Origin of the sequence: Paenibacillus sp. MSJ-34, assembly GCF_018918005.1 — a bacterium.
GTDB lineage: Bacteria > Bacillota > Bacilli > Paenibacillales > Paenibacillaceae > MSJ-34.
Map to the genome: position 1 here is coordinate 57,672 of NZ_JAHLPR010000018.1, position 41,278 is coordinate 98,949.

Annotated in this window: 32 protein-coding genes (1 of these 32 running past the window's edge); 29 read left to right on the forward strand and 3 right to left on the reverse strand. The window is 53.4% G+C overall.

The features are described from left to right. The 24 genes from KQI79_RS10985 to KQI79_RS11100 all read left to right on the forward strand — a co-directional run. A protein-coding gene (locus KQI79_RS10985; RefSeq protein WP_216538276.1) for a Gfo/Idh/MocA family protein crosses the window boundary here: on the forward strand, positions 1-199 show its 3' portion. It extends 932 nt beyond the left edge of the window; 199 of the gene's 1,131 nt are visible here — the last part of the coding sequence; its start codon lies off the left edge, out of view; the stop codon is at positions 197-199. Positions 200-242: 43 nt separating this feature from the next. Continuing rightward, the gene (locus tag KQI79_RS10990) at positions 243-1,586 is read left to right on the forward strand and encodes an ABC transporter substrate-binding protein (RefSeq protein ID WP_216538277.1); all 1,344 of its coding nucleotides are present in this window, start codon (positions 243-245) and stop codon (positions 1,584-1,586) included. Between the two features lie 81 nt (positions 1,587-1,667). Then, positions 1,668-2,540 (forward strand): carbohydrate ABC transporter permease, encoded by an 873-nt coding sequence (locus KQI79_RS10995; protein WP_230192246.1) that lies wholly within the window; start codon positions 1,668-1,670, stop codon positions 2,538-2,540. Between the two features lie 5 nt (positions 2,541-2,545). After that, positions 2,546-3,400, forward strand: a complete 855-nt coding sequence (locus tag KQI79_RS11000; protein ID WP_216538279.1) for a carbohydrate ABC transporter permease — start codon at positions 2,546-2,548, stop codon at positions 3,398-3,400. Positions 3,401-3,434: 34 nt separating this feature from the next. After that, a complete protein-coding gene (locus KQI79_RS11005) occupies positions 3,435-5,234 on the forward strand; it encodes a cache domain-containing sensor histidine kinase (RefSeq protein WP_216538280.1) in 1,800 nt (599 codons plus the stop codon). After that, positions 5,209-6,798: a response regulator gene (locus tag KQI79_RS28000; protein ID WP_301287904.1), complete on the forward strand. Its 1,590-nt coding sequence runs from the start codon at positions 5,209-5,211 to the stop codon at positions 6,796-6,798. The genes KQI79_RS11005 and KQI79_RS28000 overlap by 26 nt, the downstream gene beginning before the upstream one ends. 908 nt (positions 6,799-7,706) lie before the next feature. Then, positions 7,707-8,789 carry an ROK family protein gene (locus tag KQI79_RS11015; protein WP_216538281.1) on the forward strand — a complete coding sequence of 361 codons (1,083 nt, stop codon included), beginning with the start codon at positions 7,707-7,709 and terminating at the stop codon, positions 8,787-8,789. Positions 8,790-8,884: 95 nt separating this feature from the next. Further along, positions 8,885-10,054, forward strand: coding sequence for an alanine racemase (locus KQI79_RS11020; protein WP_216538282.1), 1,170 nt, complete (start codon positions 8,885-8,887; stop codon positions 10,052-10,054). Between the two features lie 59 nt (positions 10,055-10,113). Continuing rightward, positions 10,114-11,280 (forward strand): substrate-binding domain-containing protein, encoded by a 1,167-nt coding sequence (locus KQI79_RS11025; protein WP_216538283.1) that lies wholly within the window; start codon positions 10,114-10,116, stop codon positions 11,278-11,280. 78 nt (positions 11,281-11,358) lie between these two features. After that, positions 11,359-12,855, forward strand: a complete 1,497-nt coding sequence (locus KQI79_RS11030; RefSeq protein ID WP_216538284.1) for a sugar ABC transporter ATP-binding protein — start codon at positions 11,359-11,361, stop codon at positions 12,853-12,855. After that, entirely contained in the window at positions 12,839-13,810 is a 972-nt protein-coding gene (locus KQI79_RS11035) for an ABC transporter permease (RefSeq protein WP_216538285.1), read from the forward strand. Before KQI79_RS11030 ends, KQI79_RS11035 begins: the two co-directional genes overlap by 17 nt. A 32-nt stretch (positions 13,811-13,842) precedes the next feature. After that, a complete protein-coding gene (locus tag KQI79_RS11040) occupies positions 13,843-15,603 on the forward strand; it encodes a methyl-accepting chemotaxis protein (protein WP_216538286.1) in 1,761 nt (586 codons plus the stop codon). Positions 15,604-15,666: 63 nt separating this feature from the next. Next, complete coding sequence (locus tag KQI79_RS11045; protein WP_216538287.1) at positions 15,667-16,590, forward strand: ROK family protein; 924 nt, start codon at positions 15,667-15,669, stop codon at positions 16,588-16,590. A gap of 347 nt (positions 16,591-16,937) precedes the next feature. Then, positions 16,938-18,218, forward strand: coding sequence for an ABC transporter substrate-binding protein (locus KQI79_RS11050; RefSeq protein ID WP_216538288.1), 1,281 nt, complete (start codon positions 16,938-16,940; stop codon positions 18,216-18,218). Between the two features lie 90 nt (positions 18,219-18,308). Beyond that, a complete protein-coding gene (locus KQI79_RS11055; protein WP_216538289.1) occupies positions 18,309-19,184 on the forward strand; it encodes a carbohydrate ABC transporter permease in 876 nt (291 codons plus the stop codon). A gap of 11 nt (positions 19,185-19,195) precedes the next feature. Continuing rightward, entirely contained in the window at positions 19,196-20,029 is an 834-nt protein-coding gene (locus KQI79_RS11060) for a carbohydrate ABC transporter permease (RefSeq protein WP_216538290.1), read from the forward strand. Positions 20,030-20,070: 41 nt separating this feature from the next. Continuing rightward, the gene (locus KQI79_RS11065; RefSeq protein WP_216538291.1) at positions 20,071-21,858 is read left to right on the forward strand and encodes a sensor histidine kinase; all 1,788 of its coding nucleotides are present in this window, start codon (positions 20,071-20,073) and stop codon (positions 21,856-21,858) included. Continuing rightward, entirely contained in the window at positions 21,851-23,446 is a 1,596-nt protein-coding gene (locus KQI79_RS11070) for a response regulator (RefSeq protein ID WP_216538292.1), read from the forward strand. The genes KQI79_RS11065 and KQI79_RS11070 overlap by 8 nt, the downstream gene beginning before the upstream one ends. A 102-nt stretch (positions 23,447-23,548) precedes the next feature. Further along, positions 23,549-24,334 (forward strand): SDR family NAD(P)-dependent oxidoreductase, encoded by a 786-nt coding sequence (locus KQI79_RS11075; RefSeq protein WP_216538293.1) that lies wholly within the window; start codon positions 23,549-23,551, stop codon positions 24,332-24,334. 19 nt (positions 24,335-24,353) lie between these two features. After that, complete coding sequence (locus KQI79_RS11080; protein ID WP_216538294.1) at positions 24,354-25,142, forward strand: enoyl-CoA hydratase/isomerase family protein; 789 nt, start codon at positions 24,354-24,356, stop codon at positions 25,140-25,142. Positions 25,143-25,168: 26 nt separating this feature from the next. After that, positions 25,169-26,236, forward strand: a complete 1,068-nt coding sequence (locus KQI79_RS11085; protein ID WP_216538295.1) for an aldose 1-epimerase — start codon at positions 25,169-25,171, stop codon at positions 26,234-26,236. Continuing rightward, on the forward strand, positions 26,226-27,437 hold the full coding sequence (locus KQI79_RS11090; protein WP_216538296.1) for a CaiB/BaiF CoA transferase family protein: 1,212 nt from the start codon (positions 26,226-26,228) through the stop codon (positions 27,435-27,437). Before KQI79_RS11085 ends, KQI79_RS11090 begins: the two co-directional genes overlap by 11 nt. Position 27,438: 1 nt before the next feature. Beyond that, on the forward strand, positions 27,439-28,593 hold the full coding sequence (locus tag KQI79_RS11095; protein ID WP_216538297.1) for an ABC transporter substrate-binding protein: 1,155 nt from the start codon (positions 27,439-27,441) through the stop codon (positions 28,591-28,593). Positions 28,594-29,029: 436 nt separating this feature from the next. Further along, positions 29,030-29,929 (forward strand): transposase, encoded by a 900-nt coding sequence (locus KQI79_RS11100; RefSeq protein WP_216538298.1) that lies wholly within the window; start codon positions 29,030-29,032, stop codon positions 29,927-29,929. A 388-nt stretch (positions 29,930-30,317) separates the two neighbouring features. Here KQI79_RS11100 and KQI79_RS11105 read toward each other — a convergent pair whose 3' ends face one another. From KQI79_RS11105 to KQI79_RS11115, 3 genes are all read right to left on the reverse strand, one after another. Beyond that, positions 30,318-30,752, reverse strand: a complete 435-nt coding sequence (locus KQI79_RS11105) for a hypothetical protein (RefSeq protein WP_216538299.1) — start codon at positions 30,750-30,752, stop codon at positions 30,318-30,320. Positions 30,753-30,888: 136 nt separating this feature from the next. Continuing rightward, positions 30,889-32,508: a response regulator gene (locus tag KQI79_RS11110; protein ID WP_216538300.1), complete on the reverse strand. Its 1,620-nt coding sequence runs from the start codon at positions 32,506-32,508 to the stop codon at positions 30,889-30,891. Beyond that, positions 32,501-34,345, reverse strand: a complete 1,845-nt coding sequence (locus KQI79_RS11115; protein ID WP_216538301.1) for a sensor histidine kinase — start codon at positions 34,343-34,345, stop codon at positions 32,501-32,503. Before KQI79_RS11115 ends, KQI79_RS11110 begins: the two co-directional genes overlap by 8 nt. Before the next feature lie 186 nt (positions 34,346-34,531). On the opposite strand from KQI79_RS11115, the gene KQI79_RS11120 reads away from it, so the two are divergent. The 5 genes from KQI79_RS11120 to KQI79_RS11140 all read left to right on the forward strand — a co-directional run bounded on the left by KQI79_RS11120 (position 34,532) and on the right by KQI79_RS11140 (position 41,102). After that, positions 34,532-35,833, forward strand: a complete 1,302-nt coding sequence (locus KQI79_RS11120) for an ABC transporter substrate-binding protein (protein ID WP_216538302.1) — start codon at positions 34,532-34,534, stop codon at positions 35,831-35,833. Between the two features lie 95 nt (positions 35,834-35,928). Beyond that, positions 35,929-36,810, forward strand: a complete 882-nt coding sequence (locus KQI79_RS11125) for a carbohydrate ABC transporter permease (RefSeq protein WP_216538303.1) — start codon at positions 35,929-35,931, stop codon at positions 36,808-36,810. Positions 36,811-36,821: 11 nt separating this feature from the next. Further along, entirely contained in the window at positions 36,822-37,646 is an 825-nt protein-coding gene (locus KQI79_RS11130; protein ID WP_216538304.1) for a carbohydrate ABC transporter permease, read from the forward strand. Positions 37,647-37,658: 12 nt separating this feature from the next. Beyond that, complete coding sequence (locus KQI79_RS11135; RefSeq protein WP_216538305.1) at positions 37,659-39,368, forward strand: glycoside hydrolase family 66 protein; 1,710 nt, start codon at positions 37,659-37,661, stop codon at positions 39,366-39,368. A gap of 18 nt (positions 39,369-39,386) precedes the next feature. Then, positions 39,387-41,102 carry a glycoside hydrolase family 13 protein gene (locus KQI79_RS11140; RefSeq protein WP_216538306.1) on the forward strand — a complete coding sequence of 572 codons (1,716 nt, stop codon included), beginning with the start codon at positions 39,387-39,389 and terminating at the stop codon, positions 41,100-41,102. Positions 41,103-41,278 lie beyond the last annotated feature (176 nt).

Sequence of the window (41,278 nt, forward strand, 5' to 3'; positions counted from 1 at the left end):
AGATGAAACCGCTTACGACTCGTCGCAGCATCACTGGATCGCCGCGCTTGCGGGCCGGGTTCCCCTGCTGCCGACGGCGGAGCTTGCTCTGAATACGATGTTGATCAGCGAAGGGATCTACTTGTCGGACCGGCTGGAACGCGAAGTAACGGCGGAAGAAACCGCGGCGCTCTCGCAATCCCTGTCCGTCTCCGTATAGCCGAATGCCTTTTACAAATAACTCATTACTGGGGGTTTGAAAGATGAAAAAGAGATGGCTGATCGCAGGTTTGACAATCCTATTATCCGTCATGCTGACTATATCCGGATGCGGATCGAACAACAATGCCGGAGCGCCGGAGCAAGGAACAGGCGGCAAGCAAGAGCAACCGGGCGAAAAAGTGAAGGAATTCGAAATGTCGTTGCGGCACACGTTTATTAACGAAGCGGACCAATCGCGCGTAGCGATGTTGAACGATGTCATTCAAGAAGTGGAGAAGCAAGTTCCCGGCTTGAAAATCGTAACGGAAGGCGTCGATGTCGTCGTTAACCGTTCGACCAAGCTAAAGGCCGAATTCGCCGCGGGCACCCCGCCGAAAATGTTCTACAACTTTGGCGGCAGCGACACGGAGAACTATGCCAAAACCGGACATTTGCTGGACTTGACCCCGATCGTGGAGGAATTGGGCTTGAAGGATAAAATTCAGGATTTCTCCGAATTTACGGTGGACGGCAAAATTTACGGCATTCCCGATAACGGCTATATCGAAGGATTTTTCTACAACAAGAAAATATTCGAGGAATTGAATCTGACGCCGCCGACAACGTGGGAGGAATTTCTGGCGATGTGCGAAACGTTGAAATCGAACGGCTATACGCCGCTCGCCCTCGGTGCGGCCGAAGCGTGGTCGATCAATATGATCCCGACGAATTTTGCCGCGACGCTTGGAGGAGCCGACTTTTTCCGCGGCTTGAAGACCGGGGAGACGAAGTGGACCGATCCCGAGATGGTCGAAGCGTTCAAGAGGGTCAAGGAATTGCTCGATAAAGGCTACTATACGGAAAACACGCTCGGCTTCAAGCATTCCGAAGCGCAGGCACAATTCTCCAGCGGCAAAGCGGCGATCATCTTCGACGGCACTTGGGGGCTTAACACCTATGCCAATAAAGACCGGTCGGTCGTGGCGAACGATCTCGGCTTCTTCAAAGTTCCGAACTTCGGCGGAAAGGGCGACAATACGATTAACGCCAGCTTCTCCACAGGCTATGCGTTCTCGTCCCATCTGGACGACAACGAAATGGAAGCCGTGAAAGCTTTTATTAAAGAGTACTATCAGGAAAAATGGCAAAAGAGACAATTGCTCGAATCCAACCGCTTCCCATCGATGGTGCTGACCGATACGGAAGGCGTGGAGCCGATCATTAAGGAAGTCAGCGACGCCGCGCAAGGCATGGCTACGTTCCCGGCGTTCGACGCGCTGGTGCAGCCGAAGATCAAGACCGATCTCGAAGCGGGCATGCAGCAAGTGGTGGGCAATAAAACTTCCGTTGAGAAGATGCTGGAAAATATGCAATCCTTCCAGGAGCGAGAAAATAACAAAGAGTAACGGCAACCAGACGCTGCGGGTATCGCCGAGGCCGCGATACCCGCACATTGATTCGGATCGGAGGGATTGGAATTGAATCGGATGTTCAAAAATCCTGTCGCTTATCTATTTTTTATCGTGCCCACGCTTTTGCTGTATTTTGTATTCTACTTGTACCCGTTATCCTCTACCGTGATCTATGCGTTCTCGGATTGGGACGGGTTATCGGAGCCGGTATTCAACGGATTGGATAATTTCCGCAGAGCGTTGCAAGACGAACAGCTTTTCCGGTCGCTATGGAACAATCTGGCCTTCACCGGCTTCGCGCTGATCGTGCAGCTTCCCATTATTGTCGGTTCCGCCGTTCTAATCTCCGAAGTCCGCCGGTGGTCGGGTTTTTACAAGACGACGTTTTTCATGCCGGCTATCTTGTCTACGCCCGTCGTGGCGGTACTCTGGTCTTTCGTCGTTTTCCATCCGGAGATCGGCATACTGAATTTGACGCTGCGCCATCTCGGGCTCGGACATTGGGCGAGGGCGTGGCTTGCGGACGATCATACCGCGCTGCTGTCGATCTTGGTGACGAACGCATGGGCCAGCATCGGCTTTTACATCGTACTGGCGCTTGCCGCCATTTACGGCATTTCCAGAGAGATCCACGAAGCGGCGCAAGTGGACGGGGCGAGCTTCTGGCAGCGGTCGCTGTTCATTACCGTTCCCATGATTCGTCCGGTCATCTCCGTGATCGTTCTGCTGAAAGTGGCCGGATCGCTCAAAACGCTCGATATCGTCATGGTGATGACGGGCGGAGGCCCGGCGGGGCTGACGGATGTAATGGCGACGTATATGTATCGGGTCGGCTTCCAATACCTTGAATCCGGTTATGCGAATACGATTGCGTTTATTATGGTCATCTTTACGGTCATACTGACGGGCATTACCGGTTACATCTCGAAGAAGCTGGAGGAGGTCTGACGAGGATGGGCACAAAGAACAAACCAAAGAACGGCATACTCCTTCATATCGTATTGATGGGCTATGTTATAATTTCCTTATATCCGCTGTTCTGGGCGTTTCAGAACTCGTTCAAACGGCATGTCGACATCATCGTCTCGCCGTTCGCCCCGATCAAAAATTTTACGTTCCAAAACTATATCGACGCATGGAATACGTCCAACGTGAACGTCTATTTAGCGAACAGTTTTCTCGTCAGCACCGTTTCCAGCGTTGCAACCGTTTTCCTGGCAGCGATGACGGCGTACGCGCTGGTGAGAATTCCTTATAAACTATTGAACGCCGCGATCATGGGCATTTTGCTGCTCGCCATCATGGTCCCGGGAGCTACGATTCTGGTGCCGCTGTATTCGTTCGTGCGCAAATTCGAACAGTATTTCGGCTTTCAAATCTACGACACCTATATGTCGCTGATCTTCCCTTACGTCACCTTCGGACTGGCGATTTCCGTTGTGATCATTAAAGCGTTTATGAGTTCGATGCCGAAGGAACTGGAAGAGGCTGCGGTCATGGACGGGCTGAACATCTACGGGCTGTTCTTCCGCATCGTGCTGCCGCTATGTTTGCCCGCGCTCGTCTCCGTCTTTATCGTCAACTACTTAAACAACTGGAACGAGTTTATTATGGCGAATCTGCTTCTGTCCAAAGAAAATTTGCGCACGCTCGCGGTCGGGGTGGCTGCATTTAAAGACATGCTGAACACGAACTATGGCGGCCTGTATGCGGCAACGATGTACAGCGTCATTCCGGTTGTCGTCGTCTATATTTTCCTGCAGGACCGAATCATCGAAGGCTTGACCTCGGGAAGCTTGAAAGGCTGAGCAGCGGTTACAGACGAGGAGGACATCATCCGGTATGAGCATCCGCAATCGAGTATTAATAGGTTTCGTATTATGCATTATTCTTCCGATTATCGCGCTCGGCATTGTCGGCTCGGCGCTGTTCCAGACGGTGCTGCAGAAGAAATATTCCGAGCAGTCGCAGCTGATCAACGCTTCCGTAGCGCGGAATGTGGCGACGATATTCAAGGACGCTACGGCCTATTCGGATCAATCGATGTTCTCCAGCCGTGTGCAGGACTTTCTGAATCAAGATGCGGACGAACGGGATATGACGGAGATTCCGAGCCTGCTCAACCAGACGTTTCTGATGTACGGTCCGCTCGATACGGTAACGCTGTATACGTTGGACGGCGAGGCTTACAGCCGATCAAAATCCGATCTGAAGCCGGTTTCCATGGAACAGCTGCGCCAAAGCGGCGTACTGTCCGAAATGATCCGGCGCAACGGCATTTCCGTATGGCTCGGGCCTTACGAAGGTTCCGGGCTGTCGCCGTCGAACCGGTTTTTCACGCAATTGCGCGTCGTCAACGATCTGAACCGGCAGGAAACGATCGGGTACGTGATGCTGCAATACCAGTTCAACGAATTGGATCAAGTGTTCAATTTCTATTCGAGCAAATTGGATATTCCCAATCATTTTATGTTGGTGAATCAAGAGGGGCTTATCGTGTACGATAACCAGGGCAATGCCGGCGGGGAGAACCTGCGGGGCAAGGTGTCGAAGCCTTTCGACTTAGGCGGGGATTCCGGCAGCGGGAAGCTGGAGTTTAACGGAACGAAAAGCATTTTATCGGTGCAGCCGCTCAATATGAAAGATTTGGGAATATCGAATTTGACGCTGGTCTCGGTTGTTCCGTGGGACTATCTGACCGGGGAGACGACGGCGATTATCCGCTCGATCGGGATCGTGATGGCGGTTATTTTGCTGCTTGCCTTGCTCTTCAATATGATGTTTATCAAACGGTATATTCGGTTTATTATTCGCATGATGCATACGATGAAATTGATCGAACTGGGGGACCTTGGCGTACGCATGGCTTTGGACAGCCGGGACGAGACCGGATCGCTCGCAAGGAGCTTCAACCGATTGGTCGAAAAAGTGGAGGAACTGATCGAGGAAGTGAAGCAGGAGCAGGCGCGCAAGAACAGGGCCGAATTGATGCTGCTGCAGGCGCAGATCAAACCGCATTTTATTATGAATACGCTCGAATCGATCAACGCCTTAAATATGCGGAACGAGCGGGACAAGGTCAGCCAGATGGTGTACCGTCTGGGGCAAAATTTGCATATCAGCTTTCAGGAACAGGAAGAAATTACATTAGGCAAGGAAATCGGCTATTTGCAAAATTATTTCGAAATCCAAAAGGTTCGTTTCGGCCATCTGTTCGATTATGAGATCGTTATGCCGCCGGAACTGGAGAAGTATTCGATCTTGAAATTTACGTTACAGCCTTTGGTAGAGAATAGCATACAGCACGGCTTCGACGATATCGACCGCAAAGGAATGATCGTCGTTCGAGTGGAGGAACGGGAGCGGAATTTGTTGTTATGGGTCGAGGATAACGGTTCGGGGATCGATCCCGATATTTTGCCCTCGTTTCATTACCGGAAATCGAAATTGGCGGAGGACAGGAGGCGGAGTGACGGAAGAGTGGGCCTCGGGGTCATGAATGTGGCGGATCGATTGCGCATGCATTACGGGGCCGGTTACGGCATGTTCATATGCAGCGATCCGGGCCGGGGAACGAAGATTCAATGCTTGATTCCGAAACGGGAGGGTGATTCGAATGATGATTCGCGCTTTAATAGTTGACGACGAGCCGTTAATTGTGGATACGCTGTCGAACGAGATTCCGTGGAACCGGCATGCGATCGAACTGGTCGGTTCGGCGGACAACGGGGTATCCGCCCTGGAGATGGTGAAGGAGTACGAGCCGGATCTGATCCTGTGCGATATCCGGATGCCGAAGCTGGACGGGCTTGCGTTTCTGCAGCAGTTGAATGAGATGGGAAACCGAAGCAGTGTCATTATGCTCACCGGGTTCGCCGAATTCGAATACGCCAGGCAGGCGATGCAATTCGGCGCGAAGGACTTGATTCTCAAGCCGATCAATTATATCGAATTGGATCAAGTGGTCGAACGGATGGGAGCGCAAATCAGGGAACATAAACTGGACGACCGGCGGAAACGGCATCAGTTCAACCATATGAAACATTTGCTGTACGAAAAGATGATTACCGATATTTTGTTCGACTATACGAAGCTGGCCGCGCAACCGTTCTATTCCGAATTCGAATTTGATGTGGAAGGGACAAACTGCGTCTTTTTCCTGGCCGATTTGGAGCGCTATGCTTATAATGCTCATCGTTGGAACGAGAACGAGCGCAAACTGCATAATTTTGCCGTGCGAAACGTGCTTCAGGACGCGCTGCAGCCGTACCGCCTCGACTACTCGGTATTGCAGACACGGGAGGGGGAGTGGTGCGTGCTCATTCGCCGGCCCGTCTCGGAAAAGCCGTTCGATATGGAAGAGGCTGTGCGGTGGGCGGAACAAATGGCGCAAGCGGTGCTCGATCATACGAAGCTGGCGATTCATATCGGCGTATTTCCCGAATATGTCCCTGTGGCGGAATTGGCGCAGGCGTACAAAAGGCTACAGAGGGAAGTGCAATTCTCGGGCGAACGGCAACGGGTCGTCGCGCTTGGATCGGATCGGCAGGAAGAAACCGCGAGCTTGTCGTTCTGGGAACGGGTCGAAGAGATCGTCGCCGGCTTGAAGCGATGCGATACGCGGCGAATGCGGGAGGCGCATCGTTCGCTCATTCATGAGTTGAAGAGCGTCTCCCCTTTGAAATTGGAGAAAATCCTTCACTTTCTCGTGCTCCATTTATTGCGGGAGTTGAAAGAAATTAAGAAGATCGGGGAAGCGGAAGAGCGGGACGTCTGGGTGCGGCTGGAGCAATACGCCAGCGCGAAGGATCTGATCGCCGTTTTGAATCAGATGATCGAGGATGCCGTGATCGAAGCGGGCAACAATCGCTCGAACGAATCGCTGATGGATATGGCCAAGGATTATATCGCGAAGCATGCATCCAGCGATCTGGGCGTCGAGGAAGTGGCCGATTACTTGGGCTTGAGCTCCAGCCATTTCAGCGTATTGTTCAAGCAGCATGTCGGCGAAACCTTCGTCGAGCATTTAACTCGGCTGCGGATCGATTGGGCCAAGTCGATGCTGGTGAACAGCGGCCAGAGCATCTCGAATATCGGCAAGACGGTCGGCTATCTCGACCGCCGTTATTTCAACAAGGTATTCGCCAAATGCGAGGGCGTGACGCCGGCCGAATACCGGGCCCGTTCGGTGTTACGCTCCCGATAAGATTTCTACTATTCCCTAGTTCTATATGCTAACATTATGACGAATATGTATACGGCATGTTGCGAAGCGAATTCGACCGTACGCTGCCGGAATATCTCCGGCAAGGTTTTGATCAAGTGTGATGTGGCTGCCCAACGGACCTTTCGTCGAGAAAAACTTCCAATTGTGCTGTATAATCGCAGGCTTTTTTTCGTAACATCTTGTTTCGTTGAGAAATAACTGTATTTTTGCAGTAAGCTGCGTTCGTCACAGGGGATTGGTGGCTATATTGGTTCTTGTCTAATAAGTTCGTTCAATTTTGCCGCCCATTTTTGCTCCTGATTTGCCGCTCCTGGTATCCTCTGTTTCCCGCTTCTGTCGAAATCCCTTTCGCTCAGGATCTCAGGATCTCAAGTGATATGGCGTTTAGAGAATTAGCATCGTGAGTTACAGATATAGATGTAGCGGATTGACATCATATTGTGCGTTCGTTACGGGATTGAATTGAAAAAAACGGTCAAAGCACAACTGCACCATTTTCCCAAAAGTGCCAAGTCATAGGGTGCGGCGGCTTTATCATGAGGCGTAATGTCATCAACGGCAACTCCGACAGTTTGCGGGCAAATCATCGTTCAGGAACACGCAGCGATCCATCGCGTACAGGCCGAAACAATCGGCTTTCTGAACGAAGGGGATTTCCACAGAAGGGCGGGAAAAATGCTTCATCGGCTGAAAAGTAATGAGCGCATAATGCAACAATGATGCACCGGAACGGGAGAGAACGAGATTCGGAGGGTTTGCATCCGAGGAAGGTTGTGAAATCAGGCACAACACACAATTGGAAAAATAATCATTGACAAAGTTTGACAAGATGTGATTCAATTCAATTAATTAATAAAGTTTATTAATTTACGAAGCGGGGTGAGGACATGCAGAAGATGATTGGCCAACCTGGCATTTTAAAAAAAGTGAATGCGCATATGATCAAGCAAATCATCACGGTACACGGCCCGATTTCCAAGCCGGAAATTGCCAAATTGACAAAGCTTAGTTTGCCTACCGTCAATAAAATCGTGGAAGTTCTTGTACAGGAGGATCAGATCGTTGCGGCGGGCTTGGAAGGTTCCAGCAGCGGACGCAAAGCGCAGTTGTACAAGATTAACGCCAATCAAGGCTACGTTGCGGCGATCTACGTGAAGGACAACTTTTATATTTGCGGCATTTCGACGTTTACCGGAGAGATCATCGAACGGAATACATATGTTTTCGACGAAAAGCAAGCGATTTCAAGGTTCGAGGATTTGCTACGCGTCATTGATTTGCTGACGGAGAAGATCGGCCGGGACAAACTGAAGGCCATCGGCATCGGCGTGCCGGGTGCGGTAGACGTGAATGATACCGTCTATAGCATTCCGACAATTCCGGAATGGGAATCGTTCCCGATGCGGGAGGAAATCGAGAAGCGATACGAGATCCCGGTATTTGTCGAAAACGATATTAATTTGACGACGGTGGGGTATTTTAACGCCGGTTTGGAAGGCCGCGGCGAGAATATGATGTATATCTATCTCGGCCAAGGGATCGGCGCCGGATTGATTATCCATAAGAAGCTGTACAAGGGTATGAGCAATTTCGCGGGAGAATTGAGTTATATGGTCGTTGACGGTTTCGATTCGAATACGCCGCATGAGTGGAGATCGAAAGGGCTGCTGGAGCGCCAATTGGATCAAGCGGGCCGCAATCGGGACAAAGTGGCGAACATTATTTTCAAAATGTGCATGAATGTCGTCAGCATCGTCAATCCCGAATGTATCGTATTGACTGGGGCGTTAGCAAACGAAGAAATCGTGCGCTCTGTCGAAAAGGCTCTCTCCGATTCGCTTCATCAATGGAATATGCCGCAACTGGTGTATTTGCAAAATCCCGATCCTTACAGCATTCAAGGTATCGTCAGCATGTGTTTCTCCCATATCGATTCGCAAATCCAGTTAGTGAACCGTCAAGGCATCTAGAACATGAAGGCGAATTGATGCGTTAGAGGACAAAACTTCCGCTGAGTGAAGTCGCACCATACCTAAGACAACGGAATTGAAGGGAGTTTCGAAGCATGTACTTGAAGAAATTGCAGGAACGCAACAAAGCCTTGATCGACGCAGCCATAAAGCTCCATGCGGAGGGCGCGCTCGAAGCGAATACTTACGTGATCGACGTGCAGGCGCTGCGCCGCAATGCGGAAATTATTCGCGCGGAAGCGGACAAGCACGGCATTACCTTGTACGGAATGACCAAGCAAATCGGGTATAACCCTATCGCTCACCGCACCATCATGGAAGCGGGAATCGGCAAGTTCGTGAGCGTCGATTGGCTTGGCGCGCGGCTCATGCGCGAGCAAGGAGTGCCGGTCGGACACGTCGGCCATCTCGTGCAAGCCCCGCAATCCGTCGCGGAAGAGCTGGTCGCGTTAGGCCCGGAAGCGTTCACCGTGTTCAGTCTGCGCAAGGCGGCGTCCGTGGCCGAGGCGGCCGCAAAGCTCGGCGTCGAACAGAATGTGCTGCTGCGCGTGTATAAAGAAGGCGATCGCTTCTATCCCGGACATGAAGGCGGCTTCCAACTGAAGGATGTTGTCGATGCCGCCCGTGAAATATCGAAGCTGAAGGGCGTTCGAGTCATTGGAACGACCGCGTTTCCATCGCTGCTATATAACGAAGAAGCCGGCACGGTGCTGCCGACGCCGAATTTTCAAACGGCGGTCGATGCGGCGGCGCGATTGAGCAAGGAGCTCGGCATCGATATCCGTCAGATTAATACGCCAGGCAGCACATCGTCGGCCGTTATCGGCAAAATTGCCGAGCACGGCGGCACGCATGCCGAGCCGGGACACGGCTTGACCGGCTCGACGCCGATCAGCTTCGATACGGATATTCCCGAAACGCCCGCGATGCTGTATCTCTCGGAAATATCCCACGAATACGGCGGCAACGGCCACATGTTCGGGGGCGGTCTATATGTTGACCGCGTGCGCGGCCGTTACATGTTGTCTGCACTGGTCGGCGCTTCGTTGGACACGCGCGAGGTCGAACTGATCCCGGACGACGGCATCGATTACTACGGCTATGTACGCGGCGCGAAGGAAGGCGAGCCGGTCATTCTGGGCTTCCGCGCGCAAATCTTCGTGACGCGCGGACAAGTGGCCGCGATCGACGGCGTGCAGGAAGGGAAGCCGCGCGTCATCGGATATCACGATGCCATGGGGCGTCCGGTGCAACGCGGAGTCTGACACGAAACAAGCAAGCACTCATAATTTAAGTTCGCACAATACATGGGAGGTCAAACAGAATGAAACAAAAGTGGATGACAGGATTGGGTTTGATTTTGGCGTTAGCGATGATGTTGGCTGCATGCGGCAATCAGGGAGCCGCGCCGCAAGGAAACGACGGGAAGCCGAACGCCGCGCTTGAGGCGGCTGCTCCGATCGCATTAGAGAAAGATGCCGACGGCGACGCCGAAATTATGAGCACGGGGCCGCATGGGGAAGCGGCGGTAGCAGCAACAACGCTCGAGTTGACGGCCGAGGAAGTCGAGAAGCTGCGCGAAGGCAACTATAAAGCTGCCATCGTGCTGCATTATGCCGGCAACGACTGGTCGACGGCCCAATTGGACGGATTGAAGACGACATTCGCCAAGATGGGAATCGAAGTGATTGCCGAGACCGATGCGCAGTTTAAATCGGAAAAGCAAGTTTCGGACATTGAAACGGTCATGGCGAGAAAGCCGGATGTAATTATCGGCCTGCCGGTCGACCCGGTATCTACGGCGGGGGCTTTCAAGAAAGCGGCCGAAGCCGGCGCGAAAATCGTATTCATGGATAATGTCGCGGACGGCTTGGAGCACGGTACCCATTACGCCAGCGTCGTTTCTGCGGATAACTACGGCAACGGCGTCAAGGCGGCGGACATTCTGGCCGAGAAGTTGGGCGGCAAAGGCAAGATCGGCGTCATTTATCACGATGCGGATTTCTTCGTCACCAAGCAGCGGGTCGAAGCGTTCGAGCAAACGATGAAGGAGAAGTATCCGGAGATTGAAATCGTCGCTCGCGGCGGAATCGTGGAGCCAAGCGACGGGGAGAAAGTGGCGTCTGCCTTGCTGACGAAGCATCCCGATCTGGACGGCATGTTCGTTGTGTGGGACGTTCCGGCCGAAGGAGCGCTCGCTGCCGTGCGCACAGCCGGTAAAAAAGACCTGGTTATTACAACGAGCGACTTAGGAACGAACGTGGCATTGGAAATCGCGAAAGACGGCATTGTCAAAGGGCTTGGCTCCGAGCGCCCTTACGATCAGGGCGTGGCGGAAGCCATTCTGGCCGGTTATGCGCTGCTCGGCAAAGAAACGCCGTCCTATGTAGTCGTTCCTCCGCTGGGCGTGACGAAAGACAATGTGCTTGAAGGCTGGAAATCGGTCTATCGCCAAGAAGCGCCCGATTTGATCAAGAACGCGCTGAAATAAAACGGCATTGCCTGATGCAAGAGAAGCCGCCGCCGCAGGGGGCGGTTTTCGCTTCATAGGCGGAGGAGGGAGAACACGATGACGGAAGCCGTTTTGCAGATGAACGGCATTTCCAAAGCGTTTAACGGCGTGGAAGTGCTGAAACAGGTCGATTTCTCGGTCGACCGGGGGGAAGTGCATGCGCTGGTCGGCGGCAACGGTGCGGGCAAATCGACGTTAATGAAAATTTTGACCGGTGTGTATGTGGGAGATTCGGGAGAAATCTGCATCGACGGAAAGCCTGTACATATTAACGAAATGAACGATGCTCGCCGAAACGGCATCTCGATGATTTTTCAGGAATTCAGCCTGATCCCGACCCTGACGGTAGCGCAAAACATTTTCATGGGCAGGGAGCCGCGGACGTCCCTCGGCTTTATCGACGACAAAGCTTGTGCGAACCTCGCGCGGGAATTGCTGGCGGAACTTCGGGTTGATGTCGATCCCAACGCAACGGTGGAAAGTCTGGGCGTTGGTTACTGGCAAATGACGGAAATTGCCAAGGCGATTTCGCAGGATACGAAAATATTAATTATGGACGAACCGACCTCGTCTCTCACGACGAAAGAAACCGAAGTGCTGTTTGACCTCATGGATCGCCTAAAGAAGAAAGGCATTTCGATTATTTATATTTCTCACCGCATGGATGAAATTTTGCATGTTTGCGACCGGGCGACGGTATTGCGCGACGGCAAAAACGTCATTACCGCGCCGTGTGCGGAATTGACCATGGATGAACTGGTAGGGCATATTATCGGCGGAAATATGAAGAACGCCTTCGATTGGAAAGAAAGGGCCGGTACGCCCGGCGACAAAGCGGTATTGCAAGTAAAGGACTTATATATCGGCAACCGTGTGAACGGAGTGTCGTTCGATCTGCGCGAGGGCGAAGTGCTCGGATTCGCCGGTCTGATGGGAAGCGGGCGGACGGAAACGATGCGCGGATTGTTCGGGATCGATCCGATCGATCGCGGCGAAATGATCGTCGGGGGCAAAAAAATAACGCTCAAATCGCCGCGCGACGCGATCAAGGCGGGCTTGGCGCTCGTGCCGGAAGACCGCAGGGTGCAAGGCTTGATACTCGAGCATAGCGTGAAGGACAACATGCTGCTTCCGATATTGTCGAAGCTGTTAAAGGGGCTTTTCATCGACGATAAGCGGGGCAAAGAGATTGCGGAGAAATATGTGGATGAATTGAGCATCAAGACCGACGACATCTATAAATCTTCCCATCTGTTGTCGGGCGGCAATCAGCAGAAAATCATTTTGGCCAAATGGCTGGCGAACGATCCGCAAATCTTCATCTTGGACGAGCCTACCATCGGGGTAGATATCGGGGCGAAATCGGAGATCATCGAAATGATTCGGCGATTGGCCGATAGCGGCAAATCGATTATCGTCGTATCGTCGGAGCTTGCGGAATTGAATGCGGTATGCGATCGAGTGCTTGTGATGAAGGACGGCGCGATCTCACAGGAATTGCTGCGCAAAGATCTAACTTCAGAGGAGGTATTGGAACATGCAGTCCAAAGTTAATTCAGCCGCCGCCGGAGCGAAACGGGCGTTCGATTGGCGGAAATACATCGTTTATATCGCCTTCGCCGCCGTATTTATCATTTTTTCGGTCACCTTGCACGACCAAGGATTTTTATCGAGCATGAATCTGATGAATATTATTCGGCAGACGGCGATGATATCGATTATGGCGGTAGCGATGACATTCGTTATTTCCGCGGCGGAAATCGATCTTTCGGTCGGCTCGACGGTGGCGTTGGCATCGTTAACGACGGCGCTTACGCTCGACGCCGGATACAGCCTAATCGTGGCGGTTCTCGTGGGCCTGGCGACGGGAGCGGCAGTCGGTTTCGTCAACGGGATCTTGGTGACCCGTGTCGCGATTCCTTCGTTTCTCGTCACGCTCGGCATGATGGGAATCGGACGCGGCTTGGCCATGTGGATCACCAATACGGCGCCGGTGCCGATCTTGAACGATCAATACAATTTTCTGTTCGGATCCGGGGATATCGGCCCGATTCCGCTTCTATTGATTTGGACGATTCTGGTTGTCATCGGCGGCCATATTCTGTTGCGCAAAACGAAATTCGGACGTGAAACGCTGGCGACGGGCGGCAATCAGAACGCGGCCCGATTCACAGGGGTCAATACCGCCAAAATCAAGCTGCTTGTGTTCATCGGCAGCGGAATGATGGCAGGTTTGGCGGGGATGCTGTATGCGGGACGCATGCAATCCGGACGCTTTACGTTCGGCGAGGGCGACGAATTGTCGGTCATCGCAGCGGTCATCTTGGGCGGTACAAGTTTGTTCGGCGGTGTAGGAACGGTGATCGGTACGGTCATCGGTTCCTTGATGATCGGCATGATCAATAACGGATTAATTATTATGGGCCTCGATGTCAGTCAGCAGATGGTCATTAAAGGGCTAATTATTATACTGGCAGTGGCGTTTGGCCGTAAAACGATGAAGAGATAAGGCCAATCGCTTGCGGATAGGAGATACATACTATGTTTCGCGGAAAAATCGTAGTAAAGTCGGTTACGTTTTTGTCGTTGTTGTTAGTTATTTTAGTAGCAATTTTCATCTTCGCGGCGAGTCAGCGGGAGTCGAAAATTTATTACGAGCAATTGCAAACGGAATTTAAAGTGATTGCCAACCTGTTCGAGCATCAGAGCGATCTGATTGAAAGGGCGAGAGCGCGAATCGACGCGCAGGCCGATTGGAGTACGGACCCGGACGCCCGGGCGTTGAAGGCGTACTTGGATCGGATTGTCGGCGAGGGGAAAGTTGTCAACAGTTTCGTATATTACCCCGATACGTTCGAGAAGAACGGCAAAATGCACGTTCGCTTCTTGCAAGCCAACGATGATGTGGAGAAGATGGGTTTTGTCCCGCAAACGGAATATGAATTGCCCGATGAATTCGTGGAGGCTTTCGGACAGATTGAGAAAACAGGCATCGGCTCGACGGGATTGTACAAAGACGAGTACGGAGCGTGGTTGACCATACTGGCTCCGCTTCATGACGCCGGCGGGAAGCGTATCGCTTATTTGGGCATCGATTTCCTCTTGGACGAGATCGTAGCGGATCTTAACGCTTCGTTCTGGTCATTGACGCTCATCGGCGTCATCGCCGGCGGCATATGCATCATACTCATCGGCGCGCTGATCCGCTTTACGCTGCGCGGCGTTCTGGCGTTGAACCGCACGACCATGCAGGCTGCCGAGGGCGATCTGACGGTGGAAATTCCAAGTGCGGGACGCGACGAAATCGGCAAGTTGGCGGAAAATTTCAAACGCATGATTGAGAACATTCGCGCGATTATCATCAACGTGCAAGATACGGTCCATAAAGTAACCAATTCTTCGGAGACGTTGCAGGAAGCTGCCGGCGGTTCGGCGGCGGCGACGGACGAGTTGGTCGGTTCGTTAAAATCATTGGCGGTCGGTGCGGAGGGCCAAACGGTGAGCGCGCAGGAAAGCGAACGAGTCATGGAAGAAATGGCGATCGGCATTCAGAGAATTGCGGAAGCGGCTTCCATCGTAGCGGAACTATCGACTGCGGTAGCGAAGGAAGCGGAGCAGGGAGCGGTCATCGTCGCCGAGGCGACGGGTCAAATGGAGCAAATCAATGAAACCGCCGGGGAAACGGTCACGGCGATGAAAGACCTGCAAATGCATTCGGACGAGATCGCCCAGGCGGTTACGGCGATCGGCGGGATCGCCACGCAGACGAATTTGCTGGCGCTTAACGCCAGCATCGAAGCGGCGCGCGCGGGCGAGCACGGCAAAGGATTCGCCGTCGTAGCGGAGGAAATCCGGAAGCTCGCGAACCAGTCGAAGCTCGCGTCCGAGAAAATCGTCGAAATGCTGGAACATATACGACGTTATACGGACAGAGCCGTAGCAACGACGGACGCCGCCGTGCGCGAAGTGAAGCGGGGCACGGAAACGACGGGCGCAGCCAGCGAGACTTTCGGACGAATCGTGGCTTCGATCCGTCATGTGGCGGACCAAGCGCAGGAAGTGTCGGCGGCTACGGAACAAATGTCCGCCAGCTCCGAAGAAGTTGCGGCCTCGATTGCCGAATCGGCGCGAATTGCCAATGAGGCGTCGCAACTCGTTCGTACGGCATCGAGCGCTTCCGAGCGGCAGTTGGCCGCGATGAAGGAAATATCCGCCCTGGCGTTGGATCTCCGCGACGCAGCTCAAACGGCCAAGCGGGATGCGGACAAGTTCAAGACGGCAGCCTCAGCGAGACAAGACTAAAACAACGGCTGCGCGGCAAGCTTGCCGGATAGCGCGCCTTTTGTGGCAGGAGAGGATTATGTAATGAAAGCATACATTGCATTGGATATCGGAGGCACCTTCGTGAAATACGGACTGGTGACGGAGCAAGGGGAGGTACTCGTAAGCGACCGAATGCCGACGAACCCGGAAGAGGGCCGGGAGCGGCTGGTCGCAAGGCTGGTCGAGACGGCGGAGCGTCTTCGCGGCGCGGCAGAGGGGCTTCACGTTGCGGGTATCGGCGTCAGTACGGCGGGCATCGTCGATTCGTCGACCGGCGAAGTGGTCGGCGGCGTGGAGAATATACCGCACTGGAAGCATGTCCAAGTGAAGCGCGAGTTGGAGAGCCGCACCGGCCTGGAAACGAAGGTCGTCAACGACGTGAACGCCATGGCGTTAGGCGAAGCGTGGATGGGAGCGGGCCGGGGCGAGAAGACGTTTGTCTGCATTGCGCTTGGGACGGGAGTCGGCGGCGCGATTGTCATCGATTCGAAGCTGTACGAAGGCGCTCGGTTCCGTGCGGCGGAGATCGGTTATATGCGGACGAACGCGTCGCAGACCGATTGTTACGAGCGGCGCGCGGCGACGTCGGCGCTCGTCCGGCGGGCGCGCGAGCTTCTGCCGGCCGGAGCGGCGGCGCCCCGGGAGCTTGACGGCAAGGCGATCTTTCAACAAGCTCTGGCGGGCGACGCCTATTACGGGGAGTCATTGAACGCTTGGTTGGACGATGTCGCCCAGGGAATCGCGGATGTCATCTGCATGCTCGATCCCGGATTGATTATCGTAGGCGGCGGGGTGTCGGAGCAAAAGACGTTTCTGACCGAACGCCTTGCCGCGATCGTCGAGCGGTATTTGCCGGAGGATTTGCGCGGGGGCACCGCCATCGTGCCGGCGGTCTGCGGCAACAAGGCGGGGATGCTCGGCGCCGTCAGCTTATTTGTCAACGAACGCGCAGGCGCGGAGGAATGAACATAATGATGGAATCGAGCGGATCGGTTCCGCCAAATCTCTATCCTATCGGGATAGGGATTTTTTTTCGGCTTCGGGAAATTGCTGTCTGGACCGTATGTCCGCAACTGTCCGAAATCGGGCGGTTTGTCACAATTACCGCGAACTTGGGAGCGGGGCAATTGAGAACCGAGAAGCTTGAACGAATAGCAACGTCCCTTTTCCGGGCTTTTGTCGAAATCCCCTTCGTTCAGAAAACGATAAGTAAAAATAATAGAACAAAAGTAAGATGCGGCGGATTTCATCCCGCACAGGATGTCTTTATACTGGGAATAGATTTACACCGAATAGCAGAGGGGGAACTTGAGTTGAGAAAAATAGGGCAATGGACGCTCGCCATATGTTTGATTGCGGCCCTGTTGACGGGATGCGCATCGGGCAAAGGGAACGGCGGCGAAGCAACCGGCGGCGCCGCGCCGGAGAAGAAGCAGTCCCTGGTCATCTGGACGCTGCAGCAAGCGGATGTCAATATTCAAGAGGCGCAGGAAAATGCGGCCAAATCGTTCGAGGAAAAGTTCAACGCGGAAGTGCAAATTACGGCATTCCCGTACGATCAGTTAAAGAGCAAGCTTCTGCCTGCCGTCGCGGGCGATGAAGGTCCCGACGTGCTGTTGTTGGATCAAATCTGGATCGCCCAATATGCGGCAGCCAATTATATTGTGCCATTGGGCGATTATTTGAACGGTTCGAGCATCAAAGCCGAAGATTATTTCGACGGGGCTTGGGGCGCCGGCTCTTATCAAAATAAAGTGTATGCGATTCCATTCGACGTAGGCGTCTGGGGAGTCCTTTACTACAACAAAGATATGTTCAAGGCCGCCGGCCTCGATCCCGAGAAGCCTCCGGTTACATGGGACGAGTTTCTGCAATATGGAGAGAAGTTGACGAAAGACGGCAAGTACGGCACGTCCAACTGGGCGGGAAGCAGCGAATCCGTGCAATGTCTCGTGGATGCGTTCACGGTGGCCGCCGGCGGAAAGCTGCTTGACGAATCCGGCAAGAAGATTCTGATCAACGAAGAGCCGGGCGTGAAGGCGCTGCAATTCTGGGCGGACATGAACAAGATCAGCCCTCCCGGAAGCGTAGGGAAGAACGAAGAGGATGCCATGACGTTGTTCACGAGCGGGCAAACGGCGATGACCATATACGGAGAATGGGGACAGGACACGATCAAGACGAGAGCTCCGAATATGAACTACGGGGTTGCGAATTTGCCGAAGCCTGAGGGCGGCGAATCGATCGGCACCTTCGGCGGGTTCAACCTGGCGATTAACGCGAACTCGAAAAATAAAGAATTGGCATGGGAATTCATTCAATATTCGACCAATCATGAAAACCAGAAGAACATTACGATGCTGACGCCGGCGCATAAGCAAGCGGCCAAAGAATATTTGGAAGAGAAGCGGCAATTCCCGGATGTCATCTATCAACAATTGACGACGGCCACCTACCGTCCGAATGTCGCCAACTATCCGGCCATCGCCGATCTGCAGCTGCAAGCGACGCAGAAAGTAATGATCGGCGAGATGAGCGCGAAGGACGCTTTGCAGGAAGCCGCGGACAAAATTAACGCGCTTCTGAACAAATAATCGACACAGCGAAGGCGCTGCCATGGATCGCCAATCGTTTGGCGCAGCGCCTTCTTCATATTTAAGGGAACTGACGGGAGTGAGACATACATGAAGACACGCTCGAATTTGTTCGGCTACCTGTTCATTGGACCATCGATATTCCTGCTCGTCGTACTATTGTTTATTCCTTTGCTCTATTCGCTTCACATCTCGCTGCAGGATACGGATCTGACGCATGGAGCGCCGAAATGGATCGGCTTATCCGGTTATGTGGATTCATGGAAGAACGGGGAGCTTTGGAGAGTAGGGAAGCAATCGGTCGTTTGGACTGTGTGCGTTGCTTTCTTTCAGGTCGTGATCGGGCTGTTGGCTGCGCTATTGCTGAACCGCAAATTTCCGCTCCGATGGCTTGTGCGGGGGCTTGTGCTGCTGCCTTGGGTATTGCCCGGCGTCATCGCCGCGCTGACTTGGAGACTGGTGTACGACTCGCAATTCGGGTTTCTCAACTCGTTAATCGCCAAGCTGGGATTCGGCATGCATGCGACGGATTGGCTCGGCACGCCGGGGCTCGCGATGTTCTCCGTCATTCTGGCCGCCATCTGGAAAGGCTTTCCGTTCGCCATGCTGATGTTGCTGGCGGCGCTGCAAAGCGTTCCGCAAGATCAATACGAAGCGGCGAAAATCGACGGAGCGGACGGGTGGAAGCAGTTCGTTCACGTCACGCTGCCGTCGATATCCGGCGTGCTCAAGACGGTCGTGCTGCTCGTCTCGATCTGGACGTTCAATTATTTCGAGATGATCTACGTCTTGACCGGGGGCGGGCCGATTCGATCGACGCATATCGCGCCTACCTACATCTACGAGCTTAGCTTCGGCCACTTTAATTTCGGGGAAGCTTCGCGGGTATCGGTCATCAGCTTCCTGTTTATCTTTTTGATCAGCCTTATTCTCATTCGGCAAATGCATAAGAACGAAAGAAATTGAGGGATGTTGATATGATAATAAAGCGCCTGGGATCTCGGATTTTGTTCGCGGGAGGAATATTGCTGCTGCTCTTTTTCTCCCTGTTTCCGTTTATGCAAATGCTGTCGACTTCGCTGAAGCCTGCCGACCAATTGTTCGCCGTACCGCCGGTCTGGATTCCCGAGCAAGTGACGTTTGACAATTTTGCGGCCGCTTGGCAGCATCAGCAATTCGCCCATTATTTTATAAACAGTTTATTCGTATCCGTCGTCACCTGCGTTCTCGTCATCGTCGTGTCGGTGCTGGCCGCATACGGCTTCACCCGGCTGGAGTTTGCAGGCAGGAAATTTTTCCTGAACGTCATTCTGGTCAGCCAAATGTTCTGCATTAGCGCGATTGTCATTCCGCTATACAAAATCGTAAGCTCGCTGGGGCTGCTCAATACGTTTCCCGGATTGATTCTGGCGTATATGGCTTTCACGGTACCCGTGGCGGTATGGCTGCTGCGCAGCTTCATGCTTCATATTCCGGTCGATCTGGAAGAGTCGGCCATGATGGAAGGGGCGTCCAAACTGCAGGCGTTCGTCAAAGTCGTTGTGCCGCTGCTCCGTCCCGGCATCGGGGCGACAGCCGCTTACGTGTTCCTGCTCACATGGCAGGAGTTCCTGTTCTCGCTAGTTTTCATGACCGAACCTTCCAAACGGACGCTGCCGATCGGCATTATGGATTTCAAAGGGCAATACGAAACGAATTGGGGAACCATGATGGCCGCTTCCATCGTCATCTCGATTCCGGTCTTTATTCTGTTCCTCATTATTCAACGCCAACTGATCTCGGGATTGACAGAAGGGGCTACGAAAGGTTAAATAGACTCAGTAAACGCGCAAACAAAGGAGAGTACGGACGCATGAACATACACAGTTTGCGTTTCAAGCTGATCGTTTATTTCCTGATTCTGATCTGTCTGCCCCTGGGCGTCGTTTCCTTTTTCGCTTATCAAAGTTCCACCGCCATCATTGAAGATAAAGTAAGCGAGTCGGTCGCAACCAACTTGCGCATGCTGGAGGAAAGCGTCGAATCGGTTCTAAGGGAGTCGCGGTATAGCGTGACTCCGTTTCTCATTAATATTCCATACCGCCAATTTCTGCAAAAAGAGATCGATTTGACCGATTACGGCGATCTTTCCCGGATCAATCAAATTATGAGCGAAATGAATTCGATTCAGAATTCCGCCCGCAATATTTATTCGATCAGGCTGTACAACAGCCGCAACCGAATGCTGCTTACCTCGGAGAAAACGATGTATTTTTACCCCAATAACGAGGTGCTGCATATCGAAGGGCTGCTGGCGCGCGGAGCGGCGTCTCCCCATTGGCATCTGGAAAATGAGGCCGGTTTCACGTACATGACCAGAAAGGCGAACTATATTACGTACCCGATCCGGCTCGATCCGACCGACGACGGTACGATTTTATTCGTTCATGTAAGCGAATACACGATATCCGATTATATTAAAAAAATCAATGCAAACGACAACGGGATGAAAATGCTGGTATTGACCAACGACGGCCAAAGCTTAAGCCATACCGAGGACGACGGCTTGCTTCCGCCTTTGCGGTTCGGCGAATCGCCTTCTTTTCTGAAAAACAGCAAGCTGATCGAAGAACAGGAGCAAGGCAGTTTTACCGAGAAGGTGGGCGGGGAAGACCTGCTGGTCGTATTCAATACTTCGCAAAGCACGGGCTTTAAATATTTGGCGTTCGTTCCCCGCGAAGACTGGAATCGGGAAGTCGTCAATTTGCGCAACGACATCGCACTCGTGGCCGCCATTGCGGTCGGTGCCATGCTGATCTTGTCCTTTCTGTTCATAGAACATATCTATCGTCCGATGTTCCGGTTGCTAAGCGCCATGAAACAGTTTGCCGTCAAGAAGGATTTCGGCTACCAGATCGAGGAGAAGCGGAAAGACGAGTTCGGGATTTTGTTCGAGGGCTTCAACCGCATGACGCAAAATTTGCAGCAGCTCGTGAAAAATCTATATGAAGAGAAGCTGCTGAAGCAGGAATTCGAGCTCCGGCTGATGCAATCCAAGATTAATCCTCATTTTTTGTACAATACGCTCAATTCGATTTATTCGATCGCCAAAATTCACGGGGTGCGGGAAGTGTCGGAGATGACGTACGCTTTGTCGCATTTTTTCCGGCATAGCCTGAAGGGAGACGATTGGATTACGGTCAAGGAAATGCTCGACCATATCCAATATTATTTGCGCATCCAGAAGATCCGATATCGCGATAAATTCGAGGTGACGATCGATGTGGAAGACGAATTGATGGAGATGCCGATCCTCAAGCTGCTGCTGCAGCCGCTGGTCGAGAACGCCATCATTCACGGCATCGAGATGAAGAAGGGCAAAGGAACGATCGAGGTTACCGGATACCGGACGGGCGACGATGTCGTATTCGCCGTCAGCGACGACGGACTCGGCATGACGGAGGAACGACTGGAGGAAGTGAGGAAGCATTTGGAGTCGGGCGTGCAGTCATCCGACGACATATTCGCGCTGACGAATGTCAATAACCGCATCAAACATTATTACGGCCAGCAATACGGATTGCAAATCTACAGCCAACCGGGCCAAGGCACAACGTTGGAAGTGATCTTGCCGCAACGTGGGGGAGGGAATCATGTATAGTCTCTTGATAGCCGAAGACGAAAGCTGGATGCGCGAAGTGCTTGTCAACGCCGATTATTGGAAGCATTGCGGGATTACCCGCATTTTCGAAGCGGGCAACGGAGAGGATGCGTACGGCATTTTGCAAACGGAGAAGGTCGATTTCCTGCTGTCGGATATCCGCATGCCGATCATGGACGGCCTGGAGCTATTGTCCCGCATTCAGGATACCCATCCCGAGACGATCAAAGTGATGCTGACCGGATTCGACGATTTCGAATATGTTCGCACCGCCATGCGTTTGGACGCCCACGATTATATGTTGAAGCCGGTTCATGACGAGGAAATGCTGCAATTATTCCTCCGGCTTGCCCGGCAGAAGAACGAACGGCAAGCGGAGAAGCTTAGGCGGGCCGCGGAAGAATCGAAATGGAACCACGGCAGGCAAATGCTGCGGGAGCAGTTGCTCGCAAGCTGGTTCTCGGGCAAGAAGACGGACGAGAACGGGATTCGGCAGCAGTGCCGGGAGCTCGGCATTCATTGGCAGGCGGACCGTTATGTCGTTATGCTGCTTGAAGCGGACCGGCTCCATGCGTTGCTGGAACGTTACAGCCGCCGCGATTTCAATCTGTTGTATTACGGCATCCGGAACATCGCGGAGGAATACGTGAAGGAAAGCGGCAGGCAATATTACCTGTTCGAACTGGACGAAAGGATCGTTATCTGGTGCGAGTCGACGGAACATGCGCAAGACATGGAAAGCATGCTGGAGCGGATAAGGGAGAGCGTGAAACGGTTTATTAAAGTATCCGTTTCGGTCGGCGTCAGCGGCAGGCACGAGTCGGAGAGCGAAGTGTTCCAGGCGTACATGGAAGCGTTGAATTCGCTCAAGATGAAAATGTATTACGGGAACGACCGCGCGACGTTCTACGAGAGCCTCATTCTTGAGGATCGCCGGAAGACGTTCGGACGGGACTTGCAGGTAAAGCTGTTCAATTGCATAACCGCGGGGCAGGTGGAAGAAACGGAAGCGCTGCTTGCGGAACTGTTCGGCGAAATCCGCCGCAACCCGGTCCCGGCACAGCAAATGGACGAGATGCTGCAGGCGATGGCGCATATGCTGCGGGAGAGCCGCGAGCGAGCGCCGGAGGCGGAGTCGGGCCATGCGTTCGACGAATGGCTGGCTAAAGCCCGCACATTCGATATGCTTGACGAGCTCCGGCAGTTCGTGACGGAAGCTTTTATGGCGGCGGCATCCGAAGGGGCCAAACAGAAGATGCAGCGCAAGAGCAAGCTGATTGTCGACGTGCTTCATTACTTGGAAGAGCACTATATGGAAGACATATCGCTGCAGAAGCTAGCGGAGCGTTTTTTCGTTAACGCCTCTTACTTGAGCCGGTTGTTCAAGGAAGAGGTCGGGGAAATTTTCACCAAGCATGTAATGCGGCTTCGCATCGAGCGCGCCTGCCGACTGCTGCGAACGACCCGTATGAAGGTGTATGAAGTGAGCGAAGCGGTCGGATATCGGGACGTCAAGTATTTCAATAAAATTTTTAAGGATATTACCGGCATGACGCCTGCCGATCATCGCAGTTTGTCAAACACCTAAAAAGAATAGAAGAAAAGTAAAAACCGTCACGTTACGCGATCGGAGGGAACCCGCTATCATGATAGTATCGAATACTAACACGGATAGAAGGAGAGGTTCCGATTGACGCCTAACGTGATTTTTCAATTTCAAGGACAGGTTGCCGTCGTGACGGGAGGTTCCAAAGGGATCGGCGAAGCGGCGGTGCGCGGATTCGCGGCGGCGGGCGCGACGACGGTCATCGCCGATCTGGACGAGGCCCGCGGCCGGCTGCTGGAAAGCGAACTGCGCGGGGAAGGCACGGACGCGCATTTCATTCCCGTCGACGTCGGCAGCGACGAGCAGATGAAGCGGCTGATGGAGCAGGCGTTTTCCTTACGGGGCAGGCTCGACTTTCTATATAACAACGCCGGAGTGGCAATAGCCGGAGAGGCTGCGCTGACGAGCGATTCGGATTGGCAGAAGGTGTTGAACATCAATTTGGGCGGCGTATTTCGCGGGTGCAAATACGCGATCCCCTATATGCGGCGGCAAGGCAAAGGGGCGATCGTCAATTGCGCGTCGACCCAGGCGCTGAACGGCTTCGTCGGATGGGCGGCCTACAGCGCGTCCAAAGGCGGCATTCTCGCCTTCACGCGGCAGACGGCTGTGGAATACGCGAGGCAGGGCATTCGCATCAACGCCGTGGCGCCGGGCACGATTATGACGCCGATGAACGAGCGGATATTTGCGGAAGCGGAAGATCCCGACGCGCTGATCCGGCTCTGGAACGAAGCGCATCCGATCGGCAGATTCGGACAGCCCGAAGAGGTCGCGAATTTGGTCCTGTTTCTGTGCAGCGACGCCGCTTCGTTTATTACGGGCCAGACGTTCGCGGCGGACGGCGGCCAGTCGGTCAGGGGCGAATAACGGCAAAGGAGGATGACCAATGAGCATGAATCATTACGACTATATCAAGGTCGAGCAAGACGGAGGGGTCGCGACGCTCACGCTGCTGCGCGAGGCGAAGCTGAACGCGATGAACAGCGCCATGATGGCGGAGCTGACGGACTGCTTCCGCCGCATACACGAACGAGCGGATGTGCGCGCCGCGATACTGACCGGATCCGGCAAGGCGTTCATGGCGGGGGCGGATATCGAGGAATACAGCGGATTCGACTTGGGCGCTTTCTTCGCGTTTCAGAACAAGGGGCGCGACATGTACCGGGCGATCGAGGAATGCGCGAAGCCGGTCGTTGCCGCGGTCAACGGGTACGCGCTTGGCGGAGGGTTCGAATTGGCGCTCGCCTGCGATTTGATCGTCGCTTCGGAGAAAGCGAAGTTCGGGCTGCCGGAAGTGAAGCTGGGCCTTGTTCCGGGCGGAGGCGGCATTCAGAAGGCGCTCCGCGCCGTCGGCCCTTATGCGGCTAAGGAAATGCTCATGACGGGGAGATTTTTGTCCGCCGGGGAAGCCATGGAGCTGCGTATCGTCAATGAAGTGACGGAACCGGAGCGGTTGCTCCCTGCCGCCGCGTCGCTTGCGCAACAGATCGCGGAGAAAGCGCCGCTTGCCGTGCAAGCCTTGAAGAAGCTCGTGAACGAGGGGCGCGACGCCAGTTTGGAAACGGCCCAAGCTTACGACAGAAGCTATTTGGCGAGTCTTTTCTACAGCCGGGACGCGCAGGAAGGCATTGCCGCTTTCGTTGAGAAACGCGATCCGGTATTCATTGGCAAATAAATTGCTTGCGACGAGGTGGGACGATTATGCGATTCCGGGCTTACGAAGAAACCGGCGCTTCCGGCCGCGCCATCGTGCTTGCGGATACGGAGCATGACTCGCTTGCCATTATTGCGCCCGATGTCGGCTTCAATATGATCCGCTGCCGCTTGGGAGGACATGAAACGATCGAAGGACCTCCGGACAGGCAGACGCTTGCGCTGCGCTCGTCCGAATTCGGGGTTCCCCTGTTATGGCCGCCGGGCCGCATCGCTCGCGGGGCGTTTGCGTTTCGCGGCAAGCCGTACGCGTATCCGGTGCATGAGGGAATCCATCATCTGCACGGCGAGATTCGCATGCGGCCATGGAACGTCGTATCGCTGGAGGCGGACCAAGAGGGGAGCGCCTCGGCGACGGCGGAGTTCCGTTTCGAGCGGACGGAAGCTTCGCCCGCTTATTACCCGCATTCCGTCGCGCTTCGCATGACTTGGCGCTTGTGCGGCAAGCGGGTCTTCGGAACGATCGAGGCGGCCAACGAGGGCGAGGAGGAAGTTCCGTTCGGTTTCGGCCTGCATCCGTATTTCGCGTTTCGCGGTGCGGCGGAGGAAGTTGCGTTCAAGGCGGATGCCGCGTTGCAGTATTTCGCCGACGCGGACGGAGTCTGTCGCCGGATGCCCGTTCGTACCGGCTTATGCGAAGAGATGGGTGAAGAGTTGACGTTGGATCGGCTGCCGAAAGATGTAGATCATTTCGTGTTCAGGATGAAAGAAGACGCAAGACATTGCGAGATCTTCCGCAAAGAGGATAACTTGCGGATCCGGTTCGACTACGATCGCGGATTTCCTTATCTCATCGTCTTCAAACCGGCTTGGATGAACGCGTTGTCGCTTGAACCTTGGAGCTGCATCTCGGATGCGAATAATTCGCCCCTGCCGCCGAAATGGACGGGGGCGGCGGGGCTTCAAGCGGGAGAACGGCGCCGGATGGAATGGTCGTGGCAGGCGGAATCGATGGAAGGAGAAGCTCGAAGCGAGCAAGAAGCGAGCAAGGAGCAAACAAGGAGTAAGCAAGGAGCAAGGCTTCCCTCCGCAGAAGGCTCCCGATATGCAAGATGAAAGGATGGAAGACATGGAGAAGGCACTCAAAGGCATTAAAGTTCTGGATTTTACCCATTTGCTGCAAGGCCCTTTCGCGACGCAAATGCTCGGCGATCTGGGAGCGGACGTCATCAAAGTCGAACGGAAAGGAAGCGGCGATAGCTACCGCGCATGGTCTTTCCTGAAATATTGGGTGGGGGGAACGGAGTCGCCTTGTTTTCTGGCGTTCAACCGGAACAAGCGCTCTCTCGCGCTCGACTTGAAGTCGCAGGAAGCGAAGGACGTCATTTATAGGCTGGTACGGGAATGCGATTTCGTCATCGAAAATTTCCGGCCGGGCGTGATGGAGAAGCTGGGATTCGGCTATGAGGATTTCAAGAAAATCAATCCCCGCATCATTTACTGTTCCAGCACCGGTTACGGGCAGGACGGACCGTACGCGGAGCGGCCGGGCCAAGATCTGATGATTCAATGCCTTAGCGGTCTGACAACGCTGACCGGTCGCAAAGATGCCGATCCGACGCCGCTCGGGACGGGCATCGCCGATCAGTTGGGCGCCTACAATATCGTATACGGATTGCTATCCGCCCTCTATTATCGGGAGCGGACAGGCAAAGGGCAGAAGATCGATATCAATCTGTTCCAATGCTTGCTTACCCATCAGCTTCAAGAATTCGCGGTAACGCTCAATTCGGGACGGTTGTTCGAACGCCCGCTGTCGGGAATCGCCCACCCGGGACAGTCGGCGCCGTTCGGCATATACCGGACTTCGGACGGCTATGTATGCATCTCGGTCAACCCGATTCCGATACTGGCGGAAGTGTTGGAAGACGAAGGGCTGAACGAATATAACGATCCCGACACGCTGTACGATAAACGGGACGAGGTGTTCTACCGCATTCAAGCGAGCGTGGTGAAACGGCCAACCGCCTATTGGGTCGAGAAAATGCTGGAACGCGATATGTGGGTATCCGAAGTCAAGAACCATCTGGAAGTCGAACAGGATCCGCAAGCCGTTCATTTGCAGGCGTTTACGAGCTATCAACATCCTACCGCGGGCGAGGTGAAGACGGTCAATATCCCGGTCAAATTCAGCGAAACCCCGGGCGAAATCGTTCGACATCCTCCGCTTGTCGGCGAGCATAACGAGGAAATATTGAGAGAGCTTGGGTATGACAGCGCCAGCATTGCCGGCATGAAAGGCAAAGGGGTGATCTGACGTGATTGCGCTCAAGGGCATGACATGGGATCACGAGCGGGGGTACGATCCGCTGCTGCGAACGACCGAACGGTTTGCCGCGCACTATCCGGACGTAACGATTCATTGGGACCGCCGGTCGTTGAAAGACTTCGGGGATTACCCGGTGGACGCGCTGGCGCAGGAATACGATCTTCTTATGATCGATCATCCTCATGTTGGCATCTGCTCGGCGAATGGCGTGCTTGTTCCGCTGGACGATTGGATTCCGGCGGATTACCTCGCCGATCAATCCGAAGGCAGCGTAGGGCCGAGCCATCGGAGTTACCAATGGGGCGGCCGCCAATGGGCGCTCGCGGTCGATGCCGCGGCGCAGGTGTCTTCGTATCGGCCCGACCTGCTGCAGGGGTATAAGCTTCCGTCGACCTGGACGGAAGTGCGCAAGCTGGCCGATGCCTTGCCTTCTGGCCGCAAGATCGGCTGGCCCCTCTGTCCGACGGATGCGATGTGCAGCTTCCTGTCGCTATGCGCCAACATCGGAGGGGCGTCGTTCTTCGACGAAGCGGCCGGCATACCGCGCACGACCGGAGAAGCTGCGCTCGCCTTCCTTGACGGAATGCTTCCGCTGCTTCATGAATGCTCGCTCGCTTCGAATCCGATCCAAATGTACGACCGGATGTCGTCCACGGACGAGATCGCGTACGTGCCGCTCGCCTTCGGATATACGAACTATGCCAGAGCGAGCTGCGCGGGCCGCCGGTTGCGGTTCGCCGATATTCCTTCGATGACGGGCGCACCCGAGCAAGCGTTACTGGGCGGAGTTGGGATCGCCGTCTCGGCCCGTTCGGAACATATTCCCGTTGCCGTTCGGTACGCGATGTTCGTTGCCAGCCCCGAAGTGCAGCGCACGATCTATTATGAGGCGGGCGGGCAACCGGGGCATGCGGCGGCCTGGACGGATGAGCGGATCAACGGGGACTGCGGCGATTTCTTCGTTGCCACGCGCCGAACGATGGAGAACAGTTACATGAGACCGAGACATCCGGCGTTTCCCGCTTATCAGGAGCAAGCCGGCGTCATTCTTCACGAAGCGTTGGAGCGCTCGTTGGCGGGGCGGCCGCTCTCCGAATCCGCGACGTTGGCGGAATTGAACCGGTTGTACGCTTCGTTTATTTGAAGACATGAACGGATGACGAGAAAACCTCCAATCCACTTCGCACCTAGGTGGCGTTTGGAGATGGAGGTTTTTTTGGCGTTAAAATCGGGCATTTGCATGTTGTATCCCCCCCATACTCATGATTTTTTCCCCTTCTGTCAAAATCCCCTTCGTTCAGAAAGCTGGAGAATAACTGTTTCGTCATCGGCCCTGGGTTGTCGATCCTGAGTTTTCGTCCGCACCATCTCCTTCCGTCCCCTTCTGTCGAAATCCCCTTCGCTCAGAGAGCTGCAGAATAACTGTTTCGTTCATATATTCAAGCAGGGAAGACTTTAATTCGGCAAAGGCGAACTAGTTTTTCTTCCAAAAAAATAAAAATAGAGATTGTATACAGAACATATGTTTGATATAATGAAAGGGAACGTAGGTTTCCATTATTGTGACGGGAGGTTATTCCATGACCGAGTTGTTATCCTTTGAAGCGTTCTCAGCCTATTATGAGAAGGAAGAGACGTGTGTACAAGCATGGTTCGAGATGCGATGGCCGGACGGCTTTCGCTGCCCCCGGTGTCAGCATCCCGGCGCTTACGTCATTATGACCCGCAGACTTCCTTTATACGAGTGTCAAAGCTGCAGAGCGCAGACCTCGCTTATTGCGGGGACGGTCATGGAAGGCAGCCGCACTTCGCTGCACAAATGGTTTCAGGCGATCTATCTTCATTCCCGGCCGGAGAGCGTCAACGCGGTCCAATTAGCCCGGATCATTGAGGTCACCTACAAAACGGCTTGGCTGATCTGCCATAAGCTTCGGCATGCCATGTCTCAAACCGAATCGGCGGAGCTGTTGTCCGGGCTGGTTCGCATTTCGGAGGCCATCTATGCAAGACGGATTACGCCGCCCTTTTGGTCATGGCACGTGCCGGAACAACCTCTTTTGGTCGGTGTCTCGACGGACGACAACGGAACCATCCTCAAGTTGAAAATAGAGAAGCAAAAGAAAGAAAAAATCAAAGACCCCTATACGCCTTTTTCGGTTGAAGGTTTTATCGATCGTCATGTGGAAAGGAAAGCGGCAGCCCATGCCGTTGTAACGCGCTGTACGGGGCGCAGGCGCAACCTCAGATTGATCTCACTTGCGTGGGAAGCGGAGAAATGGTTGGCAGCTTTGTTTGGAGGGATTGGCAGCAAACATTTGCAAGCTTATCTAAATCAATTTTGCTATATGTTTAATCATTTCCGGCAGTCTCTGCTCAAACCGCTGTTTGATAGCTGTGTGAAGTCTCGAACGATTACTTATCGGGAGCTTGTCGGCAGTGACGCTGAATCGGGCATGACTCATTATCAAATCGCATCCTAGTTTGAGAAGCGTTTCATTTCTTTAATTGGATTGTCATTGTTTCATTTTACATCGGCTGTGGACAAATGTTGTGCATGTCTGTCCTGTTGAGGCGCCCGAAATATTCATTTCAAATGGTAGCTGGTACGTGAATTCCTTTTGTACCTTATATCCTGAGCGACGGGGATATCGACAGAAGGCGGAAAAAAGGGGGATATCGCCCCCGCCGCATAACGAAAAAGGGGAGGCTCCCCACAAGGATAGAAAACGAAAGGGGCGAACCCCGCAAGGATAGAAGCGAGAGGAGGACCCCCGCAAGGATAGAAGACAGTGAGCGTTGGCAACAAAAAAGAACCTTGAAAGGTTCTCGAAAGGTCCTTGTTTTGTTTCCTCGCGCAAAGTATTTAGGTTAAATCGAGCCGCTTGGGACGGCTCCGCCGTAGACGCTCTGCGTAATGATCTCGGATACTTCCGATATGTACGCTTCATAGGCGTCGGGAGAGAGGCTTCCGCTAGCGAGGCGCATGTCCAGTTGCTCCGTTAATTCGGCGACTTGCAGATCGATCACGTTCTGCACATCCGCATCGTTGCTTGCGGCGATGTCCGCCAATGATTTGCCGTTATACAGGTCGTCATAGATTTCTTCATCCGATGCGGCGCCAAGCACTTGCTGCAGTTGATTCTGTGCGTCAGCGTCTTGAGTCCTTTGATCGGCTCCTTTGAATTTGCAACAAGTGCTATATTTATCGCCAATCGCCGCGGCGTTCGTTTCTTCATTCCACACGACGCCAATGGCTATGGCGACCGCCATCGTACTGACGATAATGATTCGTTTCGGGCTCATATGGTAAAATCCTCGTTTCCGGGGCGATGATTGCAAATACTTTTTGCCCCTAACATACTTCTACGGATCGGATTGAATTTCGTTGCAAAAAATTTTTGTAACGAAAGGGACCAACCCAACCGGCTCTCACTCCACATCATGACGAACGGTACTTCTCCTGAAACTCCCCTGGCGGCATGCCGTAATGCTGCTTGAAGACATGCGAGAAATGTTTCGAGCTTAAATATCCGACCTTGGCCGCGATGTCGGCGATTTTGTGGCGGCTGGATTGCTTGAGCAGCTTGGCGGCTTGTTCCATGCGGACTCGGGTCAGGAATTTGATATACCCTTCTTGATGGCGCTGGCTGAAGACGCTGCTTAAATAAGCGGAAGAGACGCCGATTTTCTCGGCGATGAGGGCGAGGCTGATCGGCTCGCCGTAATGTTCGCATATATAAGCTTTCGCCCGGGCGACCATATCCTGCTCGTCCCATCCGTTCGGAGCGTGGCCGCCGCGCAACCGTTGCAAAGCTTCCTTGAAAATGTCCACTACATTTTCTCGAGTCAGGCGGTCGTTATAGATCGCCAATTTCTTCAGCGCGTTGATGGCCGCTTCCGTCTGTTCCGGCAGCTTGTCGGTCCGGACGGATTCGACATACCGAATCATCGCAATGCCGAACAATTGCGCTTGCCGAACGCCGACCGGTTCGATGCAGTCGGCATATTGGCGCAATGGCGCGAGATAAGCCCATTCGTCCGGTTCGCGCAGGGCGGCGCCAATATTCAGGAGACAATGATCGATCTCGCGGATCAGCGCCTGGTCCCGCGACGTATGCCCGGGATCGGCGTCGTAACCGTACAGCTTCCCCGTTCCATGAATCAACCGCATTTGAATGCCGTCCCGGGCATGCCGGTACGAAACGTCCAATTGCAATACGTCGCTAACGGCCGTGCCGATCGCCCCGGTAATTGTCAGCTTCGTATGGCGAAGCAGCGCCTCGGACAACGGTTCATAAAGCCGGCGGCAATTCGCCGCAATATGTCGTTCGTCCTCTCCCGTCACGAATACGCAAGTATTCTGTTCCGTATCGTTGAAGACGATGCCGAGTCCAAGCTCCTCCGCGAGTTCCTCCGCCATTTGGCGCACAATAAACCGGAAGACGGAGCTGTCGGACGCGGCGCCCGATTGGGCGAGCAGCACATTCTCGTCCAAGGCCAGCACCATAACGGCGGCATCCGCCTCGATCAGATTGACCTTTAATCTGTACATAAGGGGATGCAGCGTTTTGACGTCGATATCGTTGCCGGTGGCTGCCGCAGCCAGAAACTGCTTGATCACTTGCTTATGCGTCATTTCCGACACGCTCTTCATCGCTTGCAGCGCCAGTTCGTTGGTGGACGACTGTTCGAGCTCGCGTTCGATCATGTCCAGCGCCTGCGTCAACTCTTCCTTCAGAATCGGCTTTAATAAATAATTGTCGACCCCGTAACGAATCGCTTCCTGCGCGAGCGGAAATTCGTCGTACCCGGAGAGAATAATGATTTTCTGCTGCGGAAACCGGGCGGCAATCAGACGGCATAGCTCCAAACCGTCCATCTCCGACATTTTAATATCGGTAATGACCAGATCGTACCGCTCCTGCTGCATCATTTCCCAAGCGTCACGCCCGTCGATCGCGACGGAGCGGACCTCCCACCGTTCCTTCCAGCGGGGAATGTTCGTTTGCAGGAAATCTCGCGTCAATTTCTCGTCGTCGACCACTAATATGCTATACATGAGGACCATCCTTTTTTGCGATCGTTGCAGGGAATTTGATTTTCACCAACGTCCCCTGCCCCGGCGTACTGTTCACTTCGAGACCGTATGCGGGGCCGTATTTCATTTTGATCCGCTTATCGATATTGACAAGGCCGATCCCGGCGCCGTTCCCTGGCTTCATGGGCGTATCCGGCAGCCGCTCTTCCGGCGAAGGCAATCCGCCTTGCAGTTTCTTCTGCAACGATCGGAGCTGCTCCTCGCTCATGCCTTTCCCGTCATCTTCGACGAGGAAGACGATCTGTTCTTCCGTTTGCCGCGCATCCACTCGAATCGTCGTTTGGCCCCGTTTCGCTTCGCAACCGTACACGACGGCATTCTCGACAATCGGCTGGAAAATAAACGGCGGAATGAGCGCTTGCAGCAAGCGATCGTCGATCGCAATACGGTACGCCAGCCGATCCTCGAACCGGCTGCATTGAATGTCCAAGTATGCGCGCAGCAATTCGATCTCCCGCTTGATCGTCACTTCCTTGTCCCAAGTCGTCATGCTCCGAAGCATGAAGCTGAGCTGATGAATATGCTTCAGCGCCTTCTCCTCTTGGTCGCTCTGCATGAGCAGCGAGATCATATTCAATGTGTTGAAGATGAAATGCGGGCGAATTTGGCTTTGCAGCGCGTTAATTTGCGCCTCTTGCTGCAGCAGCTTGGCCTCGTACACTTCCTTGACAAGCTCCGTATTGGTACGCAGCATGTCGTTCACTTTATCGATGAGCGCGTTAAAGGACGTGCCTAAATATCCGATTTCATCCGGGCCCGGATCCGGGTAGCGGACGTCCAACTGTCCTTGCTCCACCCGTTTCATTAACCGGACGATTTGCAGCAGCGGATGCAGAAACCGTCTTACGAAGAAGGCGAGCAACAAAATGGAGAGCAGCGAACAGAGTACGGCGAAGAGGAAAGCCGTATTTCTCGTTTGCACCGAATGCCGGTTGAGCTCATCGAGCGAGTTCACGGCGACGATCGTCCATTCGACCTTCGGAATGTCGGCGGAATTGACTAGAATTTGCCTGCGGTTTCGGTCGGTCGTCACGAAAGGCTGCTCCTTGACGGGAAGATGCCGGTATTCGTCCAGCAGCTCCCGGTTCCGCTCGTTGGCGTACACGATGTTGCGCTGCCGGTCCATGATGAAGAAGCTGCCTTTTTGCCCGACGTTAACTTTTTCCGAGATGTTCCGAATGCCTTCATAATTGGCGTCGACCTTGATCGCGCCCAAAATTTTATTCGTATGGTCGATGCTGCGCAGCTGTTTGACGATGGAGAATACTTCCGCTTTATCATTCTTCACCATATGCTGCTGCTGCGCCGGAACGAAAATCGGGTCCTTCGTCGTCAACGCTTTTTGAAACCACGGATAATCCTGGAATGGCACGCTCGTATCGATCGACAACGGGAACCGCCCGCTAAAGTATATGTCGTCCGCTAGGATGAAGACGCGCAAAATATCTTTCCGCGGATAGATCATAATTTCATCCAAATAGTTTTCCAGCAATCTCCGTTTATAGAGCTGTTCCAGACTGTCGAGCGGATGTTGATGTTCGAGCGATTCCATCACTTCGTTGTTGCGGTACGGCGACAGCGACAGGCGGAATAATTCGTCCAGGTAGGTGCTGACGTTCATGGATACTTGCTCGATCGTTTGCTGCACCTGGTTGGCGGCTTGCCGCTGGAAGTCGTTCGTATATTTTAAATAGGATAAGACTGAGACTACGAATACGGAGACGAGCACGAAAATCGCGGTGAAAAATAATAGTTTGGCCCGAATGCTCCAGTTGCGGTATGACTTCAAACGCTTCATGCCCGATCACCTCTTATGAACAGTGTAAAGAATATGCCGTCCGTCTTTCAACAAATATGAAAAAACAGTACTTCGATCTAAAAAAGCCGGTGTTTCGCCAGCCGGCAATGTACCTTAACATAAGGAGTAGAAGGATTGGCCAATCCATATCCCTTCGGTTTGAAGAGACTTAGGAGGACATCGAAGATGAAACGATTTTTGTCATTATCATTAATCCTGGCGCTTGTCATTATTCTGGCAGCCGGATGCGGGGGCGGGGGAAGCGCGGATCAAGCCGAGCCCGGCAAAAAGGCGAATGTGACATTGCAATTTTTCACCGGCAAAGTGGAAACGGTCGATCTGATGAACGAATTGATCGCCAAGTTTGAAGCGGAAAATCCGGGGATCGAAGTAGAGCAAGAATTTCAAAAAGACGCAAGCAACGTATTTAAAGTGAAATTGGCTTCGGGAGACGTGCCGGACATTACGACGGTCGTATCCCAAGAATATATCGATCAGGGACAATATTTGGACCTATCCGACGAGCCGTTCTGGCCGCGCGTTCTGCCTTCCATTCAGGAGCTGACGGCCGACGTCAAAACCGGGAAGCATTACAAAGCCGCGTCCAATGTAACGATGGGCGGGATATTCTACAATAAGCAATTGTTTGACGAGTTGAATTTGAAGCCGGCGAATACGTGGGAGGAATTCAAGGCGAATCTTGCGGTGATCAAAGAGAAGCGTCCCGATGTGGTGCCGCTGTTCCTGGCCGGCAAAGAATCTTGGACGTTAGGGCAATTGGTTGAGTTCGTCGCCCATGGCCCGGTCAAGCAAGAGAAAGGCGTCTTGGAAGCGAAGAAGGCGTTTATCAATAACGACGAAAGCCAGCTTCAATTCGGCGAGCCGCAAGGCGCGATGGATATGTTCGCCCAGCGTCTGACGGAGCTTAAGGACGAAGGATTGATCAACGGCGACGCGATTACGGCGACGTACGACAATCAGAAAGAGGCGTTCGTGCAAGGGAAGGCCGCCATGATCATTCAAGGCATGTGGGTCATGGGCGACTTGCTCAAGATGGCGCCGGATTTCCAAGACAACATCGGATTCGCTGCGATTCCTTCGGTGGTAGACGGCTTGAAGCCTGTCGTCCTGTCGGCGGAAGATTCGGCTTATGCGATTACGGCGGAATCGAAGCATCCGGAAGAAGCGAAGAAGTTTCTGGACTTCCTGTTTCAGCCGGAAAATTTGAAGATATATAGCGAAGCGTTGAAATCGCCGGCAGCGTTCACGGATGTCGATGCCGATTGGGGACCGCTCAAAGACGCGGCGGCGCAGGCGCTGGAATCGAGCGCGGCGATCGCGTTCACGGATTGGCCGTCCGGATTCTCCGGAGACGATGCGGGACGCATGGTGCAGGAATTGTTGGTCGGCAAATATAAGAGCTCGCTGGAATTTGCCCAGGCGTTCCAAGACACATGGAATAAAGCTTGGCAAGCGAACAACAGATAAGAGGGAGGATGGAAGGGGGAGGCAAACGTCCGGCAGCGGGCGATGCGGCATCCCTTCCGTTTCTTTTTTAGCCTGGTTTTAAGGAGAGGTAAACCATGGGGTTTTTACGTGCGGTGAACAACAATTTGCATAAGTTTATGGCAATTCCGGCCATTGTATTGTTTGCTTTCTTTTTCATCTATCCGTTGGCGAAAGGCGTAGGCATCAGCTTGACCGATTCCAACGGGATATCGGCAGCGAATTTTGTCGGGCTCAGGAATTTTTCCGATTTTTTCCGGGACGACCGAGCGACGCACGATATGATGACGACGCTCCTGTTTGCGCTCGGCTGCGCGCCTTTGCTGAATATTTTCGGATTATTGTATGCTCTGCTGCTTGATCGCAAATTGGCGGGCAAAGGGATGGTAAGAGCGATCGTATATTTGCCAGCGGTAATCAGCCCGCTCATTATGGGGTATATTTGGTATTTTATTTTACAGCCGCAAAGAGGGTTTCTGTATCATCTCGGGGAGCAGTTCTATATAGAATTTCTGAAAAGCAACTGGCTGGGCGACAGTTCGAGCGCGCTTATCGTGCTCATTATCGTCAACGTTTGGCAATTCGTCGGCATGACGATGATCGTTTATTTGGCGGGACTGCAATCGATTCCTTCCGAACTGTACGAAGCGAGCAAAATCGACGGCGCTGGGGCTTGGTCGACGTTATGGAACGTAACCATTCCGATGCTGTACCCTTCGATCAAAATCAATGTGGTGACCAACATTATCGGCTCGCTCTCCGTATTCGACATCGTTGTGGCGTTGACGGACGGCGGTCCCGGCTACAGTACGGAAACGCTCAGCTTATATATTATGCGCATGCAATACGGAAGCTTTACCGGATATTCGACTGCCGTGGCGTTAATTTTGTTCTTGATCATTATTATCCCGGTTTCCTTGTTTCTATGGCTCACCAAAAATAAAGAAGTCGAGATGTAATGGGGGGGACGATGATGAAATCGATAGGTGTCATATTGAAATATGCGGCCGTCGCGGTCATTTGCATATTAGCGTTAATTCCGTTCTACGTTTTGTTCTATCTGTCGTTAAATACGCCATCCCGGACGTTGTTCGACGGCGTCTTGCTGCTGCCGGATTTTCATTTCAGCAATTATATCGAAGCTTGGCGGGTGTCCAACATCGGCACGGCCATCGTCAATTCGCTGATCATTACGATCGGGGCGCTCGCCGTCATGCTGGGGCTGGCAAGTGCGGCCGGTTATTCGATCGCCCGTTTTCCGCATAAAGTCAATATGCTTATTTTCAATGTGCTGCTCGTATGCATGATGGTTCCGGCGATTATTATTACCGTGCCTTTGTATACGTTAATGAGATCGATCGGCGGCATCAATACGCTTTGGGCGATGATTTTGCTGTTGGCGGCGAACGGGCTGCCGTTATCGGTGTTTTTGTACACCAGTTTCATTAAAGCCTTGCCGCGCGAGGTGGAGGAATCGGCCATTATCGACGGCTGCACCTATTTCAGCGCTTTTTGGCGGGTGACGTTTCATTTCCTTAAGCCGATTACGGCTTCGATCGTCATCCTGTCGGGGTTGGGGATATGGAATAACTATGCGCAATCGGTCTTTTTCTTGCAGAAAGAGCAAGTGCGGACGATTCCGCTGGCCGTGTCGATGTTTTTCCAGAAATACGGCGCGGATTGGAACTTGATGGCGGCAGCGGCGATGATCGGGCTGGCTCCCGCGGTGATCGCGTTTCTCATGTTCCAGAAATATTTTATTAAAGGAATTACAGCAGGTGCTGTGAAGGGATAGGAGAGGATTTTGTTGATTAAAGATGTATACCCGGTGTTGGCGCAATTCAGGAGCGGGCAACCGGTTGATATTGCCGTAGAACTGCATAATGAAGCGAACGAAGCGAAAACATGGCGGCTCGAAATCAAAGTCTGCTGGCTGAACCGGACGGTAGAGCGGGTCGTGCAAGAGGTTGTCATGTCTGCGGGGGAAGAACGGAAAATGACGGTACCGCTTAGTCCGCAGACGGCGGAGTTCAACGGGTACGGCGTGGACGTCTTCCTGGCGGAAGGAGAGGAACGGCGCTGGACCGCTTCGACCGCCTTCGACGTCGTGTCCGATTGGCGCAAATCGACGCGGTACGGATTTTTGAGCGATTTTTATACGAGTGAACTGGGCGATGGGGAAGATGTGCTCTGGATGAACAAGCTTCATCTCAACCTGGTGCAATTCTACGATTGGATGTATAAGCATGACGATCTCGTATGCGAGCAAAGCGAATATACCGATTTGATGGGCCGTACGTTGAATTTGGACGTCGTGAAGGAGAAGGTGGCGTTATGCCACGGCTTCGGCATGAAGGCGATCGCTTATGGCGCGATCTATGCGGCGAGCAAGCCCTTCTTCGAACGGCATCGCGATTGGGCGCTGTATCAAAGCGACGGCAAAGAATATGATTTTATTCAAATTTTCACCATTATGAATATCGAGGAAAAGTCGCCGTGGCGCGATCATATCATTGGCGAATACCGACGGACGATCGAGGAGGTCGATTTCGACGGCATTCATTTGGATACGTACGGGTTTCCGAAAACGGGAATTTCGAAGCTGGACGGTCCGGATTCGGAGCGCGTGGTGAGGCTGGAAGAGCATTTTCCAAGCTTTATCGATGAAACAAGAAGCGAATTGGTAAAGGTCAAGAACGATATTGGCCTCATCTTCAACAATGTCGGCAACTGGCCTGTCGATACGGTCGCTCCGGCCGGCCAGGACGCGATCTATATCGAAGTATGGAAGCCGTATGAGCGTTACCATCATATTCAACAAATATTGCGCTGGGCCCAACATTACGGCGAGGGCAAGCCGGTCATACTGGCGGCGTACTTGCAGCCTTTCCGCCTGGATACGCCTGTTCGCGCGCAATATTCGGCATTGCTCATGACCGCGGTCATTGCATCTCACGGCGGATATCATTTGTTGCTTGGGGAGAACGGCGGCGTGCTGACTCAGGCGTACTATGTGGATTATACGCAGACGGAACCGGACTTTTTGCGCAAAATACGCGATTATTACGATTTCAACATTCGGTATGCCAATCTGCTGTACCACGACTCGCTTCGCGACGTGTCCATGACGCATGTGGACGGCGACAATTTGGAGTATGTGTTTGAAAATGTAGACTACAGCACGTACGGCGAACCGGGCAAAGTATGGACGATCGTGCGGGAGAATGCCGATGTGAAAACGATCAGCTTCATCAATCTGACCAATAACGAGGAAGATTTGTGGAACGAAGGCAAGAATAAGCCGCATCCGGCGGCGGATATCCATGTGAAGGTGCTGCTCGAGCGGGAGGTCGAGGCGGTCTATCTGATGTCGCCGGATCGCAATATGGGCAGACCGGAGCCGGTCGAATACAAGATTACCGACAGTTTGCGAGGCAAGACGCTGGAAGCGACGCTTCCTGCGCTGGACGTGTGGAATCTATTGGCGATCGAACTTAAGCAAAAAGTTGACAGTTGATTACGGGGAGAGATGGATTTGGAACGGAAATGGTGGAAGGAAAGCGTCGTCTATCAGATTTATCCGCGCAGTTTTATGGATAGCAACGGGGACGGAATCGGCGATTTGCAGGGGATCGTCTCCAAGCTGGATTATTTAAAGGAACTGGGAATCGGCATTATTTGGCTCAGTCCGGTGTACGCTTCGCCCAATGACGACAACGGATACGATATTAGCGATTATCAAGCGATTATGGACGAGTTCGGGACGATGGAAGATTGGGAGGAACTGCTGCAGGAAGCCCACCGGCGCGGCATTCGGCTCGTTATGGATTTGGTCGTGAACCATACGTCGGACGAGCATGCCTGGTTCGTCGAAGCGCGTTCGTCCAAGGACAATCCAAAGCGGGACTATTATATTTGGCGTCCGGGACGGGAAGGCGGAGAAGGCGGAGAAGGCCGGGATGGACGGGATGGACGGGAACCGAACAATTGGGTGTCGTTCTTCGGCGGATCCGCCTGGAAGCTTGACGAGCAGACCGATGAATATTATTTGCATTTATTCTCGCAGAAACAGCCGGATTTGAACTGGGAGAACGAGAAGCTGCGCCGGGAGATTTACGATATGATGACATGGTGGCTGGATAAAGGCATCGACGGATTCCGTATGGATGTCATCAATCTCATTTCCAAGGATACGTCGTATCCCGATGCGGCAGAGGAATCCGCGGACCGGTATCAATGGGGCGGGCAATATTTCATGAACGGGCCGCGCATCCATGAGTTTCTGCAAGAGATGAACCGGGAAGTGCTGGCGAAGTACGATGTGATGACGGTCGGAGAAATGCCGGGTGCGACGGTCGAGGAAGCGGTGAAGTATACGTCTTCCGGGCGGGGCGAGTTGAACATGGTGTTCCAATTCGAGCATATGGAGCTTGATTCCGGCGTGAACAAATGGGATGTGAAGCCGTGGAAATTGGCCGATCTGAAGGCCGTCTTCAACAAATGGCAGACCGGATTGCAGGGCAAAGGCTGGAACAGCTTATACTTGAATAATCACGATCAGCCGCGAATGGTGTCGCGCTTCGGCGACGACGGCGAGTATCGCGTGGAATCCGCGAAGATGCTGGCGACATTTCTGCATATGCAGCAAGGCACGCCGTTTATTTATCAAGGGGAAGAGATCGGGATGACCAACGTCCGCTTCCCTTCGATTCAAGACTATCGGGATATCGAAATCTTGAATATGTATCGCGAGAAAATGGAGCAGGGCGCCGACGAACGGGAAGTGATGGAGGCGATCTATGCCAAAGGGCGGGACAATGCCCGCACCCCGTTCCAATGGAACGACGCCCCGCATGGCGGATTTACGACAGGCACGCCATGGCTCGCGGTCAACCCGAATTACAAGACGATCCATGCAAGCAAGGAGCAATCCGATCCGAACTCCATCTATCATTATTACCGGCAGCTTATTCGTCTGCGCCAGGAGCATGACATTATTGTGTACGGCGATTTCCGCATGCTGCTGCCCGAGCATGACCAAATTGTCGCCTATACGCGCAAGCTGGGCGGACAAACGCTGCTGGTCATCCTCAACTTCTCCGACGGCGAGCCGGAATGGCTGCCCCAACCGGGTGTAGACGCGGCGGGCGCCCGTCTGTTGATCGGGAACTATCCCGTGGCCGACGGGTCGGTACCCGGCGAACGGTTCGTATTGAAGCCGTATGAGGCGAGGGTGTATATTTGCGATTAAGCGTTGCGGCTAAAGCGGTAGGGCTAAGCTCCCGGACTTGTCCGGGGGTTTTTCTTAACATTATAGAATTTATAAAATTTTGGGGTGGGCAGGGCTTCCGCCTCGTTTTTGTTTTTGGTAAGGTTAGGATATGGAGACGAACGTGCTAAAACGAATCTTCTTTGATGAACATGGAC

What these genes read in the sequence shown, in the direction of transcription:
- KQI79_RS10990 (WP_216538277.1), top strand. Translation starts at nt 243, where the DNA reads ATGAAAAAGAGATGGCTGATCGCAGGTTTGACAATCCTATTATCCGTC.
- KQI79_RS10995 (WP_230192246.1), top strand. Translation starts at nt 1,668, where the DNA reads ATGTTCAAAAATCCTGTCGCTTATCTATTTTTTATCGTGCCCACGCTT.
- KQI79_RS11000 (WP_216538279.1), top strand. Translation starts at nt 2,546, where the DNA reads ATGGGCACAAAGAACAAACCAAAGAACGGCATACTCCTTCATATCGTA.
- KQI79_RS11005 (WP_216538280.1), top strand. Translation starts at nt 3,435, where the DNA reads ATGAGCATCCGCAATCGAGTATTAATAGGTTTCGTATTATGCATTATT.
- KQI79_RS28000 (WP_301287904.1), top strand. Translation starts at nt 5,209, where the DNA reads ATGATGATTCGCGCTTTAATAGTTGACGACGAGCCGTTAATTGTGGAT.
- KQI79_RS11015 (WP_216538281.1), top strand. Translation starts at nt 7,707, where the DNA reads ATGCAGAAGATGATTGGCCAACCTGGCATTTTAAAAAAAGTGAATGCG.
- KQI79_RS11020 (WP_216538282.1), top strand. Translation starts at nt 8,885, where the DNA reads ATGTACTTGAAGAAATTGCAGGAACGCAACAAAGCCTTGATCGACGCA.
- KQI79_RS11025 (WP_216538283.1), top strand. Translation starts at nt 10,114, where the DNA reads ATGAAACAAAAGTGGATGACAGGATTGGGTTTGATTTTGGCGTTAGCG.
- KQI79_RS11030 (WP_216538284.1), top strand. Translation starts at nt 11,359, where the DNA reads ATGACGGAAGCCGTTTTGCAGATGAACGGCATTTCCAAAGCGTTTAAC.
- KQI79_RS11035 (WP_216538285.1), top strand. Translation starts at nt 12,839, where the DNA reads ATGCAGTCCAAAGTTAATTCAGCCGCCGCCGGAGCGAAACGGGCGTTC.
- KQI79_RS11040 (WP_216538286.1), top strand. Translation starts at nt 13,843, where the DNA reads ATGTTTCGCGGAAAAATCGTAGTAAAGTCGGTTACGTTTTTGTCGTTG.
- KQI79_RS11045 (WP_216538287.1), top strand. Translation starts at nt 15,667, where the DNA reads ATGAAAGCATACATTGCATTGGATATCGGAGGCACCTTCGTGAAATAC.
- KQI79_RS11055 (WP_216538289.1), top strand. Translation starts at nt 18,309, where the DNA reads ATGAAGACACGCTCGAATTTGTTCGGCTACCTGTTCATTGGACCATCG.
- KQI79_RS11060 (WP_216538290.1), top strand. Translation starts at nt 19,196, where the DNA reads ATGATAATAAAGCGCCTGGGATCTCGGATTTTGTTCGCGGGAGGAATA.
- KQI79_RS11065 (WP_216538291.1), top strand. Translation starts at nt 20,071, where the DNA reads ATGAACATACACAGTTTGCGTTTCAAGCTGATCGTTTATTTCCTGATT.
- KQI79_RS11070 (WP_216538292.1), top strand. Translation starts at nt 21,851, where the DNA reads ATGTATAGTCTCTTGATAGCCGAAGACGAAAGCTGGATGCGCGAAGTG.
- KQI79_RS11080 (WP_216538294.1), top strand. Translation starts at nt 24,354, where the DNA reads ATGAGCATGAATCATTACGACTATATCAAGGTCGAGCAAGACGGAGGG.
- KQI79_RS11085 (WP_216538295.1), top strand. Translation starts at nt 25,169, where the DNA reads ATGCGATTCCGGGCTTACGAAGAAACCGGCGCTTCCGGCCGCGCCATC.
- KQI79_RS11090 (WP_216538296.1), top strand. Translation starts at nt 26,226, where the DNA reads ATGCAAGATGAAAGGATGGAAGACATGGAGAAGGCACTCAAAGGCATT.
- KQI79_RS11100 (WP_216538298.1), top strand. Translation starts at nt 29,030, where the DNA reads ATGACCGAGTTGTTATCCTTTGAAGCGTTCTCAGCCTATTATGAGAAG.
- KQI79_RS11105 (WP_216538299.1), bottom strand. Translation starts at nt 30,752, where the DNA reads ATGAGCCCGAAACGAATCATTATCGTCAGTACGATGGCGGTCGCCATA.
- KQI79_RS11110 (WP_216538300.1), bottom strand. Translation starts at nt 32,508, where the DNA reads ATGTATAGCATATTAGTGGTCGACGACGAGAAATTGACGCGAGATTTC.
- KQI79_RS11115 (WP_216538301.1), bottom strand. Translation starts at nt 34,345, where the DNA reads ATGAAGCGTTTGAAGTCATACCGCAACTGGAGCATTCGGGCCAAACTA.
- KQI79_RS11120 (WP_216538302.1), top strand. Translation starts at nt 34,532, where the DNA reads ATGAAACGATTTTTGTCATTATCATTAATCCTGGCGCTTGTCATTATT.
- KQI79_RS11125 (WP_216538303.1), top strand. Translation starts at nt 35,929, where the DNA reads ATGGGGTTTTTACGTGCGGTGAACAACAATTTGCATAAGTTTATGGCA.
- KQI79_RS11130 (WP_216538304.1), top strand. Translation starts at nt 36,822, where the DNA reads ATGATGAAATCGATAGGTGTCATATTGAAATATGCGGCCGTCGCGGTC.